General features: G+C 66.8%; 34 protein-coding genes. 11 read left to right on the top strand and 23 right to left on the bottom strand.

Going from position 1 to position 43,140, the window contains the following annotated elements; translation table 11 throughout:
• Positions 1-656 precede the first annotated feature (656 nt).
• On the top strand, positions 657-3,338 hold the full coding sequence (gene rph / locus A3ES_RS0140435; RefSeq protein ID WP_020392550.1) for a rifamycin-inactivating phosphotransferase: 2,682 nt from the start codon (positions 657-659) through the stop codon (positions 3,336-3,338).
• A 37-nt stretch (positions 3,339-3,375) separates the two neighbouring features.
• On the opposite strand, the gene A3ES_RS50150 is transcribed toward rph, so the two are convergent.
• The 6 genes from A3ES_RS50150 to A3ES_RS0140405 are packed head-to-tail and all read right to left on the bottom strand — an operon-like array spanning position 3,376 to position 12,924.
• Positions 3,376-4,092, bottom strand: coding sequence for a sirohydrochlorin chelatase (locus A3ES_RS50150; protein WP_020392549.1), 717 nt, complete (start codon positions 4,090-4,092; stop codon positions 3,376-3,378).
• Positions 4,089-5,213: a uroporphyrinogen-III synthase gene (locus A3ES_RS0140425; RefSeq protein WP_026163655.1), complete on the bottom strand. Its 1,125-nt coding sequence runs from the start codon at positions 5,211-5,213 to the stop codon at positions 4,089-4,091. The genes A3ES_RS50150 and A3ES_RS0140425 overlap by 4 nt, the downstream gene beginning before the upstream one ends.
• The gene (gene nirD / locus A3ES_RS0140420; RefSeq protein WP_020392547.1) at positions 5,206-5,538 is read right to left on the bottom strand and encodes a nitrite reductase small subunit NirD; all 333 of its coding nucleotides are present in this window, start codon (positions 5,536-5,538) and stop codon (positions 5,206-5,208) included. Before nirD ends, A3ES_RS0140425 begins: the two co-directional genes overlap by 8 nt.
• Positions 5,535-9,437 carry a nitrite reductase large subunit NirB gene (nirB, locus tag A3ES_RS0140415; RefSeq protein ID WP_083934008.1) on the bottom strand — a complete coding sequence of 1,301 codons (3,903 nt, stop codon included), beginning with the start codon at positions 9,435-9,437 and terminating at the stop codon, positions 5,535-5,537. Before nirB ends, nirD begins: the two co-directional genes overlap by 4 nt.
• A complete protein-coding gene (locus A3ES_RS0140410; RefSeq protein ID WP_020392545.1) occupies positions 9,434-11,545 on the bottom strand; it encodes a molybdopterin oxidoreductase family protein in 2,112 nt (703 codons plus the stop codon). The genes nirB and A3ES_RS0140410 overlap by 4 nt, the downstream gene beginning before the upstream one ends.
• The gene (locus tag A3ES_RS0140405; RefSeq protein ID WP_020392544.1) at positions 11,542-12,924 is read right to left on the bottom strand and encodes an MFS transporter; all 1,383 of its coding nucleotides are present in this window, start codon (positions 12,922-12,924) and stop codon (positions 11,542-11,544) included. Before A3ES_RS0140405 ends, A3ES_RS0140410 begins: the two co-directional genes overlap by 4 nt.
• Positions 12,925-13,121: 197 nt before the next feature.
• On the opposite strand from A3ES_RS0140405, the gene A3ES_RS0140400 reads away from it, so the two are divergent.
• Positions 13,122-15,293 carry an MMPL family transporter gene (locus A3ES_RS0140400; protein WP_020392543.1) on the top strand — a complete coding sequence of 724 codons (2,172 nt, stop codon included), beginning with the start codon at positions 13,122-13,124 and terminating at the stop codon, positions 15,291-15,293.
• A gap of 497 nt (positions 15,294-15,790) precedes the next feature.
• Positions 15,791-16,234, top strand: coding sequence for a YdeI/OmpD-associated family protein (locus A3ES_RS0140395; protein ID WP_020392542.1), 444 nt, complete (start codon positions 15,791-15,793; stop codon positions 16,232-16,234).
• Between the two features lie 142 nt (positions 16,235-16,376).
• On the opposite strand, the gene A3ES_RS0140390 is transcribed toward A3ES_RS0140395, so the two are convergent.
• Both A3ES_RS0140390 and A3ES_RS50145 read right to left on the bottom strand, forming a co-directional pair.
• A complete protein-coding gene (locus A3ES_RS0140390; protein ID WP_026163652.1) occupies positions 16,377-17,018 on the bottom strand; it encodes a response regulator transcription factor in 642 nt (213 codons plus the stop codon).
• On the bottom strand, positions 17,015-19,018 hold the full coding sequence (locus tag A3ES_RS50145; protein ID WP_020392540.1) for a sensor histidine kinase: 2,004 nt from the start codon (positions 19,016-19,018) through the stop codon (positions 17,015-17,017). The genes A3ES_RS0140390 and A3ES_RS50145 overlap by 4 nt, the downstream gene beginning before the upstream one ends.
• A gap of 162 nt (positions 19,019-19,180) precedes the next feature.
• On the opposite strand from A3ES_RS50145, the gene A3ES_RS54675 reads away from it, so the two are divergent.
• Both A3ES_RS54675 and A3ES_RS0140375 read left to right on the top strand, forming a co-directional pair.
• On the top strand, positions 19,181-19,888 hold the full coding sequence (locus tag A3ES_RS54675; protein WP_020392539.1) for a hypothetical protein: 708 nt from the start codon (positions 19,181-19,183) through the stop codon (positions 19,886-19,888).
• 72 nt (positions 19,889-19,960) lie between these two features.
• Positions 19,961-21,400: an Nramp family divalent metal transporter gene (locus A3ES_RS0140375; RefSeq protein ID WP_020392538.1), complete on the top strand. Its 1,440-nt coding sequence runs from the start codon at positions 19,961-19,963 to the stop codon at positions 21,398-21,400.
• An 18-nt stretch (positions 21,401-21,418) separates the two neighbouring features.
• Here the strand turns inward: A3ES_RS0140375 and A3ES_RS50135 are convergent, their stop codons facing one another.
• Genes A3ES_RS50135 through A3ES_RS0140360 form a run of 3 tightly spaced genes read right to left on the bottom strand, consistent with a single transcriptional unit; the run spans position 21,419 to position 25,652 of the window.
• Complete coding sequence (locus A3ES_RS50135; RefSeq protein WP_020392537.1) at positions 21,419-23,785, bottom strand: ATP-binding protein; 2,367 nt, start codon at positions 23,783-23,785, stop codon at positions 21,419-21,421.
• Positions 23,778-24,692: an SMP-30/gluconolactonase/LRE family protein gene (locus A3ES_RS0140365; protein WP_020392536.1), complete on the bottom strand. Its 915-nt coding sequence runs from the start codon at positions 24,690-24,692 to the stop codon at positions 23,778-23,780. Before A3ES_RS0140365 ends, A3ES_RS50135 begins: the two co-directional genes overlap by 8 nt.
• A gap of 30 nt (positions 24,693-24,722) precedes the next feature.
• Complete coding sequence (locus A3ES_RS0140360) at positions 24,723-25,652, bottom strand: SMP-30/gluconolactonase/LRE family protein (RefSeq protein ID WP_020392535.1); 930 nt, start codon at positions 25,650-25,652, stop codon at positions 24,723-24,725.
• Positions 25,653-25,706: 54 nt separating this feature from the next.
• Here A3ES_RS0140360 and A3ES_RS0140355 point away from each other — a divergent pair, with 54 nt between their 5' ends.
• A complete protein-coding gene (locus A3ES_RS0140355; RefSeq protein ID WP_020392534.1) occupies positions 25,707-26,168 on the top strand; it encodes an Lrp/AsnC family transcriptional regulator in 462 nt (153 codons plus the stop codon).
• A 12-nt stretch (positions 26,169-26,180) separates the two neighbouring features.
• Here the strand turns inward: A3ES_RS0140355 and A3ES_RS0140350 are convergent, their stop codons facing one another.
• Positions 26,181-26,636 carry a DUF6069 family protein gene (locus A3ES_RS0140350; protein ID WP_020392533.1) on the bottom strand — a complete coding sequence of 152 codons (456 nt, stop codon included), beginning with the start codon at positions 26,634-26,636 and terminating at the stop codon, positions 26,181-26,183.
• A 106-nt stretch (positions 26,637-26,742) separates the two neighbouring features.
• Between A3ES_RS0140350 and A3ES_RS50130 the strand changes: the two genes are divergently transcribed.
• From A3ES_RS50130 to A3ES_RS0140335, 3 genes are all read left to right on the top strand, one after another.
• Positions 26,743-27,231, top strand: coding sequence for a MarR family winged helix-turn-helix transcriptional regulator (locus tag A3ES_RS50130; protein WP_020392532.1), 489 nt, complete (start codon positions 26,743-26,745; stop codon positions 27,229-27,231).
• An 86-nt stretch (positions 27,232-27,317) separates the two neighbouring features.
• Positions 27,318-29,087 (top strand): acetyl/propionyl/methylcrotonyl-CoA carboxylase subunit alpha, encoded by a 1,770-nt coding sequence (locus A3ES_RS0140340; RefSeq protein ID WP_020392531.1) that lies wholly within the window; start codon positions 27,318-27,320, stop codon positions 29,085-29,087.
• Positions 29,088-29,299: 212 nt separating this feature from the next.
• Complete coding sequence (locus A3ES_RS0140335; protein ID WP_020392530.1) at positions 29,300-30,163, top strand: peptidylprolyl isomerase; 864 nt, start codon at positions 29,300-29,302, stop codon at positions 30,161-30,163.
• Positions 30,164-30,169: 6 nt separating this feature from the next.
• Here A3ES_RS0140335 and A3ES_RS0140330 read toward each other — a convergent pair whose 3' ends face one another.
• From A3ES_RS0140330 to A3ES_RS0140320, 3 genes are all read right to left on the bottom strand, one after another.
• A complete protein-coding gene (locus A3ES_RS0140330) occupies positions 30,170-31,348 on the bottom strand; it encodes a glycoside hydrolase family 76 protein (RefSeq protein WP_026163648.1) in 1,179 nt (392 codons plus the stop codon).
• Between the two features lie 78 nt (positions 31,349-31,426).
• The gene (locus A3ES_RS0140325; protein ID WP_026163647.1) at positions 31,427-32,641 is read right to left on the bottom strand and encodes a SpoIID/LytB domain-containing protein; all 1,215 of its coding nucleotides are present in this window, start codon (positions 32,639-32,641) and stop codon (positions 31,427-31,429) included.
• The gene (locus A3ES_RS0140320; RefSeq protein ID WP_020392527.1) at positions 32,638-34,233 is read right to left on the bottom strand and encodes an N-acetylmuramoyl-L-alanine amidase; all 1,596 of its coding nucleotides are present in this window, start codon (positions 34,231-34,233) and stop codon (positions 32,638-32,640) included. The genes A3ES_RS0140325 and A3ES_RS0140320 overlap by 4 nt, the downstream gene beginning before the upstream one ends.
• Before the next feature lie 144 nt (positions 34,234-34,377).
• On the opposite strand from A3ES_RS0140320, the gene A3ES_RS0140315 reads away from it, so the two are divergent.
• Both A3ES_RS0140315 and A3ES_RS0140310 read left to right on the top strand, forming a co-directional pair.
• On the top strand, positions 34,378-34,869 hold the full coding sequence (locus A3ES_RS0140315) for a winged helix-turn-helix transcriptional regulator (protein ID WP_020392526.1): 492 nt from the start codon (positions 34,378-34,380) through the stop codon (positions 34,867-34,869).
• 84 nt (positions 34,870-34,953) lie between these two features.
• Positions 34,954-35,796, top strand: a complete 843-nt coding sequence (locus A3ES_RS0140310; RefSeq protein WP_020392525.1) for a hypothetical protein — start codon at positions 34,954-34,956, stop codon at positions 35,794-35,796.
• Positions 35,797-36,017: 221 nt separating this feature from the next.
• Here A3ES_RS0140310 and A3ES_RS0140305 read toward each other — a convergent pair whose 3' ends face one another.
• From A3ES_RS0140305 to A3ES_RS50115, 8 genes are all read right to left on the bottom strand, one after another.
• Positions 36,018-36,905 (bottom strand): hypothetical protein, encoded by an 888-nt coding sequence (locus tag A3ES_RS0140305; RefSeq protein WP_020392524.1) that lies wholly within the window; start codon positions 36,903-36,905, stop codon positions 36,018-36,020.
• Positions 36,906-36,965: 60 nt separating this feature from the next.
• On the bottom strand, positions 36,966-38,159 hold the full coding sequence (locus tag A3ES_RS50125) for a glycosyltransferase 87 family protein (protein WP_020392523.1): 1,194 nt from the start codon (positions 38,157-38,159) through the stop codon (positions 36,966-36,968).
• Between the two features lie 45 nt (positions 38,160-38,204).
• A complete protein-coding gene (locus A3ES_RS50120) occupies positions 38,205-39,374 on the bottom strand; it encodes a glycosyltransferase 87 family protein (protein ID WP_157631016.1) in 1,170 nt (389 codons plus the stop codon).
• Between the two features lie 237 nt (positions 39,375-39,611).
• Positions 39,612-39,971 carry a barstar family protein gene (locus A3ES_RS57335; protein ID WP_157631015.1) on the bottom strand — a complete coding sequence of 120 codons (360 nt, stop codon included), beginning with the start codon at positions 39,969-39,971 and terminating at the stop codon, positions 39,612-39,614.
• Positions 39,972-40,578: 607 nt separating this feature from the next.
• Positions 40,579-40,746 carry a hypothetical protein gene (locus A3ES_RS54665; protein ID WP_157631014.1) on the bottom strand — a complete coding sequence of 56 codons (168 nt, stop codon included), beginning with the start codon at positions 40,744-40,746 and terminating at the stop codon, positions 40,579-40,581.
• A gap of 18 nt (positions 40,747-40,764) precedes the next feature.
• Positions 40,765-41,166: a hypothetical protein gene (locus tag A3ES_RS0140275; protein WP_020392518.1), complete on the bottom strand. Its 402-nt coding sequence runs from the start codon at positions 41,164-41,166 to the stop codon at positions 40,765-40,767.
• The gene (locus A3ES_RS53170) at positions 41,163-42,278 is read right to left on the bottom strand and encodes a polymorphic toxin-type HINT domain-containing protein (RefSeq protein ID WP_157631013.1); all 1,116 of its coding nucleotides are present in this window, start codon (positions 42,276-42,278) and stop codon (positions 41,163-41,165) included. The genes A3ES_RS0140275 and A3ES_RS53170 overlap by 4 nt, the downstream gene beginning before the upstream one ends.
• A gap of 290 nt (positions 42,279-42,568) precedes the next feature.
• Positions 42,569-42,997, bottom strand: a complete 429-nt coding sequence (locus tag A3ES_RS50115) for an RHS repeat-associated core domain-containing protein (RefSeq protein ID WP_475009023.1) — start codon at positions 42,995-42,997, stop codon at positions 42,569-42,571.
• Positions 42,998-43,140 lie beyond the last annotated feature (143 nt).

Below are 43,140 nucleotides of genomic sequence, written 5' to 3'. Positions count from 1 at the left end.
GGGTGTGGGGGTTGGGGAGGGCAGCGGTGACGGCTGCGTATTTGGGGAGCGCTTTGGCGGTTTTGAGGTCGCGGCGGATTTCGCGGGCGTTGCGGTGGTGGCGCAACTCGAGGAACTCGACNGTGTCGCGGGCNCCGAGTTCCTTGGCCAGGCCGCGGTGGTCGAGGTCCGCGGTGAGCTGGAGGCGGTAGGTGAGCAGGGTGGACAGGGCAGCGTCGACACCGTCGATGGTGGACAGCAGAGCGCTGTCACCGAGCATCGACGGTGAGAGTAGCTGCGAGGTCTCCATACCCAGAACTCTAGACGGGCCCACCGACAGTTTTTGGAGCCGGAAGGCCTTATCTGTAAGGGGATCAGCGAGTGGCCGGAAATGGTCGAGTTATGCACAGGAATGGCTGGGGTGTGGACAAAGCGATGATGTTGCTTATGGCAACAACAAGGAGTCGCTGGGGGCTTGGCTGTGGAGGGGACATAGCAAAGGCAAGGAGAGTTATCTCCTTGCCTGTTTCAATTTATAGCGTACTGGGGGGCTTGCGGCAAGGGGCGGGTGGTGGCGGAGAATCGTCGGCCGTGGCTACAAAACCTGGGGAATGGGGTCGGGACTTGCGTCGGACTAGTGGTGGGCAACGGGGTACGGCTATCTCGGAGGTAACGCGGTGAGCGGGCAGTACGTGCTGGAGCTTCAAGAGGTTGACGAGATGCAGGTCGCGGTTGCTGGCGGGAAGGGGGCGCACCTGGGTGGGTTGTCGCAGATCGAAGGGGTTCGCGTACCGGCTGGGTTTTGTGTGACCACGGATGCCTTCCGGCGGTTCATGGCGGAAGCACCGTCGATTGATGACCGGCTCGATCAGTTGTCGCGGCTGAATCCGGATGACCGGGTGGCGATCCGCGGGCTCAGTGCGGAGATTCGTCAGGTGCTCGAAGGAGTCGCCATGCCTGATGAGCTGGCGGCCGCGGTGACCGGCGCGCTCGTACGGCTCGGCGAGGATGCGGCGTACGCCGTTCGGTCCAGTGCGACTGCGGAGGATTTGCCGACGGCATCCTTCGCCGGTCAGCAGGACACGTATCTGAACGTCGTGGGCGCTGCGGCGATTCTCCAGCACGTCGGTCGGTGTTGGGCGTCGCTGTTCACCGAGCGGGCCGTGACGTATCGCCTGCGGAACGGCTTCGACCATCGGAAGGTTCAGATGGCTGTGGTCGTGCAGCAGATGGTCTTTTCGCAGGCGGCCGGCATTCTGTTCACGGCCGATCCCGTCACGGGCAACCGGAAGGTCGCCGCCGTGGACGCCAGCTTCGGGCTTGGCGAGGCGTTGGTTTCCGGCCTGGTGAACCCGGACGTCTTCAAGGTGCGCGACGGCGAGATCGTCGCCAAGGCGGTTGCTGCTAAGCAGGTCGCCATTCATGCGCCGCCTGCGGGCGGTACGGAGGTACTGGCGGTCGACCCGCAGCGGCAGGAGCAACCGGCGCTGACTGATGAGCAGGTACTGCGGCTGGTGCAGCTCGGGCGGCGGATCGAGGCGCACTTCGGGCGGCCGCAGGACATCGAGTGGTGTCTGGTCGACGATGGGTTTCAGATCGTGCAGAGCCGGCCGATCACCACCCTGTTCCCGATCCCTGAGGCCGACGATGCGGAGAACCACGTCTACCTCTCCGTTGGCCACCAGCAGATGATGACCGACCCGATGAAGCCTCTGGGTATCTCCGCGTGGCAGCTGACGGCGATGGCGCCGATGCACGAGGCCGGTGGGCGGCTGTTCGTCGACGCCACCCAGCGGCTGGCCTCGCCGGCGAGCCGCGCCGGGCTCATGGACGTCGTGGGGAGATCCGATCCGCTGACCACGGACGCGCTGGAGACCCTCCTCGACCGCGGCGACTTCATCCCGAACCTCCCCGACGAAGGTCCCGGCAAAGCGCCCGGCGAGGGCTCCGACGAAGGTCCCGGCAAAGCGCCCGGCGAGAGTTCCAACGAAGGTCCCGACAAGAATCCCAGCAAGTCGCCGGTTCACCGCGCATCCGCGTCGATCGAGACCGATCCGGCCATCGTCGCCGAGTTGATCGAGCGCAGTCAGGCATCCATCGCCACCCTGCGCCGCGACATCGCGACGAAGACCGGGCCGGCGCTGTTCGACTTCCTGTTGGAGGCCTTCCAGGAGCACAAGCGGGTCATCGGCGATCGGCTGAGCATGCAGGCGATCATGGCCGGAATGGAATCCACCTGGTGGCTCAACGACCACCTGCAAGAGTGGCTGGGCGAGAAGAACGCCGCCGACACGCTCACGCTGTCCGCCCCCAACAACATCACCTCGGAGATGGGACTGGCGCTCCTCGACGTCGCCGACGCGATCCGCCCGTACCCCGAGGTGGTCGCGTTCCTGCAGGGTGTCGAGAACGACGGCTTCCTGGACGAGCTGCCGAAGCTCGCAGGCGGGACCGAAGCGCGTGACGCCATCGACCCCTACCTCGAGCGGTACGGCATGCGCTGCGTCGCCGAGATCGACATCACCAGGCCGCGCTGGAGTGAACGCCCCAGCACGCTCGTGCCGCTGATCCTCGACAACATCAAGCTCTTCGAGCCGGGTGCTGCCGAGCGGCGTTTCGAGCAGGGGCGGCAGGAAGCGGAGAAGAAGGAGCAGGTGGTGCTGTCACGCTTGCGAGCCCTACCGGACGGCGAGCAGAAAGCCGACGAGACCAAGCGGATGATCGACCGGGTCCGGACCTTCATCGGGTACCGCGAGTACCCGAAGTACAGCATCATCAGCCGCTACTTCGTCTACAAGCAAGCCCTGCTGGCAGAGGCCGATCGCCTCGTGCAGGCCAATGTGCTCGCCGAGAAGGAGGACAGCTTCTACCTCACGTTCCAGGAGTTCCACGACGTCTCGCGCACCAACCAGGTGGACGACCAGCTCATCCAGCAACGCAAGGACGCGTTTGAGTCCTACCAAGCGCTCACGCCGCCCCGGGTGCTCACCTCGGACGGCGAGGCCCTCACCGGCTCGTACCAGCGCGACGACGTACCGGCCGGTGCCCTGGTCGGCCTGCCGGTTTCCGCGGGGACCATCGAAGGCAGGGCCCGCGTCATCCTCGACATGGCGAAGGCCGATCTCGAAGCCGGCGACATCCTGGTCACGGCCCACACGGACCCCAGCTGGTCGCCCCTGTTCGTGGCGATCACGGGCCTCGTGACGGAGGTTGGCGGCCTGATGACCCACGGCGCGGTGATCGCCCGGGAGTACGGCCTGCCAGCCGTCGTCGGCGTCGTAGATGCCACCCGGCTCATCCAGGACGGACAGCGGATCCGCGTGCACGGAGCCGACGGGTACGTCGAGATCCTGACCTAGAGGCAAGTGACCCGGCCACCACACGTGGCCGGGTCAGCTAGCCGGCGGCTACTGCCAGAGCATCTGCCAGTACTTCGTCATAGCGGCGAAGGGCCAGGGACGCCACTCGCGCGTCAGCGCCCAGTGGAGCGCTAACGGGCAGGTCACCCGCAATCCGGCGTACGCGGTCGGCAAAGAAGCCCGGGGCTAGCATGTACGTGGCAACGGCAGTCCGGCCCGTACTACGAATAGCCGGCCGCGTCCGACCGAGTACGACGCCGAGCCGCTCGCCAGCGCCCGAGACGTAGCCGACCTCAACCGGCCGATCGATGCGCTCGGCAAGCAACGCCGCCGTCGCCGAACAGTCAAGCAAAGCACGCCGATCCGACGACCCAGCCGCCGCAAGCACCACCCGATCAACGGTCCTCAGATCGGTACAAGCACGCAACCGATCAACCAGTACGTCGGCCAGCGCCGGATCAGGCCCCAACGCAGGAGCAGCCTGCACCTGGTACGGCCGGCGCTCAGCCTCGCGCGCGATGTCAACGGCCGTGTGATACCCGCTGCTCAACAACAACGGCACAATCACCGCTTGATTGCTATCAGCAACCACCCGGTCAACCAGCGAAGGCAACGCAGGCACGTCGACATCCACGAACCCCAGGGACATCGGTACCGACGGCCGCGCGGCAGCCATCATCCGCACCAGTTCATGGACCTCGCGGATGCCCCGAGGATCCGCAGTCCCATGCGCCGCCGCCACCAGGTCGATCATGTAGTCGCTCCCACCGGCTCGACGGCCAACCGGTACCCGCGTCGCACCACCGTCCGCACGAGTTCCGGGCGACCAACCGCCGTACGCAATCTGTTCACCGTCACCTCCACAGCGTGAACGTCTTCTGCACCAGGCAGCACGGCCAGCAGATCGGGACGCGAGACCACATCCCCACCAGCCGCCACCAATGCGGCAAGAACCGCTCGGGGACCAGGACCGAGCGGCAGGACAACTCCATCTAACACAGCAGCGCCGCCACGGATCACCAGTTGTCCGAAGGCGGTCTCGATCGAGCGCGCTTTGTCGTCCGTCAGCCGATCGGTGACGATCCTGATCAACGCCCCGAGCCGGAACCGGTCAGGCACCAAAGGCTCCAAACCCAGCGCCACGAACGGCGCCGCCGTGATCGGCCCGACGCACCCGTTCAGCACCCGGCCGGTCCGCAACGCCGCCACCAGCGCGTCGTACTGACCGGTCAGCGCAGCCGCGTCCAGCATCGCCTGCGCGCCCGGCGCCGACGTGTGTACGACGGCATCCACGCCGCCCGAGCAGATCTGCCCGATCATCCGCTCGACCGCGGCCGGGTCAGGCGCCGGACCCCAGCGATAGACCTCGAGCCCTCGCACCGACGCGCCAACAGACCGCAACTCGTCCTGCAAAGCAGGATCAGACAACCCATGCAACTGTACGACGATCTTGCGCCCCGAAACTCCCTGGTCGCGCAGCCACTCGACCACCTCGGCCGTCGTCTCCGAGCGCGCCGACCAGTGCTCCACCAACCCGGCGGCCCGGATCGCACCCCGCGCCTTCGGACCGCGTGCGAGCAGGCGCGACTGCTCCAGCGTGCTCAGCAGGTCGGCCGCCAGCCCGACCGTGTCCGCTGCCTCGATCCAGCCGCGGAACCCGACCGCGGTGGTGACGACCACGTCGTCCGGCGGGTTCGCGATCACCCGCCGGGTCGCTTCGAGGAGCGGCTGGTCGTCGGCGGCCGGCACGATCTGCAACGTCGGTGCGTGCAGCACCTTCGCACCCCGGCGTTCGAACGACGCGATCAGGTCGTCCGCTCGCCGGTGCGCGGTGACGGCGATCGTGCAGCCGCTCAACGGACCGGGTTTAGTCACCGACGATCACCTGTCCATCGGTGACCCGGACCGGGTAGACCGTGAGCACCAGGCCCGGGTCGTCCAGGCAGATCCCGGTGCGCAGGTCGTAAACCTGTTTGAACATCGGTGACGCCACGGTCTGCACGTCACCACGGCTGCCGACGATACCGCGCGACATCACGTTCGCACCGCTGACCGGATCCTGGTTGCCAAGGGCAAAGACCGTGCCGTCGAAGGTACGGAACAAGGCGATCTGCCGATCCCCGATCAGTGCCGCGACACCACGTTCGGGCAGCAACTGGTCGTACCCGCACACCACCACAGCTGTCATCGAGAGGGTCACCGCCGTACCTCCAATCGGGGACCGGCGAGCAGAACCGGTTCCAGTTGTCCACGTTCTGCCGAGGTGGCAGGCCGCGGCTGATTGCGCTCGACCACGTAGCGCAGGTCGGCGTCGGGCTGGTCGGGTGCGTTCACGAACGACACGAACCGGGCCAGCTTGTCCGGGTCCTGCAGAGTGGCCTGCCACTCGTCGACGTAAGAGTCGACGTGCGAGGCCATCGCCGCGTCCAGGTCGGCCGCGATCCCGAGGCTGTCGTTCAGCACGACGTCGCGGACGTGATCCAGGCCGCCCTCGATCTCGTTGACCCAGACGGCGGTGCGCTGCAACCGGTCACCCGTGCGGACGTAGTACATCAGGAACCGGTCGATTGCCTGCAGCAACTGTTCGTCGGACAGGTCGGAAGCGAGCAGCTGTGCGTGCCGCGGCGTCATGCCGCCGTTGCCGCCGACGTACAGGTTCCAACCCTTCTCGGTGGCGATCACGCCGACGTCCTTGCCCCGCGCCTCGGCACACTCGCGCGCACAGCCCGAGACACCGAGCTTGATCTTGTGCGGCGACCGCAGCCCGCGATAACGCAACTCCAGGGCGATCGCCATCCCGACCGAGTCCTGCACGCCGTACCGGCACCAGGTCGAGCCGACACACGACTTCACCGTGCGCAACGCCTTGCCATAGGCGTGTCCGGACTCGAACCCGGCTTCCACCAGCCGCTTCCAGATGGCCGGCAGCTGCTCGATCCGCGCACCGAACAGGTCGACTCGCTGACCGCCGGTGATCTTGGTGTAGAGGCCGAAGTCGCGCGCGACCTCGCCGATCGCGATCAGGCCTTCCGGCGTCACCTCGCCGCCGGGGATCCGCGGGACGACGGAGTACGTGCCGTCCTTCTGGATGTTGGCCATCACGTGGTCGTTGGTGTCCTGCAGTGTCGCGCGCTCCCCGTCGAGCACGTGCCCGGCCGGGTCGAGGCTGGACAGAACCGACGCGACCACGGGCTTGCAGATGTCGCAGCCGCGCCCGGTCCCGTGCCGCTCGACGATCTCGCTGAAGGTGCGCAACTCGGTGATCCGGACGACGTCAAAGAGCTCGGCGCGCGACAACGCGAAGTGCTCACAGAGCGCCTTGCTCACCTCGACACCGGCCGCGGCGAGCTCGGTGTTCAGGATGTTCTTCACGATCGGCAGGCACGAACCGCAGCTCGTACCGGCTTTCGTCTTGCTGCACAGCGACTTCAGATCGCCACAGCCCTCATCCCGGACCGCACAACGGATGGTGCCAGCAGCAACGTTGTTGCAGGAGCAGACCGGCGCATCGTCGGGCAGATCGAGCTGAGCGGGCGCGGATCCCTCGGGCAGCAGATACGACGCGGGATCCGCGCCGAGCTGCCGTCCGATCATCGGCCGCAGACCCGAGTACGCCGATGCGTCGCCGACCAGGATGCCGCCGAGCAGCGTGCGAGCGTCATCGGACAGGACCAGCTTCTTGTAGACGCCGGCCACCGGGTCGGCGTACACGATGTCGAGCGCGCCTTCGGTGCTGCCGAACGCATCGCCGAAGCTCGCCACGTCGACACCGAGCAGCTTGAGCTTGGTCGAGGTGTCGGCACCGGGGAAGGTCGCTTCGCCACCGAGCAGCCGGTCGGCGACGATCTCGGCCATCGCGTAGCCCGGCGCGATCAATCCCCAGACCCGCTGTTCGATACAGGCGACCTCGCCGATCGCCCAGACACCCGGTACCGAGGTCCGGCAGCCCTCATCGACGACAACACCGCCACGCTCGCCGATCTCCAGACCAGCAGCGCGCCCCAACTCGTCCCGAGGCCGTACGCCGGTCGCGAACACCACCACGTCGGCGGGCAAATCCTTGCCATCAGCAACCGCCATCGCGCGAGCAGCACCCTGGGAGGTGGTCTTGACCCGGGTGGTCTGGGTGGAGGTCAGCACCTCGATGTCGAGGTTGCGGATCAACCGGGCCAGCGCACTGCCGCCGCCCTCGTCCACCTGGAGCGCCATCAACCGCGGGGCGAACTCGACCACCTTCGTGGAGGCTCCGAGGGCTCGGAGCGCACCAGCTGCCTCGAGTCCAAGAAGACCGCCACCGACCACGACCCCGTTGACTTCCTTGCCCTCGGACCGCAGGCGTTCGACGTACACCCGCAGCGCGGCGACGTCGTCGATGGTCCGGTAGACGAAGCAACCGACCGCGTCGCTGTTCTTGATCGGCGGGACGAACGCGTACGAGCCGGTGGCGAGCACCAGTTCGTCGTACCCGATCACCTCGTCGCGGCTGGTCGTGACCATCTTGGCGGTCGGGTCGAGCGAGGCGGCCGTCACGCCTTTGCGCAGGGTGACCGCGGGGTCGTCCCACAGCTCGGGGTCGCCGAGGGACAGGTCGTGCGGGTCGCGACCGGAGAAGTAGCTGGTCAGCGCGACCCGGTCGTACGGCATCCGCGGCTCTTCGGCGAGGACGGTGATCCGCCACGCGACCTCCGCGTCGCGGGACCGCAGCGCCTCCACCAGCCGGTGCGCGACCATGCCGCCACCGACGATCACCAAGTGCCGGGCCTTCTTCAGCTCTGTCATGGTCGCCCTTCTGGTCGGGACAGGTTCGCTCTCACCGCGCTGGAGCCGGTCGAGCAGGTTGCCGACGGCACCGATACAGCTGCCGCAACCCGTCGTTGCCCTGGTTGTCGCCGCGATGCCGGCCACACTGTCGGCACCGCCTTGCCATGCCGCTTCGATCGCGGCTCTCGTCACTCCGTTGCACCGGCACACGGTCAACGTCTTGGTCTTGCTCTTCGGCGGTTCCGTCAATAGAGACTCACCGACCACCTGGGTACGCCGGTCCGCCAGCAGCACCAGGTCGGCCGCCACCTCGGGCGCACCGACTGCCACCGCGCCGACGACGATCCCTTCGCGCAGGACAGCTCGCACGTACCGCTTGCCGTCCTCCAACCGGACGACTTCCCCATCCACGTCTCGGCTGCCGATCACCAGTACGTCCAGCCCGCCGGCAGTCAGCCGGACAACTTCAGGCGTCCGCTCGTACTGCGTACCGTCGCTGAGGTGCTCGGCCAGCGCAGCCGCCTGCTCCCAAGCCGACGTGACCGTGCCACTGACCTGACCATCAATCTCCGCGCAGTCACCAATCGCGTGGACTCGCGGATCGTCCGGGCTGGTCAGAGTCCGGTCGACGACGATCCCGGCCTTCACCCGCAGACCAGCCGCTGCCGCCAACCCGGTTCTGGCTTTGACGCCGCAGGCAACAACCAGGAGTTCGCCAAAGACGGCGCGTCCACCGGCCAACTGCAAGGCCTTGAAGACGCCGTCACGCGTCGTGGTGCCAGTGACCCCGGCGTTAAGGAGAACCTCAATGCCAAGCTCGCGGACCGAACGCGTGATCGACCGACCCACAGTGGGCCGAACCGTCTTGTCCAGCAGGGTTTCGCCGTCGTGGACGAGCGTGACGGCGACGCCTCGTTCGCGAAGTGCACAAGCTGTTTCGACGCCCAGCACACCGCCACCGAGAACGACCGCCCGGCGAACCCGGCCAGCTGCCTCGACGATCGCATCCGCATCCGTTGCCGTGTGCAAGGTTTGGTGACCCTCGACAACAGCGGGGATCACCGGCTCCGCGCCCGTCGCGAAGACGAGCTGGTCATAGGGCCAACGCCTGCCGAGGCTGTCGACGACGACACGGGCCGATCGGTCCACCTCGACAGCAGAGGCGACCTCGAGCGGCTCGTCGATCGGCTTGGCGGCACGTCCTGCGACGTACTCAGTCAAGCGGCTGCGGTTGTAGTGGTTCTCGTCGCCGAGCAGCACGACGTCGAAGCCGGACAGTTCAGCTGCCAGCCGGGTGCCGGCCATGCCGGCACCGATGATCACCACACGCTCGGTCATGCCGACCACCCCGCCAGCGGTAGAGCTTCCGCGGTCAGTTCGACCGCACACACCTTGAACTCCGGCATCCGCGAGATCGGGTCGAGCGCGTCGTTGGTCAGCTCGTTCACCGCGCCCGCACCGCCGAAGTGGAACGGCACGAACACCGTGTCCGGCCGTACGTCGCTCGTCACCCGCGCCGCCAGCACCATCGAGCCGCGGGCCGTCCGCAACCGCACCGGCCGCCCGTCCGCGATCCCGAGCTGCGCCGCCACCCGCGGGTGGATCTCCGCGAACACCTCTGGCTCAGCCTCGGCCAACTCCGCAACCCGCCTGGTCTGCGCGCCACTCTGGTAGTGCTGCAGCAGTCGCCCGGTGACGAGGTACAGCGGCGCCTCGCCCCGCAGGTCGTCGGCGACCGGGCGGTGGTCGACGGCGATCACGCGAGCGCGGCCGTCCGGAGTACCGAAGCGGTCCGCGAACAACCGTGGGGTCCCCGCGTGGTCGTCCGAAGGGCACGGCCAGAACAGCGCCTCGCCGGCGTCCAGCCGTTCCCAGCTGATCCCCGAGTAGTCGGCGATTCCGCCCGCACTCGCGACCCGCAGTTCGTCGTAGATCGCCGCCGGATCGGTGGAGAAGGCAACGGCCGGACGCAGCCGCTCGGCCAGTCCGCCGAAGACCGCCAAATCGCTTCGCACCTCACCAGGAGGTGCGATCGCCGCGCGGCGACGCAGTACGCGGCCCTCGAGGGAGGTCATCGTGCCTTCCTCCTCGGCCCATTGGGTGACGGGGAAGACGACATCCGCGAGCATCGCGGTCTCGGACGGTACGACGTCCGCCACGACCAGCAGGTCGAGTGAATCGAGCCGTTCCCGCACCGAGGCCAGCCGGGGAGCCGAGACCAGCAGGTTGCTTCCATGCACGAACAGAGCGCGCGGGCCGTCCGCAGTACCGAGTGAATTGATCAGCTCGACCGCACTCCGCCCCGGACCAGGCAGATCGTCCGGCGAAACGCCCCAAACTCCAGCGACGTACGCGCGGGCCGCCGGATCAGAGATGCTCCTGTACCCCGGCAGCTGGTCGGCCTTCTGCCCGTGCTCCCGGCCGCCCTGTCCATTGCCCTGGCCAGTGATGCAGCCGTAGCCGCTGCCGACTCGTCCAGGCAGGCCAAGCGCCAACGCCAGGTTGATACAGGCAGTGACGGTGTCAGTGCCCTTGCTCTGCTGCTCTGCCCCGCGCCCGGTCAGGATGAACGCACCCGACCCACCGTGCACCGGCGCGGCAGCAGCCAACACCCGAGCCGCCTGCCGGATAGTCCCAGCCGGTACGCCGGTAACGCGCTCCGCCCGCTCCGGCCACCAAGCAGCCGTCGACCGGAACAACCCGTCCGGGTCATCCGTCCGCTCGGCCAGGTAGCTGGTGTCCGCCAGGTTCTCCTGCAGTACTACGTGCGTGAGCGCGAGCACCAACGCAAGGTCGGTCCCCGGCGTCGCCTGGAGGTGAATCCCAGCCAGCTCGGCGGTCGCACTGCGCCGCGGATCGACCACCAGCAGGCCGCCAGCCTCGCGAGCAGCGGCCAGATGCGCGACAGCGGGCGGCATCGTCTCGGCAATGTTGCTGCCGACCAGCAAGATCGCTCCGGCGCCGCCCAGATCCGCCAGCGGGAAGGGCAATCCGCGGTCGATACCGAAGGAACGGTTCGTCGCGGCCGCCGCGGACGACATGCAGAAGCGGCCGTTGTAGTCCACGTTCGCGGTGCGCAACACGACCCGGGCGAACTTGCCCAGGGCATAGGCCTTCTCGTTCGTCAGCCCGCCGCCACCGAACACCGCTACCGAGTCGTCGCCGTGGGCGAGCTGCAACGAGCGGACGCGGTCGGCGACGAAGTCGAGCGCCTCGTCCCAGCTCGCCTCGACCAGCTCGCCGTCGGCGTTCCGCAGCAACGGCGTCGTCAGGCGATCAGGCACGGTCAGTACTTCGGCCGCGGTCCAGCCCTTGCGGCACAGTCCGCCACGGTTCGTGGGGAAGTCCCGCGGACGCACCTCGACCCCACCCGGCCTCTCGACCGGGTGGAGAGTCGTGGCGCACTGCAGGGCGCAGTACGGGCAATGAGTGGCGACTGCGGTCACACGCGCTCCTGGCTGAGCGGGCCACCCCGACGCAGGTAGCAGACGTACGTGACCACGAGACAGACGACGTAGAAGCCGCAGAAGACATAGAGCGCCGGGACCAGCGATCCGAAGCTCTCATTGGACATCGCGAACCCGCGCGGTACCAGGAACCCGCCGTACGCACCGACCGCCGACGCGATCCCGATGCAGGCAGCCGCCTCGCGCCGGGCCCGGATCAGCTCCGGCTTGCCGTCCAGATCCCGCGTCGTCTGCCGGAACACCGCCGGGATCATCCGGTACGTCGAACCGTTGCCGGCGCCGCTGGCCACGAACAGCACCAGGAAGCTGAGCAGGAACCAGGTGAAGCTGCCCGCGTTGAGGGCGGCGATCGCCGACAGGATCCCGGCACCCATCACCACGAAGGCGCAGACCGTCACCCAGGCGCCACCGATCAGGTCGGCCAGCTTGCCGCCGAACGGCCGCGACACCGAGCCGACCAGCGCGCCGAGGAAGGCGATGTGCGCCACGGTGATCTCGGGGAAGGTGGTCTTGATCAACAGCGGGAAGGCCGCGCCGAAGCCGATGAACGAGCCGAAGGTGCCGATGTAGAGGAACGAGATGACCCAGGTGTGCGGACGCTTCGCCGCCGCGATCGAGGCCTTGAACGAGGAGGTGGCCGCGGACAGGTTGTCCATCAGCTTCCAGGCCAGTACGGCGGCCAGCAGGATCAGCGGAATCCACATCAGCCCGGCGCGGTTGAGCGTCAGGCCGGCACCGGCGACGATCACGATCGGTACGAGCAGCTGAACGACGGCGACGCCGAGGTTGCCGCCGGCCGCGTTCAGGCCGAGCGCGAAGCCCTTGTCCCGCTCGGGGTAGAAGAAGGAGATGTTCGTCATGCTGCTGGCGAAGTTGCCGCCACCGGCGCCCGCGGTGGCCGCGACCAGCGCCATCAGCCAGAACGGGGTGTCCGGCCGGCTGACGAAGAAGGCCAGGCCCGAGGCCGGAATCAGCAGCAGCAACGCGGACACGATGGTCCAGTTCCGCCCGCCGAACTTCGGTACGGCGAACGTGTAGGGCAGCCGCAGAGTGGCGCCGACCAGGCTCGGCAGCGCGATCAGCCAGAACATCTGGTTGGTCGTGTACGCGAACCCGGCCGCCGGCAGGGAGACGACGACGATGCTCCACAGCTGCCAGACCGAGAAGCCCAGGAACTCGGCGAAAATCGACGGCCACAGGTTGCGCCGGGCCACCTTGCGGCCCTTCTCCGCCCAGAAGGTGGTGTCCTCCGGATCCCAGACATCGATCCAGCGACCGCGCCTGGGCGCCTCGACAGTACCCACTGCCCCGACCTGGTCGCGGGGAGCGACGACCTCCGGTCCAGCCTCGAGCGTCATCCTGGTTCTCCGATCATTCGACCTCACTGATTAGGCCAGGACGCTATGACCGGGGTGTTTCCGAGCGGTCATCTCGTTGTTACGCCGTCGAAACGGCTCCCGCACACCCGCCGCGAGGTGGTGAGAGATGTACCGCTCAGCACTGACCGGGGTTTCGGTACTGTTCGATCCGGGACGGACCTGACGAGGGGGATCTGGTGGACCAGGAACTGCTGCACCAGGAAAAGGCCGGACTACGGCAGACCCGGCGCTGGACCTGGCGGGCGGGAGTGGCCGCCGTACTGATCGCCTGGCTGGTGCTGGGCTCGCTCGGCGGGCCGACGGTGGGCCGGCTGAGCGAGGTCCAGGAGAACGACAACGCGAACTTCCTGCCCAAACAGGCCGAGTCCACCCTGGTCGCCAAGGAGTCGGCCAAGTTCGTCGACTCCACCGCCCTGCCGTACTTCGTCCTGATCGAGCGCGACAGCGGCATCACGCCTGCCGACCTGGCCCAGGCGAAGGACTTCCTGGCCAAGGTGCCATCGATCGGCCTCGACAACGGCCAGACCGTCGGCGACTACCTCGCCGCGCCGGCCAAGACGATGATCCCATCGGAGGACAAGAAGGCGCTGCTGCTCACCGTCGAGCTGGACGGTGAGCGAGCCGACGAGGTGGTCAAGGAAGGCGAGACCGTACTGTTCGCGGTCGCCGACCAGATGCGGGGCGAGATCAAGCAGTCGCTGACGCCGACCGGGCTGAAGGTCTACGTGACCGGTCCGGGCGGGGTGTTCGCCGACTTCGTCGTCGCCTTCGGCGGGATCGACGGGATCCTGCTCGGCGTCGCGCTGGCGGTCGTCTTCGTCATCCTGCTGATCGTGTACCGGAGCCCGGTGCTGCCGATCGCAGTACTGCTGAGTGCTGTCTTCGGGCTCGCGCTGGCCGCGCTGGTGGTCTATCCGCTCGCCAAGAACGACGTGATCGAGCTGAATGGGCAGAGCCAGGGCATCCTCTTCATCCTGGTGGTCGGCGCCGCGACGGACTACTCGTTGCTGCTCGTCTCCCGCTACAAGGAAGAACTGCACGACTACGAGAACAAGTACCAGGCCATGCGGGTCGCCTGGCGAGCCGCGATCGAGCCGATCGCAGCCAGCGCCGCGACCGTCATCCTCGGCCTCCTCTGCCTGCTACTCTCCCAGCTCGGCAGCACGAAGGGTCTCGGCCCGGTCGGTGCCATCGGCATCGCCGGCGCCCTGGTCTCCTCGATGACCTTCCTGCCCGCAGTACTGCTCGCCTTCGGTCGCCGGATCTTCTGGCCGGCCATCCCCCGGCTCGACCACATGCACGCGAAGGACCAGGTCGGCGGCCGGAAGCTGTGGGGCCGGGTCTCCGGCCTGGTCGGCCGCAGGCCGCGCAAGGTCTGGGCGATCAGCGCGCTGGCCTTGCTTGCCTGTGGCGCCTTCCTGCCCACCTTCAACGCCTCCGGCATCTCGCAGGAAGACCTGTTCCTGAACGAGGTCGAATCCGTAACCGGCCAGGAAGAACTGGCCAAGCACTTCGACGCCGGCGCCGGTACGCCGGTGCAGATCCTCACGCCGGTCGACCTGGCCGGCCAGGTCACGCAGACGGCGATGAAGGTCGACGGCGTCGGCATCGCGTCCGCATCGCAGGATCCGGGGATCTTGCCGAAGGTTGTCGACGGCAAGGTTCTCGTCCAGGCGACGCTCGAGGTCGCGGCCGATTCGCCCGAGGCGACCAAGGTGGTCAAGCATCTGCGGTCCGAGCTGGACACGGTCAGCCCGGACATCCTGGTCGGCGGCAACACCGCGATCAACCTCGACGTGCTGAACGCGAGCAACCGCGATCTGCGGGTGATCATCCCCGCGATCCTCGCCGTCATCTTCGTCGTCCTGATGCTGCTGCTCCGCTCGGTCACCGCGGCCGTGTTGCTGGTGCTGTGCAACGTGCTCTCGTTCGCCGCCACCGTCGGGGTCAGCGCGCTGGCGTTCAACCATCTCTTCGACTTCCCCGGCGCCGACCCGTCGATCCCGCTCTACGCGTTCGTCTTCCTGGTTGCCCTAGGCATCGACTATTCGATCTTCCTGATGACCAGGGTGCGCGAGGAGTCGATCGCGCAGGGCACCCGCAGGGGCGTCCTGGTCGGCCTCGCGGTCACCGGTGGCGTGATCACCTCGGCCGGGGTGGTCCTGGCCGCGACCTTCTCCGCCCTGGCCGTGCTGCCGATCCTCTTCCTGGTCCAGATCGCCTTCATGGTCGCCTTCGGCGTCCTCCTCGACACCACGGTCGTCCGCTCCCTGCTCGTTCCCGCGCTCGCTCACGATCTCGGCCCCCGCGTCTGGTGGCCCAGCAAACTGGCCAAGCTGGAGCAATAGCCCGAAGTACGACGCCGTACCCGCACACCCTCCGCCTGCCCGCCTCGTCCGCCGCACCGGCATGCGGCAGCCCGCCCCCAATCCCACTTTGTGCACCCGCTGAGCGTTCTACTGACGAGTAGGCGGCTTCCCCTGCACAAAGATGGGATTGGCCCGGACAGCTCGGCTGGCCCGGACAGCTCGGCTGGCCCGGCCAGCTCGGCTGGCCCGGCCTGCTCGGCTTGGCCGAGTACGCCGGTGCGCAACGCCCGGCTCGCCTTCTCCGTCGGCTTGGTGGTCAAGCCCACTGCGGGGTGGGGTCCGGACGCCCGTGCATACCCCTCTCCGGTCAGCAAACGCTTCCCCCGGCATGTCGGGGCATCGGTGCCGGGTTGTGCATGCGTGGCGGTCCGCGCCCACGCCTTCCGTGGCCAGTCCGGCGTCTCCGGGTGCCCTCGGCTGATCGGCGAGCCGGCTCTTGCCTCCTCATCGGTCCGGTGCGGCCATATCCTGCCGGGATGGAGCGCTTCGAAGGGGTTATCCAGGACGCCAACGGCGGTGGGGCGTACGTCGAGGTGCCGGGCGAGGTGGTTGCGGCATTGGGTGGGGGTGGGCGGATCCCGGTGCAGGCGACGTTCGACGGGGTTGCGTATCGCGGGTCGATCGCGTCGATGGGTGGGTGCATGGCGCTTGGCATCCTCAAACAGATCCGTGGTGAGCTCGGCAAGGGGCCCGGGGATCCGGTCGCGGTCACGGTCGAGCGAGATGCGGCTGAGCGGACGGTCGACGTACCGGCTGATCTGGCGGAGGCGTTGGAAGCCGCTGGGGTGAGGGAGGCGTTCGACGCGCTGAGCTTCAGCCATCGGCGGGAGCACGTGCAGGCGATCGAAGAAGCCAAGAAAGCGGAGACCCGGGCCCGGCGGATCGCCAAGGCTGTCGAGATGGTCGCTGACAAGAGCTGAGCGAGGGCTCGTCAGCAGGCGGCGGGCGGCTGGGCGGTAGGCGGCTGGCCGGTAGGCGGTTGAGCGGTAGGCGGCTGGCCCGTGGGCGGTTGAGCGGTAGGCGGCTGGTCCGTGGGCGGTTGAGCGGTAGGCGGGTGGGTGGCTAGGGTTCGCCGAGGCCGGCGGTGCGGGCTTGGATGATGGCTTCGGCTCGGCCGGCTACCTGGAGTTTGGCGAAGATGCTGGTGATGTGGTTGCCGACCGTCGCGTTGGCCAGGCCGAGGCGTGCCGCGATCGTCGCGTTGCCGAGGCCGGTGGCGATCAGGTCCAGCACCTCGCGTTCGCGCGGCGTCAACTCCGGGAACGCAGGCCGGTCAGGTCTCGGTCCGGACAGATAGGCGAGCGCCCGGCGCGCGATCCCCGGCCCGAAGATGGCCTCCCCCGCGGCCACCGCCGCGATCGCCCGGATCACGTTGTCCGGCGCGGCGCCCTTGAGGACGTACCCACGGGCCCCGGCGCGCATCGCGGCGAACACCGACTCGTCGTCGTCGAACATCGTCAGCATCAAGACGGCGACCTCGGGCGCGACCTTCGCGATCTCCCGGGTCGCCTCGATCCCGGTCAGGTCCGGCATCTGGATGTCCATCACCAGGACGTCGGGGCGCAGCGTGACCGCCGATCGGACCGCCTCGGACCCGGTGGCCGCAGTACCGACGAGTTCATACCCGGCGTGCGCCGACAGCAACGCGCCGAGCCCTTCGCGGACGATGCCATGGTCGTCCGCCACCACGATTCTCAACGTCATCGACGAGCCCCCTGTGCCAACGGCAGTACGACGTCGACCGAGCAACCGGTTCGGTCGTACCGGATCTCACACAGCCCACCCAGTTCAGCAGCGCGCTCACTCATCGAGTTGAGCCCGACTCCCGCTCTCCACTCTGGACCCGCATTCACGCCATTGTCGAGGATCCCCAGCCGCAGTACGTCCGTATCGACCGTCAGCCGGACGGCGGCCGTCGTCGCAGTCGAATGCCGGATGACGTTGGTGAGCGCCTCGGTGGCGATCCGGTAAGCGGCCACCTCCACCGCCGCAGGCAGCTCGTCCAGCGATGACGGGCCATCCACGGTGACGGTCAGCGCAACCCCATCACCGCGGCGGGACGTCATCGCGGCGTACTCACGCAGCGCGCCCAGCAGGCCGAGGCCGTCCAGCGCGGGCGGCCGAAGGTCATAGACCAGCCGGCGAATCTCCTCGACCGCCCCGATCGCCTGATCGCGCAACTCCGCGAGCAGCGCAGAGGTCCGCTCCGGCTCGGTCTCGATCAACCGCCGGGCCGCGTCGGCGTTCAGCACCACCGCGGTCAGGACCGGCCCAAGCCCGTCGTGCAGATCCCGCCGGATCCGGCGCCGCTCTTCCTCGCGGCCGCTGATGATCCGTTCCCTGGACTCGCTCAGCTCATCCGCCAACCCTTTTGCCTGTACTGCGACCGCCAACGGTGCCGCGAGCAACGAGAGCACCTGCTCATCGGCCGGGTTCACCCGGGACTCGCCGGAGCGCAGCCCGACGACGAGCTCGCCGAGCCGGTCGTCCCCCGAGCGCAGCTCGATCGCGTGCCGCGCCCCGGGCAGTTCGCCGTACGCCGACAGCTGGTTGCCGTTGACAACGATCGCCGCAGCGGGGAACCGCATCACCCGGCACAACGCTGCCAGTACGCCGGTCAGCCCAGCCGCCGAGCCGATCTGCGCGCCGACCTCGGCGATCGCACGGACCGGGTCCTGCCGGGCACCGTAGAAGGCGCGGTGGATCAACCGTTGCAGCCAAACCCGGACGGGGTTGAACGCGAGCGCGATCACCAGCGTGGCGAGCACCGACGAGTTGAGCGACACCTCCCGGCGTACGGTCCGGTCGAGGAGTGCGATCAGCGCGAGGTAGGCAACGATCACACCGCCCGTGAGCAGCAGGTAGAGCACGGATCGCGAGACCACCAGGCGAATGTCGAGCAGTTGATGGCGCAGTACCGCGATCGCGATCGCCAGCGGGATCAGCAGCAGCGGCAGGACACCGAGCACGAGCGACTCGGTCTCGACGAGAGTCTCCAGTCCGAAGCAGACGACGACGATCAGCAGGGCGAGCAACAGCCAGAGCACTTGCCGGCGGACCTGTTCCGTTCCTCGCCGATAACGCAGGACCAGCGCCACAAGGGCCGCCAGGAAGCTGCCCAGCAGGCCTACGGCACTGATTGCCCCGAGCACCTGAATCTGCTCGAACCCGGTCCAGTGCGGGTAGCCCGGTATCCCGATCTCAGCCGTCAAGCCGCCCCACGGGTCGAGCACCCCAGTGGCCGTCCAGATCACCGTGTTGACGACAAGGCCGCCGACCACCCATCGCCAATGACGCGAAAGCAGCCGGCCATCCGGGAACAGCACCAGCGCCAAAGGGATGAACAGGGCCAGCGCCGGACTCCAGCCGCCGTTCGTCACCGTCGCGAAGACTCGCCACGGCACGGACGGTTCGCCCAACCAGGCCAGCAGGCTCAGGCCGGTGGCCGTCGAGCCGTAGAAACACCCGCCCAGCAGCAACGACCAGCCGACCAGGTTCCGCGGCCGGTAGTACGCGATCGGCCAGCCGGACAAGGCCAGACACAGCCCGATCGCCGCGTTGGAGACCACGAACAGGTCGATCAGCCGGGTCCAGCTCAGCTCCGAGGCAATCGCGGCCACGACCGTGACGACGGCCTCGAGCAGCGCGACCACGAGCAGCACCGACGCCGTCGTACGGCGCTCGCTCGGTTCGAGGTCGCTCATCTGCTCATCATCAGGCCGGTTGCCCCCGGACGAGTAGGGGCTTGCCCCCAGATCGACCAGGAACCTTTCTTGGCTGTCCTGCGGGCCGGACACCTGCAACTCGGGGGCGAGCGCGGCGGACGCTGAAGCAGTCCCAATCAGTTCAGTGCTGAGGAGTACGTCATGTCCAAGTCGCAACTCACCGCAGACACCACCGAGCGGAAGGCACCGCGCGACGTGCGCGGATTCTGGCGAGTGCTGCTCGCCGTGGTGGCGCCGCTGCCGATGCTCTTCATGGGCATCTACTACCTGGTCAGCCCGGTCAACGGCGATGCGCCGTTCCAGGAGACGCTGGCGGCCGTTGCCGCTGACCCGGGAAGATTCGAGCTCATGCAGTGGCTTCAGGTGCCGTTCTTCCTGCTCATCCCGGCGATGTTCGCCGCGGCGTGGGTGACCCGGCGTACTGCGCCGCGGCTGGCCACGGTGGGCGGATTGCTCGGGGTCGGCGGAATGAGCGCCGGCTTCTTCCTGCTGCCCGGTGTGGTCGGACTGCCGTATCTGACCGTCCACGACGGGCTCGACGCAGTCGCGATGGAGAAGCTCGCGTCCGCCTTCGAGGAGCAGCCGACCCTGCTGATCGGCGGCCTGTGCTTCATCCTGGCCGTCACCTTCGGGCTGTTGCTGCTCGGGATCGCCCTGTGGCGAAGCCGGGTCGCCCCTGCCTGGATGGGCATCGCGCTCGCCCTCGGTGGCTTCACGCATCCGTTCATGCCCGGCCACCTGGCCGCCGGCATCGGCCTGCTCGTCGCCGCCATCGGCTTCGCCGGCGTCTCGGTCGCGCTGCTGCGCACGTCGAACGACACATTCGACCTGCCACCTGTCCAGCGTTAGCAGTGTCGGGTCGCCTCCGAGGCAGGAGTTGGTTATGGTCCCGACTGGGGGTCGAGGAAGGTGAGGAGCCCGATGGCAGACACCAAAACCATTGACCACGACAGGTTCAACCTGCCGACCAAGAACCTGCCCGCGCCGCAGGTTCGCGATCTACCCGAGCCGCCGACACAGACCTGGAAGATCGTCGGCCCCGGCATGGTCGGGGCCGGCGTCGGGCTCGCGTCCGGCGAGTTCATTCTCTGGCCCTACATCTCCTCCCAAGTGGGGCTGGTGTTCTTGTGGGGAGCCGTCGTCGGGGTCGCGATCCAGTGGTTCCTGAACATGGAGATCGAGCGGTACACGCTGGCCACTGGTGAGACAGCGTTGACCGGCTTCAACCGCTACGGCAAGCACTGGGGCCTGTTCTTCGCGCTGATGACGTACTTCGCGAACCTCTGGCCGGGCTGGGCGACCAGCTCCGCCTCGATGCTCACCTACCTGTTCGGAGCGGGCGACCCGCGCTGGATCGCGATCGGCATCCTGCTCGCGATCGGCGCCATCCTGACGCTGGCCCCGGTCGTCTACGTGATGCTCGAGCGGCTCATCTTCGTGAAAATCGCGGCGGTCGCGCTGCTCGTCGTCCTGGCCCTGATCTTCGCGATCCGCGGCAAGAGCTACAGCGCGCTCGGCGACGCGGTCACGCACCCCGAGTTCCCGGTCGAGACCCTCGGCTTCGCGCTGATGATGGGCGCGATCGCGTACGCCGGAGCCGGCGGCGGGCAGAACCTGTGCCAGAGCAACTGGATCCGGGACAAGGGTTTCGGTAACGGCATCCACGTTCCCCGGCTGGTCTCACCGGTCACCGGCGAGAAGGAAGCCGACCCGACCGCCAACGGCTACACCTTCCCGACCGACGAGAAGAACTTCGCCCGCTGGCGGCGCTGGTGGAAGTTCGCCAACATCGAGCAGGCGCTGACCTTCGTCCTGATCACCGTGGCGACGATCCTGTTCACCTCGCTGCTGGCGCACGCCACCTTGTTCGGCGACGACACGGTGAAGAACAACATCGGCTTCCTCAAGATCGAGGGGGTCAACCTGCAGTCCCTGGTGGGCGGCTGGTTCGGCTACCTGTTCTGGGCGATCGGCGCGTTCTCGCTGTTCGCGGCGGCGGCCGGCATCGTCGACTACACCTCCCGGCTGACCTCGGACATGATCAAGGCCCGCTACCTGCGGACCTCCACGATCACCGAGTCCAAGCTCTACTTCTGGCTGGTCTGGGGACTGGTTGCCTTCGGCATCATCGTGCTGCTGGCCGGCCTGACCCAGCCGCTGGTCCTGCTGGTCATCTCGGCCTGCACGGCCGGCACCATGATGTTCGTCTACTCCGGCCTGCTGTGGTGGATGAACTCCCGGGCGCTCCCCCGCGCGATCCGGATCAGCCGCCTGCGCACCGCCGTCATGCTGTTCGCCTTCCTGGCGTTCGGCGCCCTGGCGGTCTTCACCATCATCGACCAGGTCAAGAAGAACTTCTGACGACCGACAACTGACGACCTACGGGTGCTGCGCGAGCAGTGCCCGTACGTCGTCGGCCTGCGCGAACCCGTGGCGCTCGTAGAGCTCCAGCGCCCGCGCCCACTCGGCCCGCGCTTCGTCGACCTGGCCGAGTTCCACCAGCACCTGCCCCAGGTTCCACCGTCGACGCGCCTCCAGGTACCAGTTGCCATCTCGTACTGCGATGTCGAGCGCCGCGCGGACCTGCCTTTCAGCCTCCTTGGCGTTGCCCGCGGCAAGCTCGGTGATCCCGAGCTGCTCGAGCGTCTCCGCCCGCACCACCTCGCCGTACGACTCGTCGACGACCAGGCACTCCTGCAGATAGGTCAACGCCTCGGGGTACCGCCCGCATTCGTGGTAGGTGACGCCGATCCGGTAGAGCACCCAGTGCCGGGCGAAGGCCTGGTCCTCGGCAGCGCGGATCTGGGCGGCGGCCGCCGCCAGGCTCTCGTCCTGCTCTGCCGCCTGGCCGGACCTGACCAGGAGGGCTCCGACCATCAGCCGGGCCTCGGCGATCGAGATCTCGTGGCCGACGTCGAGAGCGATCGCCAGGCCTTGCCGGGCGAGTCCCAGCCCTTCTTCGTGGTGTCCCAGCTGCCCGAGGTAGGCCCCGAGGTAGATCAGGCAGTGCAGCAGATGCATCGGGTCGTCGGCGGTCGTCTCGGCCGCCAGAGCCACGCGCATCCGGCCGGCGGCTGCCTCGAAGTCACGGAGCTCGGCGAGCATGGTGGCCCAGTCGTACCAGAGGATGGCTTGGACGTGCTGATCACCGACCGTCTTCTCGGCCTGCGCTGCGATCTCGTACATTGCCAGCGAATCCGCGTAGCGGCGCCGCATGTTCCAGTAGGGGTCGAGGCCGATCACGGTCAGCGCGATCAGGGGCCGATGCTCCAGCGGTCCGTCGAGAGCACGGCGCAGCGCCGACTGAATCTCGGGCATCTCGGTATCCACCCAGGCCAGCATCTGGCCGAAGTCGAGGTCCAGTCCGACGTCCCACTCCCCCCAGTTCGTGCCGCCCCAGGCGGACAGAATGCCGGTCCCTCGGTTCAGCCGGCGCAGATACCGCCCCATCTGCGCATAGAACTCCAGCACGCGCAGCTGGGCGGCCGAATGCTCCTCGTCGCTGAGCGTCTGCGCTGCTAGCTCGGCCGCGTAGTCGCGGACCAGGTCGTGCAGGCGATAGCGGCGGACATCGACCATCTCCAGCAGGTGAAGATCGACCAGGTTCTCCAGCAGGGTTTCGGCATCGTCGACCGGCAGGGCCAGCAGTCTGGCGGCGACAAGCAGGTCCAGGACGCCACCCTGGTAGGCACCCAGCAGCGGGAAGATGGCACCGGCGGGCTCCTCGGACTCGGTGAGGTTGTCGAGGGACAGCGCCAGGCTAGCCCGGACGTTGAGGTCATCGCCGGACAGCAGGTCGAGCCGGCCGTGCTCATCGGCGAGGCGATCGCGCAGGTCCCCGACGGTCCAGCCGGGATGGGCCGCGAGCTGTGCCGCCGCGATCCTCAATGCCAAGGGCAACGAGCCACAGAATCGCACTACTTCCAATGCTTCCGCCGGTTCGGCGGCGATCCGGTCCGCGCCTGCCACCTCCGCGAACAGCGCGAGCGCGTCATCGTCTGGAAGGACTTCCAGCATGATGTGCTTGGCGCCGGGCAGCGAGGTGAGGGATCGCCTGCTCGTGACGATGACGGCGCAGGTCCCGGTCCCGGGCAGCAGGGGGATGATCTGGCCGACGCTCGCCGCGTTGTCCAGGACCAGCAGCAGGCGGCGCCCGGCGATCGCAGTACGGAATCGTGCCGATGCTTCGTCGACGGATCTCGGGCGGGTTTCCGAGGACAGCCCGAGGTTCTGCATCAGCTGGATCAGGGCTTCCAGCGGGGGAAGCGGTTCACCTGCGCCGAAACCCCGCAGGTTCAGGTAGAGCTGACCGTCGGGGAACTGGTCGGCCAGCCGGTGAGCGAGATGGATCGCCAGCGCCGTCTTGCCGACGCCGCCCATCCCCTCGATGGCCGAGATCACCAGGACGCCGCGACGCTCCACCGCGGACATCAGTTCGGTCAACGTCGCGAGCTGCTCCTGTCGCCCGGTGAAGTCCGCGATGTCGTCCGGAAGATCGCGCGGTACGCCGTCCGCCTTGGCCTTCTTCGGTCGCATCGCCGCCTCGGCCAGCCGTGCCCGCCCGGCCTCGTCCAGCCGGAGTCCGTCGGCGAGCAGATCCACCGTGGTCAGTCGGGGATGGCGACGCCGGCCACCTTCCAGCGCACGGATCGCCTCCACGCTGACACCGGACGCCTCAGCGAGGCTCTCCTGGGTCAGCTGCGCGGCGAGGCGGCAGCTTCGGAGTACTGGGGCGAAGTCAGGCATCGTAGGGCTGCCGGCCGCCGTTGACTGTGGTGAAGAGGGAGTAGAGGGAAGTCGTGGCGGTGAGGAAGAGGCGGTTGCGTTTGGGGCCGCCGAAGCAGAGGTTGGAGACGGTTTCGGGGACCAGGAGTTTGCCGAGCAACGCGCCATCCGGGTGGTAGACGTGCACGCCGTCGGCCGCTGCTCCCCAGACGCGGCCTTCGCTGTCGAGGCGGATGCCGTCGAACGCGCCGTTGCCGCACTCCGCGAACAGCTCGCCACCAGTCAGCTTGTCGCCGTCGACTGTGAAGACCCGGATGGTGGCCTCCTCGGTGTCGCTGATGTAGAGCAGGCTGCCGTCGTTCGAGAACGCCAGCCCGTTCGGCCGGTTGAAGTCGTCAGCGACGATGCTCAGCGCGCCGTCCGGCGCGATTCGGTAGACATGGCAACCACCGACCTCGATCTCGCCCTGGTGTCCCTCGTAGTCGCTGTCGATCCCGTACGCCGGATCGGTGAACCAGATCGCGCCGTCCGAGCCGACCACCACGTCGTTCGGGCTGTTGAGCCGGCCGCCGTTGTAGCCGTCGGCAAGCACCCGGATCGATCCGTCGTGGTCAGTGCGAGTCACCCGGCGATTGCCGTGCTCACAGCTGACCAGGCGACCTTGCTCGTCCAGCGTGTGCCCGTTGGTGTTCCCGGCCGGCTCGCGAAACACCGACACCTGGTACGACGTCTCGTCCCAGCGCAAGATCCGGTCGCTCGGGATGTCGCTCCACAGCACATACCGCCCAGCCGCCGAGTAGACCGGCCCTTCGACCCACCGTCCCCCGGTCCACAACCGCTCGAGACGAGAATCTCCCCGAATCCCGGCGAAGCGATCATCCAGCCGCACCCACTCAGCAGGGACAGCTCCGGCCAACGGCTCGAGCATCGGGGGCGCTCCTCAAGTTCGCTTACGTTGTCATCCGCGATCGTACGGCGGGGCGGCTCCGTCCGTGGTGATCAGCCAGGAGTAGACCGACGTGGTCGCTGTGATGAACAGCCGGTTCCGCTTCGGGCCGCCGAAGCAGAGGTTGGACACGATGTCAGGGAACAGCAGCTTCCCGATCAGCGTGCCGTCGGGATCGAAGCAGTGCACGCCTTCGTGCGTCGCCGCCCACACGCGGCCGCCCGCGTCCAGCCGGATGCCGTCGAACATGCCTGCCTGATAAGGCGCGAAGACCTCACCCCCGACGAGCCTGCCGTCCTTGACCTCGAAGCGGCGGATGTGTCTGGCGGGCGTGTCGACGACGTACAGCTGGGACTCGTCGAGACTGAACGCGAGCCCGTTCGGCCGGGCGAAATCGTCGGCGACGACGGTCAGCTCACCGTCCGCGGAGAGGCGGTAGACGTTGCAGGTGGCGATCTCCTGCTCGGCGGCGTGGCCCTCGTAGTTCGAGGTGATCCCGTACGGCGGATCGGTGAACCAGATCGAGCCGTCCCGCCGGACCACCACATCGTTCGGGCTGTTCAGCTTCAGACCGTCCAGGTGCGACGCGAGAACGGTGAGCGAGCCATCCGCCTCCGTCCGGGTCACCCGGCGGTTGCCCTGCTCGCAGCTGATCAGCCGGCCTTGGGCGTCGAGGGTGTTGCCATTGGTGTACCCGGCCGGCTGGCGGAAGACCGAGACCGCGCCGGACAGCTCGTCCCAGCGGAGCATCCGGTCGTTGGGGATGTCGCTGAACACCAGACTGCGCCAAGCCGGGACATAGACGGGACCTTCCAGCCAGCGACCGCCGTCGTACAGGCGCTCCACGTACTCGTCGCCGCGCGCGACCACCGCGAAGCGCTCATCCAGTGTCACCAGCTCGGCTCGCGACCGGGTTGGCGGGTCAGTCAGCATGATCGTCATGAACCGAATGATATCTTCCAGTCATCCGCAGATGCCAAATGAGATTCGGTTAAGATGACTGTTGACCAGACAGACCGTGAACTGCTCGCCCTGTTGCAGCAGGACGCGACCCAGTCGTACGCCGTACTCGGGCAAGCCGTCGGCTTGTCGGCCGGTGCCGCTCACGAGCGGGTCCGCAAACTGAAGGCCTCCGGCGTGATCCGGCGGACGACGATCGAGGTGGACCCCGCCGCGCTCGGCAGCGGAGTACTGGCATACGTCCTGCTCGACTCGGACGCCTGGATGGGCGACGCGCCGACCCTGCAGGCGTTGAAGGACATCGCCGCGGTGGAGGAGGCGCACATCACCGCGGGTGCCGCGTCGGTACTGGTGAAGGTGCGAACCACCAGTACCGAGGCGCTGCAGGCGGCCCTCCGCGCACTTCATCAAGTGGACGGCGTCACCGGTACGCAGACCATCGTCGTCCTGGAGTCGTTCTTTGAGCGCCCCCCGGCCGTCGGGGCGACCCCAGCCTGAGTCGATCGAGGTTCAGCGGCGGGCAGTGCGAGCGAAGATCGGGATCACCGCGGCGCCGACCACCACATGCAGGAGGACCAGGGACCATTGCGCCGATGCGTCCGCCTCGCCCGAGTTGAACGGCATCGCGAACGAGAGTAGGAGGACGACAACGGCAGTGATGGTCCAGATCCGGCGAGCATTAGAGGTCACTCGCTCGAGCACGGCCAGCAGCGCCCATCCCAGCAGGGAGGCGCCGATCGCCATCCCGATGATCAGGCCAGGGCCGACCACCGTCGTCGTACCGGACTTGGTCACCGAGAGGTCGACGCCGAGCAACGGGTCGACGACGACCCAGACCAGTACTGCGCCGAGCACAGCGAGGGCGATCCCCACGGCGCGAGCGATCCGGCGTTCCTTCGAGCTGGGAACCACGGGTCCGGCGACTTCTGTGGTTTCTGCGGTTTCGGTAGAGCGCTGAGCGGACATGGGCGAGCCTCATTCTCTGGAGATCATCGATAGTGGAGAGTCTCCATCATCTGCAAAAATGCTGGAGGAAGTCAACTATCGAGATGCTTCAGTTAAACTCGACCCCATGGCCAGGACAGAACGGGACCAGCTCGCGGCGCTCTCACAGCAGGTGATGGATGTGTCGATGTGGATGGCGCGGCACTACAACATGCGGTTCGCGGCCGAACTGGGGCTGACCGACACGCTGGCGCGGTCGCTGCTGCAGCTCGATCCCGACCGGCCGATCCCGACCCGGGCCCTGGCCTCGATGCTGGGCTGCGACCCGTCGAACGTGACACCGTTCGTCGATCGGCTGGAGCGGGCCGGCCTGGTCGAGCGCCAGGTGGACCCGCACGACCGGCGGATCAAGACCCTGGCGGTGACCCCCGAGGGTCGCGCGATGCTCGAGCGGATGGACGACATCCGCGGCACCGACGCGCCACCGCTGCAGGCTCTGACCGACGGCGAGCGCGACACACTGGAGAAGCTCCTCGGCAAGGCCTGGGCCGCGGCAAAGGAGTACGAGGCGGAACAGTGCGCCCTGACCAAGTCCCACAAGACCGGCAAGGTGTGAGCAATACCCTGTCTTTGTTGGCGGCTGTTCACCCTTGTGGGGCGTGATACCCCACTACACTCAGCCGGGCCGAAGGGAGTTCAGCTGTGTCTGACAGCAAGCGCATCACCAAGGTTCTGGTCGCCAACCGGGGCGAGATCGCCGTCCGGGTGATCCGGGCCGCCGCCGACGCCGGGCTGGGCAGCGTCGCCGTGTACGCCGACGCCGACCGCGACGCCCTGTTCGTCCGGCTCGCCGACGAGGCGTACTCGCTGGCCGGCGCGACACCGGCTGACTCCTACCTGAACATCGCCAAGATCCTCGACGTCGCGGCCCGCTCCGGCGCGAACGCGATCCACCCGGGGTATGGCTTCCTGGCCGAGAACGCCGAGTTCGCGCAGGCCGTGATCGACGCCGGCCTGATCTGGATCGGCCCGCCGCCCAGCGCCATCGACTCCCTCGGCGACAAGGTGAAGGCCCGGCACATCGCCGAGAAGGTCGGCGCCCCGCAGGTGCCCGGGACGCCCAACCCGGTGGCCGACGCCGGCGAGGTGGTGGCATTCGCAACGGAGTACGGGCTGCCGATCGCGATCAAGGCGGCGTACGGCGGTGGCGGTCGCGGGATGAAGGTCGCGCGCACGCTGGAAGAGGTGCCGGAGCTGTTCGAGTCGGCGACCCGCGAGGCGGTCAGCGCCTTCGGTCGCGGCGAGTGCTTCGTCGAGCGCTACCTGGACAAGCCGCGGCACGTCGAGACGCAGTGCCTGGCCGATGCCCATGGCAACGTCGTGGTGATCTCCACCCGGGACTGCTCGCTGCAGCGCCGGTACCAGAAGCTGGTCGAGGAGGCGCCCGCGCCGTTCATCTCACCCGAGCAGCTCGAAACGCTCTACACCTCGTCCAAGGCGATCCTGCGCGAGGCCGGGTACGTCGGTGCCGGGACGTGTGAGTTCCTGATCGGCCAGGACGGCCTGATCTCCTTCCTCGAGGTGAACACGCGACTGCAGGTCGAGCACCCGGTCAGCGAAGAGGTCACCGGGATCGACCTGGTCCGGGAGATGTTCCGGATCGCCGACGGCGAGGAACTCGGGTACGACGACCCGGTCGTGAGCGGCCACTCGATCGAGTTCCGGATCAACGCCGAGGACCCGGGCCGCGGCTTCCTGCCCGCGCCGGGCACGCTGACCAAGTGGCACGCGCCGTCCGGGCCGGGCATCCGCCTCGACGGTGGTTACGACCAGGGCGAGACAGTACCGGGGTCGTTCGACTCGCTGGTGGCGAAGCTGATCGTGTCCGGCCGCGACCGGACGCAGGCGCTCGAGCGGTCCCGCCGGGCGCTGAAGGAGTTCGTCATCGAGGGGATGCCGAGCGCCATCCCGTTCCACGCCGCCGTGGTGAGCGACCCGGCCTTCGTCGCCGACGAGGGCTTCAAGGTGCACACCCGCTGGATCGAGACCGAGTTCGACAACCAGATCCCGCCGTACGACGGCGCCGCGGACGTCGCGGAGCCCGGCGAGCGGGAGACGGTCACCGTCGAGGTCGGCGGCAAGCGTCTCGAGGTCGTCCTGCCGGCCGGGCTGGGCGCAACGGCGGCCGCGGGCGCCGGTACGAAGAAGAAGCCGTCGCGGCGCGCGGGCGGCAGCGGCAAGGGCGCGGCGGCGTCGGGCGACTCCCTCACCTCGCCGATGCAGGGCACGATCGTCAAGATCGCCGTCGAGGAAGGCACGACGGTCGCCGAGGGCGACCTGGTCGTCGTCCTGGAGGCGATGAAGATGGAACAGCCCCTGAACGCCCACAAGGCCGGCACCGTGACCGGCCTGTCCGCCGAGGTCGGCGCGACGGTGGCCGCGGGCGCCGCGATCTGCGAGATCAAGGACTGACCCTCCCCAAAGGCTCCCCCAAACCTTTGTGTTCATTCGCCCTCTTTTCACCCTTGGCGGCGGTTCTTCGGCGAGCCGCCGCTACCAGAAGGGTGAAAAGAGGGCGAATGAACACTGGGTGGGGGCGTGCGACACGGCGATACACAGGCGTTTCTCAGGGTTTGGCGGTAGCTTCCCTGCAGGATTGCCGCGAGGTGTGAGGAGAACTCTGCATGTCCAGGAAGACCCACGAGCATCAGCTGGCTCAGCGGAAGGCGCAGCGTCAGGCCGAGCGGCAAGCTGAACGCGCCAAGCAGCGCCGGATGCTGGCGATCACCATCACGTCGATCGCGGCGGTGGTCGCGGTGATCGCGGGTGTCTTCGTGGTCGTCGCCAAGAACACCGGCAACGACACTCCGGCGGCGTCCGACACACCGTCGGCACCGAGCGGCGCGGAGAACAAGCCGCAGTCGATCCCGACCGCGATCGCCGCACCGCCGAAGCGGCCGAAGCCGCTGGCGGCAGAGGTGGACTGCAGCTACACCAAGTCTGGGCAGCCGGCCAGCAAGAAGGCCGACGCGCCGGCCAACGGCAAGGTCAAGGCCAGCGGCACCAAACCGGTCACGCTCAACACGTCGGTCGGCGACCTGCACCTGACCCTGGACAGCGCACTGGCGCCGTGCACGGTGAAGAGCTTCCTCAGCCTGGTCGGGCAGAAGTACTTCGACAACACCAAGTGCCACCGGCTGACCGTCGGCACAGGCCTGCAGGTCCTGCAGTGCGGCGACCCGAGCGCCAGCGGCAGCGGCGGCCCCGGCTACAGCTTCAAGGACGAGGTGTACCCCGAGCTCAAGTACGGGCGCGGCATCCTCGCGATGGCGAACTCGGGCCCCAACACCAACGGCAGCCAGTTCTTCATCGTGTACGGCGACGCGTCCGGCCTGACTCCGGCGTACACGGCGTTCGGCACGGTCGACAAGGCCGGCCTCGAGCTGATCGACAAGGTCGCGAACGCGGGCGTGATCCCGGAGGGCGGGCCTACCGACGGCAAGCCCGCCACCCCGGTCGAGATCAAGACCGCGACCGCGGCCAGCTAGCTCGTACTACGCCAGGTCGCCGTACTTGCTGCGCGGCCAGGCCAGCAAGGCGTCGATCTGGACCATGCCGGACTGCTCCAGCAACTGGACCGGACCGTCGACGAAGTGGAAGAGGCCCGTGGCAGGATCGCGGGCCTCTTTCCATGCCCGGTCGGAGTAGGCCTGCATGACCTTGGTGTAGCTCCGGTCGTGCGCCACCGAGTCGAGGATCAGCAGGTTCTTGAAGTAGATCGCGTTGAACCTGGTCGGCTGCTTCCACAGCCGGTCCTCGGTGCCGTAGAAGGCCAGTGACGCCTTCGCCAGCGCCTTGGCGTCCTTGAGGTACTTCTGGTCGTGCGTTGCCTTGTACAACAAGGCTCCGGCACCGAGCATGACGCCCTGGTTGTAGCTCCACTGGGTCTTCTCGACCGTGCCGGCCAGGTCGATGTGGTCCCAGTACAGACCGTTCGGGGCGAGCATGCACTTCTGCGTCCAGTCGTACATCTTCTTCGCCCAGGTCAGGAACGACTTGTCACGCGTCAGCAGGTACAGATGCGCGCCGAGCTCGGCACCCGGGCCGTTCGACACCGTGTTGCGGTCCTGGCTCCACGGCGCCTGGGTCCAGAAGACGCCACCCGCGCACGGGTGCGCCGGGTCGGTGTCCCAGCCGTGGACGACGAGCGCGAAGATCTCCTTCGCCCGCGCGAGCGACGAGCGGTCACCAGTCCGCTGGTAGTGCTGGATCAGCTGCAGGCCGATCCACTCGTTGTCATCGTAGAACTTGTCGCCACCCTGGCCGAGCGGCGGCCGCAGGTATGAGTCGTAGCCCTTCGGGGTGGTGGTCGCGTTCCAGTAGAGCTCGTACGCGTCCAGCCGGCGCTGGGCCTCCTTGTCGGCCTTGCGCCCGGAACCGGGGATGCCGGCCAGGTTCTCGGCGGCGATCGCGGCCTGCGAGTACGGCCAGATGTAGGAGTACGGGTTCGAGTGGGTGTTGGGGTACTCCTCCAGCAGCAGCCCTTGCGGTTGCCCGGTCTCGAAGTACTTGTTCAGCGCCTGGTACGACGCCTGGGCGCGCGTCGCCGCTTGGCCGCCGGTCACGGCCTCGGCCTTCGCGTTGGCAGCTGGGGTGTGCAGCGCGGCCAGCATCCCGACCGCGAGCAACCCGCCGGTGATCCGTTGAGTTGATATACCAAATTTTCTGCGCATCGACCTGCTCCTCCTGGGGCGGCAGCGATTGACATCGATGTCATGTTCTAGCTGGCCAGGGGTTTCGCCGTCAATGCCTCAACGTGATCCCGGTTGATTCTGTGTTGATATATCAAGCGGCTGTACACCCGCGAACCCGAACCAGGCGGACTTGAGGCGCAGGCGCAGGCGGACCTGGTCGCCGGTAAGCACGGCCCGGCCTCTCGACCCGATCGCCTCGACCGTCAGCACCCGCCCACCGGCCGGACCGACGCCGGTCCGGCGGGTGACCCGCAGGCTGCGCAGGGAGCCGACACCGAACGCCGCCCGGAACTGCGAACTCGTCCTGGTCACCGTCCAGGCGACGTTCGGGTTCTTGTTGCCCGGGTAGGCGTCCCAGCCATCCACCTTCATCAACTGGTACGGCGTATCGCCGGTGGCCGTCGCGCCGCCGTTGGAGGAGGAGAACTCCGCCATGATCGGCTTGCCCTTGTAGAGGCGGATCTGGCCGGCCGTGGCCGCGATCGCCGCGTTGGTCGTCGGCTTCTCCGAGTCGAATCCGCCGTACACCTGGCAAGAGGTGGTGTCGCAGAGGTCGTAGACGCGCTTGGCGGCCCGGTTTCGGTGGAAGACCGAATAGGTGCGCGCGGCAACCGATTGGACCTGGAGTGCGGCCGGTCGCCAGCTCGTCACGGCTTCGCGGGGAACCACGCCACGCAGGTAGTGCTCCAGCGACAGCACGTTGATCGTGTCGAAGTGGGCTCCGGACAGATCCGCCGAGCGGAGTACGCCGCGATAACGCAGGACGGCTCCGCTGGGCAGGATCAGGGAGATGACCGTCGGCCCTTCGAACTGGCCCATGCCGGTCAGGGTCTTCCAGAGCGTCCAGGTCTTTTTCGTGGCGTCGTACGAGCTGACTTTGGCACCGCGTTCGCCGTACGGGTCGATCGACCACTGGTTCCGGGTCGATGCTGTAGGCAACGTGTAGAGCTTGCCTGCCTTGAGGTCGCGAAGCCTTAATTTGTTGGCTGCTTTGACGCGGATGCCGTCGGTGGTGTCGGCGGTGATGCGGACCCGGATGCTTCCAGTCGCCTTGCCCACCGTCGTACCGGGGTAGTAGAAGTCCAGGATGGCCTTGGCCGACTTGCCGGCCAGCGCCGCACCCTGAGCGCCGTACTGCGACATGCCTCGACCGTGGCCGAAGCCTCGACCCGTGACTGTCTGTGCAACCTCCGGCTCGGGTGGAGTCATGGCTTCGGCCGTTGCACTCAGCAACGTCGAGCTGATGACTATGGCAACGATCATTCGCCTCATGAGACGTACACCTTGTGCTGGCGGTTGTTGAAGGTGAGCGTGCCGCGCTGGAACTTCTGTCGCAGGCCGCCCTTCACCTTGTACATGTCCGTGGTCGGCAGGCCGACGCGCGACCGCTCCGCGCCGAGCGTGACGTACTTGCGGTGGATCATCCCGGCGACCGGTCGCATGCCGGTGCGCTTCGACCAGTAGAGGCCGCCGTTCTGGAACGACTGCACCTTGCTGCTCGCGCGTCCCAGCCGGTACTCGCTGGTCGGCAGGCCGAGCAGGCCGTCCGGACCGAGCTGGCGATAGCGGGTCCGGAACAGACCGGTCACCGAGTGCGCCCCGCTGGCGGTGGACCAGTAGATGTCCCGCGCGCTGAAGTAGGTGGCGCGACCGGTCCTGGTCCGGTGCTCACCCCAGAATGGTTGCCCCGTCACCCGGAATCCGCCGAGCGTCTTGGCGAACCGGTAGATCTCGGTCGAGACGCTCTTGCCCATCAAGATGTTGATTCGTTGCTTCAGCCAACCAAGTTTGGAGTACAGGTTCTTGCCCGGGCAGGCGGTCGCCTTGGTGTCACGGTGACCGGAGACAGTGTGCAGCTTGCTGCCTTCCAGCACGATCGTTGCCAACGGCGACCGATAGTTCGCGTCCATTTTCCACGCGATAATCCGGGCCGTCGTCTCCAGCATCGGCTTGGCCGGCGCCACCTTGTCGAAGTTGCCGATCAGCGAGACGCCGAACGAGTTGGCATTGAAGGCACCGGTGTGCGCGCCGAGGACGGGCAGCTGCGCACCGCCGTACCGGCCCTCGAAGGCACGACCGAAGCGGTCGACGAGGAAGTTGTAGCCAAGGTCGCACCAGCCACGGCTCTTCACGTGGTACGCGTACATGCTGCGGACCATCGCCGGCACCTGCGCCCGCGTGTAGTTGTTGCGATCGGCGGTGTGGTGGACGAAGGCGGCCTGCACGGTGCCGGTGTACTTCGGCCGCAAGCAGCTCTTGCCGTTGTGCGCGCGGAGCCGTTCGTCGGCACCCCAGGCGCGTCTGCTCACCATCGCCGGCATCGGGTACGGCGCTCGGCTGCCCTCCACTTGGATCGGATCCTGGACCGTCGGCGGCTCGGCGTCGGTCGCCATCACGCCGGGGTTGATCAGAGCGACCTTGGCGTCGCGGACCGTCGTACCGTCGCGGGTGGTCAGGGCTGCCTGGATGCCGTTCGCGTCGCCGACCCAGAGCGGCTCGGTGCCGGAGCGTTCGTTGCCTTCGGAGGTCGCAGGTCCATGCTCGTCTTCGACCGTCAGGCGTTCCCAGGCGGACCACTGGCCGTTCCGCAGTACGCGGACCTTGACCTCGACCGGGGCCGAGTTCGCGCGATAGGGCCAGGTGACACCGACCAGGCCGAAGGGTTTGGTCTGCTGGGCTTCGGCGGTCGAGTACTGGCCGGCTTGCTGCAAAGGAAGTTCGACGTAGTCGGGGTCGGCGGTCGTCGTCTCGTCGGCGGTTGTCTCGAGGTGTGCTGGATGCGCGGGCAGGGGCGCGAGCGGTACGAACAGGGCGAGGCCTGTCACCGCGGTCAACGCCAGTCGGGGTGAGAAGGTCTTGCTCATCGGACAGCCCTCTGCTAGACGGAACAGCAGTAATCGATTATGCGCACTGCGTGTTCGCCAACTCCGCATTTCGTCACCCTGCGTGGCGCCGTCGCCGGGTTGCTAGGCTTACTTCTGAAATCGAAGCGACGTTGGGGTGTGGGCATGGCGAACCGGTTGCGGTCTGAGGATCTGTCCTGCCCGCTGTCGACGACTGCCCGGCAGGTCGGCGAGTGGTGGACGTTGCTGATCCTGCACGACGCATTCGACGGGTACACGCGGTTCGACGAGTTCCAGCGGAGCCTGGGGATCTCGTCGAGCATGCTGACCACGCGATTGAAGGCGCTGGTCGATGACGGGCTGCTGGAGCGTACGCAGTACCAGGACAGGCCGCCGCGGTACGAGTACGTGCTGACCGAACTCGGTCGCTCGCTGCGACCGGTGATCATCACGCTGGCGGCTTGGGGCAACGAGCGGCTCGCTGCCGAGGCCAGGACGATGATCCTGGTCGATGCCCGCACCGGCGAGGAGGTGGAGCCGGTCGTGGTGGACCGGGCCACCGGGCGGCGGGTCGACGGGCCGGATTTCGTCTTCACCTCCGGGCCAGCCGCCTCGGAAGCGATGCGGAAGCGGTACGAGACGGACCGAACGGCCTGATTTCTCAGCTGGTTCTCAGCAGATTTCGGTCACCTTCACCCGGCCGGTAGGCTCGACTCAACACTCTGTCGAGGAAGGCCCGACATGGAAATCATCCTGCTGATCGCGGTCGTCGTGATCGCCGTACTGGCTTACCGCTCGTACCGGCGCACGCAACTGCAGACGAAAAAGCGAGACGAGATCAGCTCGGCCGAGCTCGAGTCGGTCAAGAAGACCGCCGACGAGGACATCACCAAGTTCGGCGAAGAGCTGCAGGACCTCGACCTGGACATGGTCGGCAAGGACCTCGGCGACGGCGCCCGGCAGGACTACCAGCGCGCGCTGGACTCCTATGAGTCGGCCAAGCAGGCCGTCGGCCAGGTCACCGAGGCCGAGCAGATCCGGCACGTGATCGAGATCCTCGAGGACGGCCGGTACGCGATGACCTGCGTCCGTGCCCGGGTCAACGGCGAGCCGCTGCCGCAGCGCCGCCCGTCCTGCTTCTTCAACCCGCAGCACGGCCCCTCGGTCGAAGACGTGCTCTGGTCGCCCCCGGGCGGCGCACCGCGTGAGGTCCCGGCCTGCGCCGCCGACGCCGAGCGCGTCCGGGCCGGCGCCGAGCCCGACGTCCGCAAGGTCATGGTCGGCCCGCAGCGCGTCCCGTACTGGGAGGCCGGCCCGGCCTACTCGCCGTACGCCCAGGGCATGTTCGGCGCCCTCGGCGGCGTGATGACCGGCATGTTCATCGGCACCATGCTCGGCGGCATGTTCGCCGGCGGCGGCTACGGCGACATGGCAGGCGGCGGCTTCGAAGGCGGAGACGGCGGCGGCGGTGAAGGTGGCGGAGACGGCGGCGCCGGCGACTTCAGCGGCGATGGCGACTTCGGCGGCGGAGACGGCGGCGGCTGGGGCGACTTCGGCGGCGACTTCGGCGGCGGCGACTTCTAACCCCTCCAGCACTACCAACCACCGGACGCCTTGGGCGTCCGGTGGTTTTCTTTTGCGGTCGTCGCGTTGAGCCGGACCGCCACCACTCACAAACCTCAACTGGTCGCACCCGGCCAGGCGTGCACAGGCATGCTTCCCGGGTGGAAACGAGAGGTTTGTGAGTGGCGGAGGTCCGGGCCTGCCGCCCAACATCACGACCTCCGGCTGTCGTACTAGCCGGGTCACTCGCCGTTCAGGGGTGGCTTGCTTTCGGCGCTGGTGAGGAAGTCGACGGGGGCGTTGAAGGTGCCGGGGATCTTGCCGATGGGCTGGATGACTGTTGTTGCGCCGGTGGCGTGGCCGACGGCGTACAGGTGGGCGGCGCCGGTCTCCTTGTCGATGCCGGCCAGCAGGGTGCCCTTGGCGCCACACTGCTCGGCGACGAGGTACTCGAATCCCTGCCAGGTGGACGATCGGACCCGCTTCACGATCGGCTTCATCGGGGAGCTGGTCGGGATGTGGATCGTGTACAGCGCACCGCCACGGGTGTTCGCCAGGAACGTGTCGTACGTCGGCGTCTGACTGATCAACGCCATCGTCTTCACCGCCGCGAACCCACCGGCCGAACCCTGCGCCCGCCAGGTGCCCCGGTCGCCGGCCGACCAACGCGAAATCACGCCGTCAGTGCGCAAACCGTAGAGCTGCTTCCGCAGTACTGGAGCCTTTTGGTAGAAGGATGTCTCAATCGCCTTGTACGTACCCCAGCCGCCACCGATCGCGGTGACCCGCGAGCCGGGGTTCGAGCCGCCGATCGTGTACGTCGCGGAATACAGGACGGAGCCCTGCACCACCAAGCCGGTCCCGACGCCTTCGCTGGCCGGCGTGACGGTGTAGTCCCAGGTCGAGCTCAACCGCACCGCCCCGGGCTTGAACACCTTCTTCACCGTGCTCGGCACCGTTTCGGGTGGCGTGTTGGCATAGACCTGAGATCCGACGATGTCACCGGCCGCTGTCACGGACGAAAGATCCATCACGCAGGGCGCAGCCGCTTTCGCGAAGGCAGGCGTGGCGGGCAGCACGATCGCCGTGGACAGAACGGCAACGCTGGCTAGGATCGAAGCGCGACGCATCAAGAGATTCCCTTCGATTTGGCTTCTCAAAGGCTTGATGCAGACCTGAGCCGAAAGGTTCTACGAGGTCGTGTCCAGTTCTAGTTCCATCCCCGCTGGGATCTGGTCGCGGCGGCGGCCGAAGGCGAGTAGGAGACCGGCGGCGAGCGACAGCCAGAGATAGACGTTGCCGGCCAGCGCTTCGAAGAAGTTCCAGCTGAGTTCGAGGTTTCCGCGCCGGGGCGGCCACCAGATCGGCGCCAGCATGAACAAGCCCGACCAGGTCAGTGCCACCGGCAACGGATGACGACGGCCGAGCTGCGTTGCCGTGAGCAACGAAATGCCGAGCGGGATGACCCAGACCCAGTGATGACTCCAGGAGACCGGCGAGCAGAGAAGACCGATCATCGCCGTCACCGATACCGCGGCCAGTTGCTCGCCCCTCAGCCAGAGATTGCGACTCAGCCAGAGCCCGGCGATCACAGTCGCCATTACTACGACCAGCCAGAGCCGGCCGCCGCCGTCGAGATCACCAGAGACGCGGATCAGGAATCCGTTCCACGACTGGTTGCCCGAGTACGCGAGCCCGCCGATACGGCCAGTGTCGGAAACCAGATGCGTCCAGTACTCATACGCCGTCCGCGGCGCGATCAGGAACCCGATCGCCACGGTGGCAGCGAAGGCGGCCGACGCGTGCGCGAGCGCCTTCCACTGTCGCGTGACGACCAGCAGGCCGAAGAAGACCAACGGCGTCAGCTTGATCCCAGCGGCGAGTCCGAGCCAGATGCCCCTGCCTTGACGGGTTTTCGGGCCCAGTACGTCGTACAGGATCAAGGCGCAGAGGATCAGGTTGATCTGGCCGTAGGACAGGGTTTCGCGGACGGGCTCGATCAGCAGGGACGCGGCGACGATGGCGATCAGGATGGCTGGGTGCAGTCTCAGGTGTTTGAGGCTCAGCTTCCAGATCACAGCGAGCGCGACCAGGGAGGCGGCGATCGACGCGCCGTACGCGAGTGGCCAAGGCAGCAGCGAGACCGGCGCCATGATCACCCCGCCGAAGAGCGGGTAGGTGAACGGCATCGAGATGTACCGCAGGCGGGTCGTGTAGAGGCTGTCCGGATCGGACAGAAGCGCGGCGCCGCCCAGGCGGTAGACCTTCAGATCAGCGCCGGTGTGATCCCACACAAGGGGCAGCAGCAGCCCAACGACAACGCACACACCCGCGACCAGCCACCAACGGCGCTTGGCCGGGTCCCCCAGGATCCCCCAGTTCACCTGATCCAGACTGACACCAGATCGGGTCACGACCGGTCTACGCCACTATTGCAGTTGTGTTGCTATCTCCGGGGCCTTACGAGTTTGATCTGCCTCAGCTCGCGGAAGGGGTCGGCGCGTGATGAGCAGGACGACGGCGATGAGCGCCGCGATCAGGTAAGCATTGCCGCTGAACTGCTCCGGCAAGGACCAGTCCAACTCGCGGTTGTAGTGATTGGGCGGCCACCAGATCGGCGCAATCAGAAACAACCCGAACCACAGGCTCGCGAACACCACCTTCGGCCTCTTGGGGAGCACGGCCATCACGCTGGCCCCCAACGGAATGATCCAGACCCAGTGGTGACTCCACGACACGGGCGAACACAGCAGCCCAATCAGCGCGGTTATTGACACCGCAGCCAACCGGTCATTGCGAAGCCACAGGATCCGGGTCAGCCAGAGCCCACCGGCAACCGTCACCCCGACGAGCGCGAGCCAGATCGACCCACCGCCATCCAGATCACCGGTGATCCTGATCAGAAACGCGTTCCACGACTGATTACTCGAGAACGCCAACCCACCAATGCGAGTCGTCTCCTTCACCAGCGAAGTCCAGTACTCCGTTGCGCCGTGCGGCGTGGTTGCAAACCCCACCAGCACGGTGGCAACGAAGGCGGCCGTCGCATAGGCCAGCGCCTTCCACTGCCGCGTGATGAGCAGCAACCCGAAGAAGACCAACGGCGTCAGCTTCACCCCCGCCGCCACGCCAATCCAGATGCCTCTCGCTGGGCGGGTGGCCGGACTCAGTACGTCGTACAAGATCAAGGCACACAACATCAGATTGACCTGCCCAAACCCCAACGTCTCCCGCACCGGCTCAAGCAACAGCGACCCAGCCACCACCGCCAACAGCACCGGCGAGGCCATCGCGCTCCCAGCGCAAAGCCGCCACACCGCGATCAAACTGACGAAGGTCCCCAGCGTCCAGAGGCTCACGGCAACCGGCCACGGCAACAACGCAAACGGCACCATCACCACCGCCGCAAACGGCGGATACGTGAAGGGCAGCCCAGCCAGCCGAGCGTCGTACAGGGCCGAGGCATCCTCAAGCAGCGTGGCCCCACCCAGCCGATAGACCTTCAAATCCACCAACGAATGCTGCCAAAGCATCGGCAAAACGACGCTGGCAACAACACAGACCCCGAATGCCACCACCCACATCACCTTGGTGCGCATGCCCGAAATCTTGGCACGACGCCAGTCCACTCCCCCACGCACCTCCTCCGTCGCCGCTCCCACCCGCCCCAGGCGGCGCTCCTACGTCGCGCCTTGAACCCACGGTGGCCAAGGCCGGTGATCAAGGGCGGGGCCTGCCTTGTGGCCCCAACAACACCCCTACGGCCCCACCGGAAGTGCCCGGCGAGGCCCGCAGTTCACGACCGCTCACAAAGCGATCGCGGAGAGGGACCAGCCTCAATCCCCAACTGAGCGCCAAGCCCCCCAGTAGAGGAATTCCAGCTGCCAATCACCACCGCCACCAGATTCGATCGTTTCTGTCGCATTCTGGAGATGCCACGATGTGTTCACGAACAGACGCAAGTCTCTATCCGCAAGAACATCTGAGTTCAGAAGCCCCACGACCAAGCGGCGTGGCTTCTCCTGAAACCCTGCGGACAGCAAGTCGAAGAACCCATCCCAGCCGCCGCGAAAGTAGCTCGGAAAGTCAAGCTCTCGCCCAATCGCTAGAGACGCGTCACGCCCCGAGTGGAACTCTGCAGCATCGATACACCGGACCTCAAACCCTGACCCGCAACACGATGTGTGACGTCCCATCGGCCACTATCCGGAAGCAGATATGGAGGAGCAGAGAGCCCTGGGATGACACTGGAGATCGGTCGCCAATGCACGTTTCCTCAACCTTCCGCCAACTTCTCAGCAAAGCTGGAGAAATACCATCCATTCGTCATTCGAACTCTGAAAAATCCATCTCCGCCAGCTTTGACAAAGCTGTAATAATAGCGTCACGCGTGACCATGGGGACGACAAGGAGGTTCGACACAGCGAAGCAGGGAGCATTCCGCAACTCATCTAACACCTCTTGCGCGAGACGGGCTGGATCATAAACTGTGACACTCTACTGCCTATCCCCACTACGGACAATCAAGTCTACAAGGTACCCCTTCGACTCAGTCTCCAATTCATACCCGTCAAGATATTTCGGGAATTCAACCTCATACGTCGCGGACAATTCGCTCACCTGACCCTGATCTTTGCTAGCTCCTGAGCACGTCGTACCCGTACCCGATGGTGATCGAGTCCGTCGCCGTCAACGGATCGACCTGCTTGGTGAGCCGCCCGACTGCGTCGTACATGTAGATCGTCGGTCGCCTTCGCTCGCCGGCATCGACGAGATCAGGTTGCCGTCCGCGTCGTAGGCCAACTAGGTCGTCCCCAGTGACGCATTCGCCGCATCCAGCGTCTTCGACGCAACCACCCGACCAACCCGGTCGTACGTCGCGACGCTGCTGCGCCCCATCCCATCCGTGCTACGGACCAGTCGCCCGGCGTAGTCGTACCCGAACTCGGAGATCACACCCCCTCGGGTCATTCGACTAACCTCACCGCCTCACACAGTGGCAAACCACAAATCGTTCGCCGAGAACTTCTCGGTGTCCAGCGTTCGAAACATCTGTTCCCCCCCAAAGGCATTGGCAAGGGCAGATAAATCCGAGCGCAGGATCGGATCATCAAATGACGGCACCACAATCGCGATCACATCCTGACCAGCCACCGATTCAAGCGGCACACCCTCAATCGTTAGAACCAATCGCAACCTTGCGGAAAGCGCGGCCACGCGGATGCCGTCAGTCAGAACGCTCAGCCATTCCTCACCGGCGTCCTCATCCCAATCCAAGGCACCGTCAACCGACCGCGCTAGCTTGGCGGCCAGAACGGACGCTACATCGGAAGTCCAGATAGGTGCGCCCTCGCCAGCCAACCGCGCCAGGGGTTCTGTTATATCAATCATCGCGCACCACCAGTACTACCATGCACGCCGCCGCGCGCATTTCGATATACATTAAGGTACTGAGTCAATTCGCCATTCTTTCCAAGGATTCCCACGGGCCCGTTCTGCACAAATACTTTCGCTTTGTCTCCCACCCATAGTCCATTAGCGTCTGCGTACGCAGCCGCATCCAGGACCGCCTTCTCCGCGTCAACGCCCGTCAGGAAAACACTCTTACCTTGGCCAGCAGTAGTTGGAAGATGCTTCGCCATCGCGTCACTACTCACCGTATACTTGCCGTTGGTCAACTCTCCATGCCGGTTCAGGCGACTTGCGGGCGCTGTAAAACAATCGGAATTGTGAACCAGTACCGGAGTCCGTCCTGCCAAGACATAGTACGTGTGCGTGTTGGCGACCGTGAGGTTGTGCACCCGGGTGATGGCTTGGCGGTGACGGACAGACGTGACGGTGGCCGTGATGGCTTCTGCTCGGGCAACGAGTTTGTTGCCTGGGCGTAGGTCACCGGCGTCGACCCAGGAGCGGCTGAGCTGCTCGTAGAAGGGGTGCTTATCCGTGGCTGTCACCCGTCCTTGCTTTCGTCGGCCACTCCATTGCTGCTCCTCGACGGTGATCTCTACGAGAGATTTCATTCCTTCGCCGACGATGACGTCGGTTACTGTCTGCGCTTCGGTTGTGCCGTCCGAAGGGTTGGTGGCCAGAACACGATCGCCGATCTTGACTTGCTCGATCGGCTTGGTTGTGCCGTCAGCCATGAGGACAGCTGTGCCGGGCAAGAAGGAGTGTGGCTTGCAGGCATTGGCCGCCGCCTTGCCTGCCTTGCCGCCCCTGATGGCTTCGACGGCCTTTCCGAGTGCGAGGAGTTTTGTGGGGATTGGTAGCGGTATGAGGAGCAGGAGCAGCTCACCGAAGGCTTCCTCGCCTGCTAGCGCTCTGTACTCTCCGTAGGTGCCTTCGAAGCCTTCGGGTAGGACGCAGCCGGGACCGCCAGAGCAGCCTGCCATCTCGTAGAAGCGGTCGGGGTGAGGGTGCGCTGGGTCACCACCCATGGCCGAGAAGAAGTTGTGGCCACCCGTCAGACTGACATTTCCAATGACAGACCCTGCTCGATCCAACGCATTCTGGTACCGAGTCTTGGACCAGTCGCGGGTTTCGTCGGTTAGGTCGCCTTGGACGCCGATGACGGTTGCCGGCTGGTTGGGGTCGGTGGGGCAGAGGCTTTGGTTGCCGTTCGCGCAGGAGGGGTTGCCGGGTGGGTCTTGAGCGATGGTCTTGGCTTCGTGTTCTAGTTTCTTGCGCTCTTTGTTGATCTTCTTGTTCAGTTGGCACTGGGCGTCACAGACCGGTGGCGGGGGTGGCTTGTGCCCGCAACTCTTCGACTTGCACTTAGGCGGGTCGCAGTTCTTTATGCAATCTTTGGGCGGCTTCGGGCCGCAGTTCTTTGTGCAGATCTCATCCGGTTCGCCCCAGCAGGCGGGGTTGCCGCGCAGGCGCCTTCGTCCTCGGGTGGTGGCTTCCCACCATCGCCGGGCTTCGGCGTCGGGGTTTTCGGCGGGTCGCACCTCTTGACGGGCTTTCGATCGTCCCCGTTGGGGAATTCCATCCAACAGCGCGGGTCATCATTGGGGTCGATGACGCGGTTGCCGGTGGGGTCGTTGAGGGTGACGGGGTTGCCGGCGCCGTAGGCGTAGAGGTTGGGGAGGGAGGAGGCGACGCCCGCGTTGTACGTCATGGTGTCGCGGGAGTTGAAGGTGCCGGAGTCTGGGTTGTACCAGCGGGCGCCCTGATTGACGTCGCCNGAGCGGGGGTCGGTCCAGTCGCCTTGGTAGCCGATTCGGTACTTGAGGCCGTTGGCGGCTGTTGAGTTGCCGAAGGGGTCGTAGGTGCGGGAGTCCGGGAGGCCGGTGGTCAGGGTGGTGTCGGTGGGGTCGAAGCCGCCGAAGACGTCTCCGTGGCGGTCGGCCAGGACGAGGCGTT

Origin of the sequence: Kribbella catacumbae DSM 19601, assembly GCF_000372465.1 — a bacterium.
In the GTDB taxonomy this organism is placed as follows: Bacteria; Actinomycetota; Actinomycetes; order Propionibacteriales; family Kribbellaceae; genus Kribbella; species Kribbella catacumbae.
The sequence above is the reverse complement of the archived record's forward strand: the minus strand, read 5'-3'. Positions and strand labels throughout refer to the sequence as shown.

What these genes read in the sequence shown, in the direction of transcription:
- A3ES_RS0140395 (WP_020392542.1), top strand. Translation starts at nt 15,791, where the DNA reads ATGGAGCGCTTCGAAGGGGTTATCCAGGACGCCAACGGCGGTGGGGCG.
- A3ES_RS0140315 (WP_020392526.1), top strand. Translation starts at nt 34,378, where the DNA reads ATGGCGAACCGGTTGCGGTCTGAGGATCTGTCCTGCCCGCTGTCGACG.
- A3ES_RS50130 (WP_020392532.1), top strand. Translation starts at nt 26,743, where the DNA reads ATGGCCAGGACAGAACGGGACCAGCTCGCGGCGCTCTCACAGCAGGTG.
- A3ES_RS0140390 (WP_026163652.1), bottom strand. Translation starts at nt 17,018, where the DNA reads ATGACGTTGAGAATCGTGGTGGCGGACGACCATGGCATCGTCCGCGAA.
- nirB (WP_083934008.1), bottom strand. Translation starts at nt 9,437, where the DNA reads ATGACCGAGCGTGTGGTGATCATCGGTGCCGGCATGGCCGGCACCCGG.
- A3ES_RS0140305 (WP_020392524.1), bottom strand. Translation starts at nt 36,905, where the DNA reads ATGCGTCGCGCTTCGATCCTAGCCAGCGTTGCCGTTCTGTCCACGGCG.
- A3ES_RS0140350 (WP_020392533.1), bottom strand. Translation starts at nt 26,636, where the DNA reads ATGTCCGCTCAGCGCTCTACCGAAACCGCAGAAACCACAGAAGTCGCC.
- A3ES_RS50145 (WP_020392540.1), bottom strand. Translation starts at nt 19,018, where the DNA reads ATGAGCGACCTCGAACCGAGCGAGCGCCGTACGACGGCGTCGGTGCTG.
- A3ES_RS0140275 (WP_020392518.1), bottom strand. Translation starts at nt 41,166, where the DNA reads ATGATTGATATAACAGAACCCCTGGCGCGGTTGGCTGGCGAGGGCGCA.
- A3ES_RS50150 (WP_020392549.1), bottom strand. Translation starts at nt 4,092, where the DNA reads ATGATCGACCTGGTGGCGGCGGCGCATGGGACTGCGGATCCTCGGGGC.
- A3ES_RS57335 (WP_157631015.1), bottom strand. Translation starts at nt 39,971, where the DNA reads ATGGGACGTCACACATCGTGTTGCGGGTCAGGGTTTGAGGTCCGGTGT.
- A3ES_RS0140355 (WP_020392534.1), top strand. Translation starts at nt 25,707, where the DNA reads ATGACTGTTGACCAGACAGACCGTGAACTGCTCGCCCTGTTGCAGCAG.
- A3ES_RS0140310 (WP_020392525.1), top strand. Translation starts at nt 34,954, where the DNA reads ATGGAAATCATCCTGCTGATCGCGGTCGTCGTGATCGCCGTACTGGCT.
- A3ES_RS0140335 (WP_020392530.1), top strand. Translation starts at nt 29,300, where the DNA reads ATGTCCAGGAAGACCCACGAGCATCAGCTGGCTCAGCGGAAGGCGCAG.
- A3ES_RS0140405 (WP_020392544.1), bottom strand. Translation starts at nt 12,924, where the DNA reads ATGACGCTCGAGGCTGGACCGGAGGTCGTCGCTCCCCGCGACCAGGTC.
- A3ES_RS0140330 (WP_026163648.1), bottom strand. Translation starts at nt 31,348, where the DNA reads ATGCGCAGAAAATTTGGTATATCAACTCAACGGATCACCGGCGGGTTG.
- A3ES_RS50120 (WP_157631016.1), bottom strand. Translation starts at nt 39,374, where the DNA reads ATGCGCACCAAGGTGATGTGGGTGGTGGCATTCGGGGTCTGTGTTGTT.
- A3ES_RS0140320 (WP_020392527.1), bottom strand. Translation starts at nt 34,233, where the DNA reads ATGAGCAAGACCTTCTCACCCCGACTGGCGTTGACCGCGGTGACAGGC.
- A3ES_RS0140365 (WP_020392536.1), bottom strand. Translation starts at nt 24,692, where the DNA reads ATGCTCGAGCCGTTGGCCGGAGCTGTCCCTGCTGAGTGGGTGCGGCTG.
- A3ES_RS50135 (WP_020392537.1), bottom strand. Translation starts at nt 23,785, where the DNA reads ATGCCTGACTTCGCCCCAGTACTCCGAAGCTGCCGCCTCGCCGCGCAG.
- A3ES_RS54665 (WP_157631014.1), bottom strand. Translation starts at nt 40,746, where the DNA reads ATGACCCGAGGGGGTGTGATCTCCGAGTTCGGGTACGACTACGCCGGG.
- A3ES_RS54675 (WP_020392539.1), top strand. Translation starts at nt 19,181, where the DNA reads ATGTCCAAGTCGCAACTCACCGCAGACACCACCGAGCGGAAGGCACCG.
- A3ES_RS0140360 (WP_020392535.1), bottom strand. Translation starts at nt 25,652, where the DNA reads ATGACGATCATGCTGACTGACCCGCCAACCCGGTCGCGAGCCGAGCTG.
- A3ES_RS0140375 (WP_020392538.1), top strand. Translation starts at nt 19,961, where the DNA reads ATGGCAGACACCAAAACCATTGACCACGACAGGTTCAACCTGCCGACC.
- A3ES_RS0140325 (WP_026163647.1), bottom strand. Translation starts at nt 32,641, where the DNA reads ATGAGGCGAATGATCGTTGCCATAGTCATCAGCTCGACGTTGCTGAGT.